Genomic DNA, 56338 nt, shown 5'->3' on the forward strand with positions numbered 1-56338 from the left:
CGCCCGCGACGGATTGCGCAAGCGGGTCCCGCACATGCGTCCGCTGCCGAAATTCGTGCTGTCCAACATCAACGGTCTTGGCGGCTACTTCTTCCGCTTCCTGTTCACCAACAAGGTGCAGTACTCGCGCGTCGGCCTCGACCCCAAGCAGACGCGGCGCATCGCGCGCAGCAGCCCACATCGGCGCGAAACCCAGATGACCGGCTTCGCACCGCTGGCGGCATTCCTCGACGAGGTAGGGCTGCTGGGCCCGATTGCGCGCCGGATGTGGCGGCGAAGCGGCTTCCTGCCCCAATGACCGGCGTCTACGACGGGCCGGCCGAACTGCGGTTGCACGATGCGGAGCACGGCGTGCGGGTGCGGCTGACCGGTCACCTCGACCCGATCGACGGTCGGTACCACTGGCGGGGCATGGTTTTCGACCTGGCACCGGATGTCCGCATGCCGCAGACCGTGCACATATCGATCGGCGACCGCACGGCGCAGGGGCAGTTGACCGAGGTGACGCCGTGGGGCACGCACTGCGTTGCAGGCGTCGGCGCTCCGCCATACCCGCCGGACACCGAGGGTTAAGACGTCGGCTCCGACCTGCGCTGTGCGACAACGCGTTCGCGTACCGCGTCGCCGTCGGGCTCCTGCGCGAGCGCGGCATAAACCGTGTCCGCCTTGGCTTCCGGCATCAGCGGCGGAAGCATCGGCGTCTTCGGGTCGACGACGGCTTCGAGCACGGTCGGCCGGTCGGCCTCGAACGCCCGTTGCCACGCCGCATGCGCCTGCGCCGACTCGCTCAGCTTCAGTCCCTGCAGCCCGAGGAGTTCGGCGTAGTCGGCGTAGGGGAACGGCGGAACATCCTGGGACGCCGGGAAGCGCGCATCGCCCTCCATTTCGCGCTGCTCCCACGACACTTCGGCCAGATCCTGGTTGTGCAGCACCAGGATCACGAACCGCGGATCCGGCCAGCCGCGCCACCGGTCCGCGATCGTGACGAGTTCGAGCAACCCGCTCATCTGCATGGCGCCGTCGCCGACCAGCGCGATGACCGGGCGGTCCGGCGCGTCCAGCTTGGCCGCTATCCCATACGGCAGCGCGCAGCCCATCGATGCGAGATAACCCGACACATGCGCCGGTACCCCGCGCGGCAACCGGAGCTGACGGGCATACCAGTATGTCGCCGACCCGACGTCCACGGCGACCCGGGCGTTGCCCGGCAGGTGGTCGCTCACGCCCGCACGACGAACTCCGGGTTCGCCGAATCATGTTGGGCATCAGCGCGTTCGGCCGATTCGCGAAGCCAGTGCTGCGTCCAGCGCGTGACCTGCTGCTGCCACCGGCGGTCGGTCTTGCGGTGAATCAGCGAAGACAACCGGGTCAACGTGTCCGCCGCATCGCCGGTGAGCGCCACGTCGACCGGATACTTCGCGCCGACGACCCGCGGCTCGATGTCGATCTGCACCGCGCGCGCCTGCCCGGGGCCGGGATAGAACTCCGTCCACGGGTCGTTGCTGCCGACGATCAGCAGGGTGTCGCAGCCGGCCATGAGTTGCGCGCTGGCCGTCGTGCCCAGATGACCCATCACCCCGGTGTGCCACGGCGCAGCCTCGTCCAGGACCGGCTTGCCGAGCAGTGAGGTCGCCACGCCGGCGCCGAGCAGGTCGACGATCTCGGCGATCTCGTCCTCGGCGCCCATGCCCCCGCGTCCGACCAGCAGCGCGATCTTCTCGCCGCTGTTCAGCAGCTCGGCCGCGCGGTGCAGGTCGGCGTCCCGGGCAACCACGTGCGGACGGGTGTAGGTCGCCGCTGAGGGGACCACACCGTGACTGTGCTGGATCTCGTCGGGCATCTGCGCCTTCTGCACGTCGTGCGGCACGATCAGGCACGTCGGCGTCGACGTCGCCAATGCGGTCCGCATCGCGTTGTCCAACGCCATCGGCATCTGCTCGGGCGCGAAGACGGTCTGGACGTACTGCGCACACACGTCCTTGAACAGCGTGTGCAGGTCGACCTCCTGTAGATAGCCACTGCCCAGCGCCGTCGACACCACCTGCCCGACGATGGCCACCACCGGTTGGCGGTCGAGCTTCGCGTCGTAGAGGCCGGCGAGCAGGTGGATCGCGCCGGGGCCCTGGGTGGCGAGGCAGACGCCCACCTCACCGGTGTACTTGGCGTGGCCGCAAGCCATGAACGCCGCGAGCTCCTCGTGCCGGGTCGCGACGAATTCCGGCTCACCGGCCCGGGCGAGCGCCCCGAGAAGTGTGTTGACGCCGTCGCCCGCGTAACCGAAGATCCGCGTCGCTCCCCAGTCGCGCAGCCGCGTCACCAACGCGTCGGCGACGAGATCGGGCACCGCTCACCTCGGTTCCGCGCAAGAACGCGCTAGCGCAGGTCTTCGTTGGTCAGTGCGTGGAATCCCTTGGCCTGTGCCCGGGCGAGGGCCGCACGGATCAGGCCGACGATCAAACCCTGCAACGCGGCGGCGATGAACACCTCGCGCGTCGATCGGCTGAGGTCCTTGGGATCCGGCTCCTCATCCTCCGGGTTGATCCGCTGCCAGACCTCGGTGAAGATCTTGCCGGCGATGAGGCCACCGACAACACTGCTGGCGATTGACAAGGGCTTGGACATGGTCTTGGCCGCGCTCACGGCGTTCAAGTTCCCTGCGTGCCATCTCCTAAACCCGGGACTAGAACCCGTTCTAGTATTGCGGCGTGCGGTTCACCTATGCCGAAGCGATGACCGATCCGACGTTCTACGTACCGTTGGCGCAGGCCGCCGAGGCGGCGGGCTACCACGCGATGACGATCGCCGACAGCGTCGCCTACCCGTTCGAGTCGGACTCCAAGTACCCCTACACACCAGACGGCAGCCGCGAATTCCTCGACGGCAAGGCGTTCGTCGAGGCGTTCGTCCTCGCGGGTGCGTTGAGCGCGGTCACCACGACGCTGCGGTTCAACTTCTTCGTCCTCAAGCTGCCGATCCGGCCGCCCGCACTGGTGGCCAAACAGGCCGGCTCGCTGGCTGCGCTCTTCGGCAACCGGCTCGGGCTGGGCGTCGGCACCAGCCCGTGGCCCGAGGACTACGAGTTGATGGATGTGCCGTTCGCCAGGCGCGGTAGACGCATGGACGAGTGCATCGAGATCATCAAGGGCCTTACCACCGGCGAGTACTTCGAATTCCACGGCGAGTTCTACGACATCCCGAAAACGAAGATGACACCGGCACCCACCAAGCCGATCCCCATTCTCGTCGGGGGCCACGCCGACGCCGCGCTCAAGCGGGCGGCCCGCAACGACGGCTGGATGCACGGCGGCGGCGACGCCGAGGAATTGGATCGACTCCTCAAGCGGCTCAATCGGTTTCGCGAAGAAGAGGGCCGCACGGGACCGTTCGAGGTGCATGTCATCTCCGCCGACGCCTACACGCCCGACGGCATCAAACGGCTCGAGGACAAAGGCGTAACTGACGTCATCGTCGGTTTTCGGATCCCGTACATCACGGGGTCGGACACCGAACCGCTCGACACCAAGATCCGCCATCTCGAGAAGTTCGCCGAAAACGTCATCGCCAAGCTCTGACAAGGGTTATCCACGCTCTAGCGCGGGTAGTCCGACCACGATGGCGGACACGGGGGCGCTGCGAGGCGTCGTGGCGGTGGGCGCCTCCGCAGGAGGCGTGGAGGCACTCACACATTTCGCGTCGGGACGACCGCTGGGCAAGCGACCGTCGGAGGCGACTGCAGAGGAAGATGAGCGCGGTGCCTGACGACATCTGCGCGCTGTCCTCCGACGTCGATGGAATTCGCGGTACGACGGTGCTCACTCCCGACGGCGTGCTCGACAGCAGGACGTACCGTCCGCTTCGCGACGTGATCATCAAGGCCGCCCTTGACGAGCCGCGGGCGGTCATCGTCGATATCACCAAACTCGAGGTGCCTGCCGAGTCGGCATTGGCGGTGTTCACCAGTGCGCGCTGGCACGTCGACCGGTGGCCGGAGGTACCGATCATCCTCGTCTGTGAGCACGCCGACGGCCGGTCGGCGATCGTCCGCAATGGCATCAACCGCTGGGTCCCCGTCTATCCCACGATCCACGACGCGGTCGAGGCGCTCGGTCAACCCCCGCCGCTCAAGAGCCGACGTCGTGCCCGTGCGTATCTGCCGGGCGGTATGGCAAGTCTGCGGCGGACGCGGGAACTTGTGGACGAGTGGCTCACCGCATGGACACAGCCGGAGTTGATCCCGGTGGCAAAGGTCATCGCTACCGCCTTCGTGGAAAACGCTGTGGCACACGCGGCCAGCGACCCCAACCTGCGGCTGGAGAGCGATGGCTCAGCGGTGACGATTGCGGTGGAGGACGCCAGTCGCCTGCCCGCGGGCATCCGGGAATCCGGCGGCGGCCCGCCGACGGGACTGCGCATCGTGACGGCGCTGTGCCGCGCGTGGGGCAACGCGCCTACCCCGTCGGGCAAAACGGTGTGGGCGGTGGTCGGTCCGGAGAACCGGCTGTGATTGCGAGTATGTGTAGCTCTTCTGCCCGCTCGGCACGGTGGTCAGACAGGTAGCCGGGGTAACGGCATGGCCGTCATTCCCGCAGAGTCATATGCGGGGTGCACCCGTATGTCTCGCGGTAGGCCTCGGCGAACCGGCCGGTATGTGCGAAACCCCACCGGGCGGCGACGTCAGTCACCGTGGTGCGGGTCCGATCGGCGGCCTGCAGCTCCTGGTGGGCGTAGTGCAGCCGAAGTCGGCGTAGGTACTGCAGCGGGGTCGTCTCGAGGTGGCGACGAAACATGTACTGCACCGCGCGGGGCGTGACGTGGACGGCCTCGGCGACGTCGTCGAGCGCGATGTCGTTGGCGACATTGGATTCCATGAATTCCATCGCGCGACGAAGCAGCACGGGTTGGTGGTCGGTTCGGTCGTGGGTCGTGGGCGCCGCGGCGAGCGAGTTCGGGAACGTCGACATCGTGACGGCCGCAAGGAGTCGCGCCGCGTGACCGAGAACCAGCGGAGTGGCCAACGCGTCGTCGGTGAGGATGACGTCCTTGACGTAGGTGATCGTGTTCTTCAACAGCCGGGACGCTGCGCCATCGACGGGCTGCAGGCTGGTGAAGCAGATCGGAGCCTGGCCCGTCGGGAGCGCGGTGGCGACCCCGACCAGTATCGACGGGTCGAGCATCACCGAGGTCGCGTGCAGATCATGGGCGTGGGTCCGATGCGGCGCGTCCGGCTGGGAGACCAGCGCGAGCTCACCCGCGGCCACCTCGGTCACCTCGCGGCCGCACTCCCGGCCCAACCGCCCACTGGTCGGCCAAACCACCAAGACCTTGTGCAAGGGCTCGGTCGAGGCCTGCACGTCTCCGGCCAATCGAATGTCCTCGACAGCGAACGGTCCGACGGCGGTGCGTTCGTGGATGAGAAGTTTCGCCGACCGACGAGCGTTTTCATCGCGGTCCAGCCGCATCTTGGCGCCGTACGCATCCTCGAGAAATTCCTCGGCGCGAGCGAGTTCGGCGATCTCGACGTGAGACCGCTGGGGGCTATGCACATTGACGGCCGTGGTGGCGATGAGAATCACCCACTCAAACTGGAGCGAGTTGGGGCATGAGGCTCAACCCTTGGCTCCCACTACGGTACCCATCGAGCTGGGTTTCGAAGCACCGGCGGCGCTACTCCCACTTGACCTCGGCCGGGTCCTTGTCCGGGCGCAGCCCGCGCCAACTCGGCTGGCGCAGCCGGGCGTCGGAGGTTCGTTCGCTGTAGCGCACCTCGCCGACCAGTTCGGGGCGGACGTATGTGACGCCCTTGGCGTCCTGGCGGGGCAGTCGCTCGTTGAACGGGCTGTCGTCCGTTTCCAGCGGCTTGAGCGTCTTCTTGAGTTCGGCAAGGGCCTTGTCGGTGAAGCCGGTGCCGACGCGGCCGACGAACTGCAGTCCACCGTCTGACGGGATCCCGAGGAGCAGAGCGCCGATGCCGCTCGATCGGCCGCCCTCGCCCTGACGCCAGCCGCCGATCACGACTTCCTGGGTGTTCCACAGCTTGTCCTTGATCCACGACGACGACCGCCGCCCCGGTTGGTATGTCGAGTCGCGCTTCTTGGCGACGACGCCTTCCCAGCCCTTCTTGCGGGCATATTCGAGCGCTTCGGGGCCGTCGCCCGGCAACAGGTCCGGGACGATCAACCCGCCGCCTTCGGCGAGTGCCTCCAGTAGCCGCCGTCGGTCGGAATACTTGGCGCGCAACAGCGATCGGCCGTCGAGGTGCAAGATGTCGAACGCCCAGAATTCCACCCGGGTCGAGCGGGCGCGGTTCTGCATCTCGGTGAAGCTGGGCACCCCCGACTCGTCGAGCGCCACCGCCTCGCCGTCGAGGATCACATGGTGCTCGGCGAGATCGGCTGCGAGCGCTCCGAATTGGGGAAACTCCGCGGTCACGTCGCGGCCGCGTCGCGACCGGACGGTCAGCCTGCCGCGGTCCGCGTCGAGAATCACCCGGTAGCCGTCCCACTTGCCCTCGAACGCCCACTGGCCGGCCTTGAGCCGCGCGACCGATCCTTCCGTCGACAGCATCGGCGCGAGATCACCGGCTTGCGGCCGCTTCTGGTCCTTCATCCGGTGCGCGAGCCAATTCTTGCCGTCGGTCTGAATCAGGGCGTAGCGGCCGTCGATCTTCTTGCCCCGCAAATTGATGATGACCTCGCCGCCGTCGTTGGGACTGTCGGGCGGCACGTCGTTGAACTTCTCGGCCTCATACGTGCCGGTGTCCCAGACGATCATCTTGCCGCCGCCGTATTCCCCTTTCGGGATCTCGCCGTGAAAGGTCAGATACTCCAGCGGATGGTCCTCGGTGTGCACGGCCAGGTGGTTCACCGACGGGGTGTCGGGCAGGTTCTTGGGCACCGCCCAGCTCACCAGCACGCCGTCGCGTTCCAGTCGCAGGTCGTAGTGCAGCCGGCGGGCGTGGTGCTCCTGGATGACGAACTTGTCGTTGTTGCCAGTTTTCGGCGGCTTGTTCGGCACCGGTTCCGGGGTTTTCGACGCGTCGCGCATGCTGCGGTACGTGGTCAGCCGATCGGGCACCGGCACCGCCTCGTCGAGCGGCGCCAGCAGATCGCCCATCTCCTCGACGCGCTCGAGTACCTCGTCGAACCGCAGGTGCCGAAGCTTGCGGTCGCCGATCTCGTCCCATGTTCTGGGCGCGGCGACGGTCGGATGTTCGCGTCCGCGAAGGGAATACGGGGCGATGGTGGTCTTGGCGCCGTTGTTCTGGCTCCAGTCGACGAACACCTTTCCGGCGCGCAGGCTCTTCGTCATCGTCGCGGTTACCCGCTTGGGCATCGTCTTCTCCAGCTGCTGGGCGACCCGCCGGGCGAGCACCGATGCGCCCTGGGAACTGATCGGCTCCTGCAGCGGCACGTACAGGTGCAGACCCTTGCTGCCGCTGGTCAACGGGTAAGTGGTGAGCCCGATGTCGCCTATCAGATCCCGTACCTCGTGGGCGACCTCGCAGAGTTGCCGAAACGACACTCCCTCGCCGGGGTCGAGGTCGAAGACGATGCGGGTCGCCGGGCCGGGGGTCGGTGGGCCGTCGTCCCTGGCGACGAATCGCCATTGCGGCACATGGACTTCGAGCGCGGCCTGCTGCGCGATCCACGCCAGCCCCTCGGCGGTGTCGATGAGCGGATACGTCGTCGTCCCGGACCGGTGGGTTACCGACGCGCGGTCCAGCCATTCGGGCGCCGACGAGGCGAGCTGCTTCTCGAAGAACGACGGCTCTTCGACACCGTTCGGCCAGCGCTTGCGGGTGACGGCACGGCCCACGATATGCGGGATCATCGCCTCGGCGATGCCGACGTAGTAGTCGAACACCTCGGCCTTGGTGGTCCCCGTCGCCGGGTACAGCAACTTGTCCGGGTTGGTCAGCTTCACCCGGCCGAATCGATCCACAGTGTGAACGTATACCCGCTGTTACGTTGGATTCGTGACTCGACTTGCGGCGGCGGTGCTGGTCGCGACGGCGGCTCTGCTATCGGCGCCTCACGCGGCGGCCGATCCGCAAGACCTTGTCCCCTACTGCTCGGGCGACCAGACGCCGATGGACAACAACTGCCGGCCGATGGCGCATCAGGAGTTCACCCACGGGTCGGGGTTCGGACCGGACCTGCCGAATGGCTTGGACCCGTCGAACCAGCCGGTGACCTGAACGTCGAGTTCTGCACCAGGGTCGTCGCGCCGTTCACAGCGGTGGCGCCGAAATCCGCGGCAACGGCAGCGCGCCGGGTAGCGTGAAAAACGTGGTGACCGGATGAGTTCGGGCGACGGTAGGCAGCGAGCGCTGGTGATCGGCGAGGCTTTGATCGACATCGTCTCCCGTCCCGGCCAAGTCAGCGCTGAACACGTCGGCGGCAGCCCGCTCAATGTGGCGGTCGGGCTGGCCCGCCTCGATCGCGACGTCGAATTCCTCACCCACATCGGCGACGACGAACGGGGTTGGCGCATCGTCGAGTATGTCGAAGCGGCTGGGGTGCAACTGGTTACGGGAAGCACGAACGCGGCCCGCACTCCGACCGCGCTGGCCACTCTCGACGAGCACGGCTCGGCACAGTACGACTTCGACATCGAATGGCAACTGACGGGCACGCCGGAGGTCGGGCCGCCGCTCGTCGTGCACACCGGGTCAATCGCGACGGTGTTGGAGCCCGGGTGCCGCGCCACCGCGGCGCTGCTCGACACCTACCACCCGTCGGCGACCGTGACGTTCGACCCGAATGTGCGGCCGGTGCTGATCGAGGACGGCGACGCCGCACGCAACCGCATCGATCGGATCATCGAGCGAAGTGATGTCGTCAAGGTGAGCGACGAGGACATGCGCTGGATCGACCCGGACCGCTCTGCCGAGCAGATCGCCCACACGTGGCTGGCGATGGGCCCGTCCGTGGTAGCGGTGACCACGGGTGGGCAAGGGGCGTTCGCGCTGTGCGCACAGGGCACGGTGCGGGTGCCGGCGTTCCAGGTCGACGTCGTCGACACGGTCGGCGCGGGCGATGCGTTCATGACCGGCCTGATCGACGCCCTGTGGACGCTGGGCCTGCTGGGTGCCGAACGACGGGCTGACCTGGCTCGAATCGGCACCGAGGAGCTGACGAGCGTCGTGCGAACCGCCGCCCTGTCGTCGGCGTTGACGGTGTCCCGTGCCGGCGCCGATCTTCCTGATCGCAGCAGCCGCGATGCGGCGCAGAAATCAGCCATACTGGGTTGATGCGTTCCATATGGAAAGGCTCGATCGCGTTCGGCCTGGTGAACGTCCCGGTCAAGGTCTACAGCGCGACCCAGGACCACGACGTGAAGTTCCATCAGGTGCACGCGAAGGACAACGGACGCATTCGGTACAAGCGCGTCTGTGAACTCGACGGCGAGGAAGTCGAGTACCGCGACATCGCCCGGGCGTATGAATCCGACGACGGGCAGACGGTGATCATCACCGACGAGGACATTGCGACGCTTCCCGAGGAACGCAGTCGGGAGATCGAGGTGCTGGAGTTCGTTCCGGCCGGCGACATCGATCCGATGATGTATGACCGCAGTTATTTCCTTGAGCCCGAGGGCAAGTCGTCAAAGTCATATGTGCTGTTGACCAAGACGCTCAAGGAGACCGACCGCGTCGCGATCGTCCATTTCGCGTTGCGCAACAAGACCCGGCTCGCGGCGCTGCGGGTGCAGGACTTCAGCAAGCGCGACGTCATGGTGATCCAGACGCTGTTGTGGCCCGACGAGATCCGCGATCCCGATTTCCCGGTGCTGGACAAGGAAGTCGACATCAAATCGGCCGAGTTGAAGATGGCCACCCAGGTCGTGGACTCGATGACCGACGACTTCAATCCCGACCGCTACCACGACGACTATCAGGAGCAGCTGCACGAGCTGATCCAGGCGAAACTCGAAGGCGGCGAAGCCTTTACCACCGAGGAGCAGCCGCAGGAGCTCGACGAGACCGAGGATGTCTCCGACCTGCTGGCCAAGCTCGAGGCGAGCGTGAAGGCCCGGCGCGAAGGCCGCGGCAAGTCCGACGACGGGGACAAGCCGGCCAAGAAGGCGCCCGCGAAGAAGGCCGCCGCGAAGAAGGCCCCGGCCAAGAAGGCCGCCAAGAAGTCGCCTGCCAAAAAGGCCGCGAAGAAGACCGCTGCCAAGAAGTAAGCGCCCCGCGATCGCCGGTTGTGAATCTGGCGACGGTTTTCCCTGGATCTACGTCGTGAGGTTCACAATTGAGCGAACCTGCGACAAATTAGAACGTGTTTCAGTTCGGCCTGTTACCGTGACGCCGTGATTCTCGACAGATTTCGACTGGACGATCAGGTGGCCGTGGTCACCGGTGCGGGCCGCGGCCTCGGCGCCGCGATGGCGGTCGCATTCGCGGAAGCCGGTGCAGACGTGCTGATCGCGTCACGCACACAGTCGCAACTCGAGGAGGTCGCCGAGCAGATCGGCGCCGCCGGACGACGGGCCCACATCGTCGTCGCGGACCTCGCACACCCGGAGGACACCGCCAAGCTCGCGGACGCGGCGGTCGAGGCGTTCGGCAAACTAGACATCGTCGTCAACAACGTCGGCGGCACCATGCCGAACGCGCTCCTCAACACCTCCACGAAGGACCTGCGCGACGCCTTCACCTTCAACGTCTCGACCGCGCACGCGCTCACGGCAGCCGCCGTACCGCACATGCTCGAGCACTCCGGCGGCGGCAGCATCATCAACGTCACCTCCACCATGGGCCGGTTGGCCGGCCGCGGTTTCGCCGCCTACGGCACCGCGAAGGCCGCGCTCGCCCACTACACCCGGTTGGCCGCGCTCGACCTCTGCCCGCGGATCCGGGTCAACGCGATCGCACCGGGCTCGATCCTGACCTCGGCGCTCGACATCGTCGCCTCCAACGACGAGCTGCGGAAGCCGATGGAGCAGGCCACCCCGATGCGCCGCCTCGGTGAACCCGATGACATCGCCGCTGCCGCCGTGTATCTCGCCTCGCCCGCAGGCAGCTATCTGACCGGTAAGACGCTCGAGGTGGACGGCGGGTTGACGGTCCCGAATCTCGACCTGCCCATCCCGGATCTGTGAGAGGAAGCCCATGACCATCAAGGTGGCCGCGATCGGCACCGGCAACGTCGGACGGCACGCGCTGACCCAGCTGATCAACGACCCGCAGTACGAGCTCACCGCCGTGTGGGTGTCGTCGGACGCCAAAGCCGGTAAGGACGCGGGAGACCTTGCGGGGCTTGGGGTTTCGACAGGTATCACCGCGACGGCCGACATCGACGCGGTACTGGCCACCCAGCCCGACTGTGCCGTCTACACCGCGATGGCCGACAACCGCCTGCCCGACGCGCTCGAGGACTATCGCCGCATCCTGGCCGCCGGCGTCAACGTCGTGGGCAGCAGCGCCGTCTTCCTGCAGTACCCGTGGCAGGTGCTGCCCGACGACCTCGTCAAGCCGATCGAGGAGGCCACGCAACAAGGCAATTCGTCCCTGTTTGTCAACGGCATCGACCCCGGCTTCGCCAACGACCTGCTGCCGCTGGCACTGGCGGGCACCTGCCAGAGCGTCGAACAGATCCGCTGCATGGAGATCATCAACTACGACACCTACGACAGCGCCACGGTCATGTTCGACGTGATGGGCTTCGGCAAACCGCTCGACGAGATCCCGATGCTGCTGCAACCCGGGGTGCTCAGCCTCGCCTGGGGATCGGTGGTGCGCCAGCTCGCCGCGGGCCTGGGCATCGAGCTCGACAACGTGACCGAAACCTATGTGCGGGATCCGGCGCCCGAGGATTTCGACATCGCCGCAGGCCATATTGCCAAGGGCACCGCAGCGGCCTTGCGCTTCGAAGTGCAGGGCATCAAGGACGGCAAGGTCGCCGTCGTCCTCGAACACGTCACGCGGCTGCGCGACGACCTGCACCCGGACTGGCCGCAACCGGCGCAGGAGGGCGGCTCGTACCGCCTCGAGATCACCGGCGAGCCGTCCTACACGCTCGACCTGTGCCTCAGCAGCCCCAACGGCGACCACAATCACGCCGGGCTGGTCGCGACCGCCGCCCGCGTCGTCAACGCGATTCCCGCGGTCGTGGCCGCCCCGCCGGGCATCCGCACGACGCTCGACTTGCCGCTGATCACCGGAAAAGGGCTGTACGCTCTGCGCCAAGGCCAACGGTAGTTCAGACTGAGGACGTGCCCATGCGAACCACACTTCGTTATCTCGCTCCGGTGATCGCGGCCGGTGGCGTCGCAGCGGCGCTCGCCGGCGCACCGTTGGCCGGCGCCGAACCGGCCAATCCGACGCTGCCGCAGTGCGTCGACACCGGCGGCGCCCAGGCGATCGGCGGCTCCACGACGGAATGCGTGTCGCCAGGCAACGTTTCGATCAACGCCACGCCCGCCGAACAGGAGTATGTGGGTCCGTGGGGCAGCATGTGGGAAGGCGACGGGTTCTTCTTCCCGTGACCGTCCGGGCCTGCCCCTGCCGCGCAAGTCGTCGATAATGCGCTGTCTCGCAATGGTTTTTGCAGCGGCCGCGGTTGGCATGTGTACCCTCGTCGCACCCGCCGCCACCGCCGCGCCCGAATGCGTCGACATCGCCCCGAACACCACCCAGTGCGATACGAACGGCAGCTCTCAGATCGTCACGTCACCGTCGGTGCAGACCGGGCCGTACCGCGGCTGGGCCTGGGGCCCCGTGATCGTCGGTGGACGCGGTAGGTGACCCCGTAGCCGCACGGGGTTGAGGTTTCGGCTAACCTAACTTTTCTATTCGCTATTCCGGATAGAAGGTGGGCGAGGTGGTCCAGGACGAGGTGAAGCTGCGGCCGAGTTGGCTGTTGCTCGGGCCGGCATTCGTCGCCGCCATCGCCTACGTCGACCCCGGCAACGTCGCCGCCAACGTCAGCGCCGGCGCGCAGTTCGGGTTCTTGCTGGTCTGGGTCATCGTCGCGGCCAACGCCATGGCCTGCCTCGTGCAGTACCTCTCGGCGAAGCTGGGGCTCGTGACCGGGATGTCGCTACCGGAAGCGGTCGGTGGCCGGATGCGCCGCCGAACCCGGCTGACGTACTGGCTGCAAGCCGAATTAGTCGCGATGGCAACGGATCTCGCAGAGGTGGTGGGCGGCGCCATCGCGCTGTACCTGCTGTTCGACCTGCCGCTGCTGACCGGCGGCATCATCACCGGGGTCGTCTCGCTGCTGTTGTTGTTGGTGAAGGACCGCCAAGGTCAAAGCTCGTTCGAACGCGTCATCACCGGGCTGCTGTCGATCATCGCGGTGGGTTTTCTCGCCAGCCTGTTCGTCGCTCCCCCGCCCGTCGACGAGGCGGCGGCCGGGCTGGTCCCGATGTTCGCCGGAACCGAGAGCGTGCTGATCGCCGCGGCCATGCTGGGCGCGACCGTGATGCCGCACGCGGTGTACCTGCACTCCGGGTTGGCCCGGGACCGGCACGGCCACCCCGAGCCAGGCCCGATGCGACGGATGCTGCTGCGCGTCACCCGCTGGGACGTCGGCATTGCGATGGTCGTAGCGGGCGCGGTCAACCTGTCGATGGTGTTGGTCGCCGCCACCAATCTGCAGGGACAGGAGAACACCGACTCGATCGAGGGCGCACACGCCGCGGTCCGCGAGACCCTCGGCCCGACGATCGCGCTGCTGTTCGCCATCGGCCTGCTGGCCTCGGGGCTGGCGTCCTCTTCGGTCGGCGCCTACGCGGGCGCGATGATCATGCAGGGCCTGCTGAAGCGCTCCATTCCACTGGTGCTGCGCCGCCTCATCACCCTGCTGCCGGCACTGGCAATCCTCGCCATCGGTCTCGACCCCAGCCGGGCGCTGGTGTTGTCGCAGGTGGTGCTGTCCTTCGGGATCCCGTTCGCCCTGATTCCGCTGGTGCGGTTGACCAGCGACCGGAGCCTGATGGGCGACGACACCAACCACCGCGTGACGACGACTCTCGGCTGGGGCATCGCCGCCCTCATTAGTCTCTTGAATGTGGTGCTGATCTTCCTGACCGTGACGGGCTGATGCTCAACCACGCCTACTTCGCGTACGGATCGAACCTCAACGTCTCGCAGATGGCGTTGCGGTGCCCCGACGCGGCGAATCCCCGGCCGGCCAAGCTAGCCGACCACGACTGGCTGATCAACCAGCGTGGTGTCGCGACCGTCGAACCGTTCGACGGCTCCGAAGTACACGGAGTCGTGTGGCAACTCAACGATCACGACCTGGCCGTGCTGGACAGCGCCGAGGGCGTTCCGGTGCGCTACCGCCGCGACCGGCTCACCGTGCACACCGACGACGGGCCCGCCGAAGCCTGGGTGTACATCGACCATCGCGTCGAACCCGGGCCGCCGCGACCGGGATATCTGGAACGCATAGTCGACGGCGCCATGCACCACGGCCTGCCGCAGCGATGGGTCGACTTCCTCAGGCGGTGGGATCCCACACACTGGCCCAACCGAGCCTGTAACGCAGAAACCCCTGCGCCGCAATCATTTTCGGAGTTGTTGGCGCAGCCGGGCGTCACGGAGGACTGCACATTGCGGTCGCGCTTCGGCTTCCTGGCCATCCACGGCGGCGGGCTGGAGCAGATGACCGACGTCATCGCCGAACGGGCCGCCGACGCGGCGGGCGCCTCGGTGTATGTGGTGCGCCACCCCGATCACTACCCGCACCATCTGCCCTCGGCGCTGTACCGGGCGCAGGAGTCGGCTCGTCTCGCGGAGTTCCTCGACCACGTCGACGTCGCGGTGTCGTTGCACGGCTACGGCCGCATCGGACGCAGCACACAACTGCTTGCGGGCGGTCGCAACCGCGAACTCGCCGAACATCTCGCCCGCCATGTCGGGGTGCCCGGCTACCAGGTGATCACCGATCTCAACGCGATTCCCCGCGAACTGCGTGGGCTGCACCCCGACAATCCGGTCAACCGCGTGCGCCGCGGCGGAGCGCAACTCGAGCTGACACCTCGGGTGCGCGGCATCAGCCCCCGCAGCCAGCTACCGAGCGACGACGGCCTCACGCCCGCCACCTCCGCGTTGATCCAGGGACTCGTGGCGACCTCGCATTCTTGGTGACTCGGTCGCCACAGTCATCCGGCCTGCAGGTGGCTCCGAATACTCCATGTGGACGGCTCACACCTGTACCGGACCCGAACCGCGCATCTGCGGCGCGCACCGGTGTATCACCATTTCGAGCACCACGGATACAGCTGGTATGTCGACCTCGACCGGCTCCCCCGGCTTCCGTGGTGGCTCCGCCCCTTCGCCCGGTTCGACGCGCGCGACCACCTCGACGGCGCTGATCGGGACTCCCTGCGCCAGCGCGTCGACGCGTTCCTGCGGGACCGCGGCGTCGACCTGACCGGCGGTCGGGTCACCGCCCTGCTGCAGGCGCGGGTGCTCGGCTACGTCTTCAACCCGCTGACGCTGTACTGGTGCCACGACGCCGACGGGGTGCTGCGTCATGTCGTGATGGAGATGCACAACGGCGGCGGCGGGCGGCACGCCTATCTACTCCCGCCGGGTCCGGACGGCATGTCGATGACGCCGAAGAAGCTGCGGGTGTCGCCGTTCAACGGGGTCGACGGCCACTACCTGGTGCGCGCCCCGCAACCCGGCGCCCAACTGGATGTGACGGTGTCGCTGCACCGCGGCAACGAACCGGCGTTCATCGCGACGATGCGCGGCACCCGCAGGCCGGCGAGCATCGCCGAGTTGTTGCGGATGCAGCTCGTCGCCCCGCTGGCCCCGCTGATGACGGCGCTGGAGTACCGGATCCAGCACCTCACGTTGTGGCTGCGTCGCGTTCCCCTCGCACCGCATGCCGAACGAGTCGGCGAAACATGCGCTCCGGCAGGGGCTTTGGTCGCCCACGCGGCCAGATCGCAATAACGATGACGTTGCTGACGCCGGTGGCTAGGCTACCGCTGGTGACCACGGACCTCGACGAACTGCTTCGCCAGGTGGCCCAGAAGAATGTCGAGGCGTTCGCCACCTTCTACGACCGCACCCGTGCGCGAGTGTTCGGACTCGTCACCAGGGTGCTGCGCGACCCCGGCTACAGCGAGGAAACAACGCAGGACATCTATCTGCAGGTGTGGCGCACCGCTGACAGCTACGACCCCGCCGCGGGATCACCGCTCGCGTGGCTGATGACGCTCGCGCACCGCCGCGCCGTCGACCGGGTGCGTGCCGAACAGGCGGCGAGCCGACGCGAGGACCGTTACGGCGCGGCCACCGTCGACCCGCCCGCCGATCACGTCGCAGACTCGGTGATCCTGCGCGACGAACGTCGCCGCGTGGCCGACTGCCTGCGATCGCTGACCGATGTGCAACGTGAGTGCATCCAACTCGCGTACTACGACGGGTTGACCTACGCCCAGGTGTCGGAGCGGTTGTCGGCGAACCTTGCCACGATCAAGTCGCGGATGCGCGACGGCCTCCGCGGCCTACGCAAGTGCCTGGGGATGGCATGACCGAGCCCGTCGATTCCGACCTCGGCGCGCTCGCGGCGCCGTACGCACTCGACGCGATGTCCGACTCCGAACGGGCCGACGTCGACCGCCGGGTCGCGACCGCGCCACCTGCGGTCGCACGGGCCTTCGCCGACGAAGTGCGCGAGGTCCGCGAGGCCATGGCGGTGGTGTCGGCCGCCACCGCGGCCGAACCACCGGCGGAGTTGCGCGCGCGCCTGCTGGCCGAGGTCGGTGACGCCGCACGCGCACCCGTACAACAGCTCCGGCCGCGTCGCTGGCAGCGGATCGCGCTGGCCGCCGCGGCGGTACTCGTCGTCGGCCTCGGCGCACTCGGTGTCGGGCTGGCGCTGCGGCCGGCGCCCAGCCCGTCGACCGCCGAACAGGTCTTCGCCGCACCCGACGTGCGGACCGTGTCGGGTGACATCCCCGGCGGCGGCACGGCGACGGTGGTGTTCTCGCGCGAGAAGGACGCCGGGGTGCTGGTGATGAACAACGTCGCACCGCCGCAACCGGGCACCGTCTATCAGATGTGGCTGATCGACGCTGAGGGGCCGCACCCGGCGGGCACCATGGACCCGCAGGCCGTCGCACCCTCCACGACCGCCGTGCTGCCCGATCTCGGCGACTCGCGCGCGCTGGCGTTCACCGTCGAACCACCCGGCGGCTCAGCGCAGCCGACCAGCGCCCCGTTCGCCGAGCTGCCGTTGGCTTAGCTGGTGGCTCAGGTGCCCGCCAGCGTGGCATCGGCCGCTTCGGCGACGACATCGCCGACGTCGCGGCGACGCTGCCACGCCCGTCGCTGCCGGATCGCACCGTTGCCCTGCTCGGTGACGCGGTGCAACTCGTCGAACACGAGGTCGTAGTCGCCGACCGCTTCGAGTGCCGGGCGCACATGCTCGATCAGCCGGTCCAGCAGCGCTCGCGCGGGCACCCGCTCGTGGGTTTCCAACAGGTCGACGGCATCGCCGTCCAGACCGTCGCGTGCGGATTTCCAGTAGGCGGCCTTCAGCGCATGCGGCGCGAGCGGCGGACTCGGCTCGCCGCGCCGTTCGTCCTCCAGCGCGGTCATCACGGCGGCCCGGGTGAGCGCGGCCAACAGCACGGTTTCGGCCGCCGTCGCGGGCACGTCGGCGACGCGCACCTCGATCGTCGGGAAGTTCGCCGACGGGCGCACGTCCCAATAGACCATGCCGTCGTCGAGCATCGCGCCCGCCTGTTGCAGCATGCGTACGACGGCGTCGTACTCGTCGACGGAGTCGAAGTGCGGCGGTGGGCCGGCGCTGGGCCATCGCGCCCACAACACGCTGCGCCAACTGGCGTAACCGGTGTCGCTGTTGCGGTAGATCGCGGAGTTCGCGCTCAGGGCAAGCAGACTGGGCAGCCATGGCCGCAGCCGGTTGCTGACCCGGATGGCGGCTTCCCGGCTGGGCACCGCCACGTGCACGTGGCACCCGCAGATTCCCTGCTCGTGAGCGACCATGCCGAACTTGTCGCCGATCTCGCGGTATCGCGGCGTGTCGGTGACCGGGAAGTCCCGTGCGATGGTCGGCGGCAATCCGACCGCGAGCAGTTGCGCCCCGGCAGCCTGCGCGGCGTCGGCCGCCACGCGCCGGAGTCGCAGCAGTTGGTCACGCAGTTCGCGGGTGGAGCCGACCACCTCGCTGGTGGTCTCGACCTGGCAGGTGGTCAGTTCGAGTTGCAGCTTCACGCCGTGCTTGGCGGCCTCGTGGGCGACGGCTTCGTTGAGAGCGACCGGTTCGCCGGTCGCCGGGTCGGCGAGCAGGAACTCCTCTTCGACGCCAATTGTGGGGTGCGTGGCCATAGATATGGGAGTCGGAACATTGATCCGGCCCGTCGGAATGGTTCACGACGGGCCGGATCGGGGCAACAAGTCCTTCGGCTAGTGGACTTCGGTGATTCGAAGTCGGCGGCAGATGTATTGCCCCGGTCGTGTGCGAGCCAAACATTCTTTGCTGACCCGCGACCCCCATACGATCGATCCGTGACCAAACCGTTTCGTTTCGGTGTCGGCCTGCAGGCCGCGCGCCGTCAGAAGTCAGTGCAGGACTGGGCCCGCCGCGCCGAAGACATGGGCTACGACATCGTGCACGTCGCCGACCATCTCTATACGACCGCACCGTTTCCGATGATGACGGCGATGGCGATGGCGACCGAGCGACTGCGCGTCGGCACCTTCGTCCTCAATGCCGGCTTCTACCGGCCCGCGCTGCTCGCGCGAGAAGTGACCTCGCTGCGCGACCTGAGCGGCGGCCGCCTGGACCTCGGCCTCGGCGCCGGCTACGTCAAAGAGGAGTTCGAACAGGCCGAGCTGCCGTTCCCGTCGGCCGGCCAGCGGGTGAACTGGCTGCGCCACGTCACCGAGCACATCCGCGAGCACGCCCCCGATGTGCCGATCCTCATCGCGGGCAACGGCGACAAGCTCTTGACCCTGGCCGCCCAGCGCGCCGACATCATCGGGCTGACCGGCGGCGCGCCGATCACGTCGACGTCGGATCCGCTCGCCGATCGCATCGCGTTCGTCCGAGCGGCCGCCGGCGACCGGTTCGACGACCTCGAGCTCAACCTCGCCGTCACGGCGATGCCGACCGACGACTCCGGCCGGCCCGACCTGTCGATCACCCGCCGGTTCCTGCCCGAGCTGTCCGAGGACGAATTACTGAGCACCCCGGCGGTGTTGTCCGGGTCGGCCACGGAGATCGCCGACACCCTTCGCGGCTACCGCGAGACCTACGGCATCAGCTACATCACCGTCCAGCAGTTGCACGCCGAGGCGTTCGCCAAGGTGATCGCCGAGCTTTAGGATCGTTGTCCTGCTCGCTCCGCCGCGGTGTCGGCGGACCGCAGCACGAAGTCCGACCACTCGGGTTCGCGCACCGCGTCGTGGTACTCGTAGAGCTTCCACGGGCTGACGGTGTGGATCTCGCCGCGGGCATTCTTGAAGTACGAATGCTTGATCGACGGGTGCGACCAGACGGTCATCTTGATCGCCTCCTGCGATCGCCGACGCCACTCCTCGGTGGCCTCGGGCCTTGGCTCGATCGAGTGCAGCCCGTCGGCGAGTGCGTGCAGGCACTGGCCGATGTAGCGCATCTGCAACTCCGAGTTGAAGATCAGGCTGCCGCCGTGCGCCAGATGGGTGCCGGGGCCGTAGGTGAGGAAGAAGTTCGGGAACCCCGGCACCATGATTCCGCGGTACGCATACGGCCGGTCGCCCCAGACGTCGCGAAGCTCGACACCGTCGCGGCCGGTGATCCGTAGTGGCCACAGCACCTCGGTCGCGCGAAAGCCGGTGGCGTACACAATGATATCGGCGGGCCGCTCCCGCCCGTCGGCGGTCACCACGCCCGTCGGCGTGATCCGCTCGATCGGCGTGCGGACCAGTTCCACGTTGTCTCTGCGCAGGGTTCGCAGCCACGTCCCGTCATCCTGCAACGTCCGTTTACCGGTCGCGGGATAGTCGGGCAGCACCTTGGCGAGCAGTTGGTCGTCGCAGTCGACCTGGCTTTGAATCCAGTCGGTGAACATCATCCGCGCGGCGGCATTGATGTCGCTGACCGCGTAGTCGCCCTGCTCGTAGCCGGGGTCGACGCGGGCGGCGTCGAGGCCCTTGTCGGCGCCGGGCCACAGCAGCAGGAAGCGGTACCAGCGGCTGTAGAACGGCAGGTGCTCCATTGCCCAGCGGGTGCCGTCGTCAACTTCCTTGTGGTACATCGGGTTCGGGAACATCCATTGCGCGGTGCGCTGGAAGACGTCGAGATGCGCGACCCGCTCGGCGATCGCGGGTGCGATCTGAAACCCGCTGGCGCCGGCGCCGATCAGCGCGACCCGCCGCCCGGTGACATCTACGCGGCGATCCCACGCCGCGGAGTGAAACGACGGGCCGTCGAAGGTGTCGGCGCCCTCGATGTCGGGCACCTGCGGCCGATTGAGTTGGCCGACAGCGCTGATGATCGCGCGGGCGGTGACCCTCGATACCCGACCGTCCTTGGAACGCAGAGCGACGGTCCAGATCCCGGCGGCGTCGTCCCAATCGGCGGAGATCACTTCGGTCTGCCAGCGGACGTGTGCGCCGATGCCGTGCTTGTCCATCACGTCGACGAAGTAGTCGCGCAGTTCCGGTTGTTCGGCGAAGTAGTGGCTCCACTTGTTGCTGGGTTCGAAGCTGTAGCAGTAGAAGTGGTTGGCCACGTCGACCCGTGCGCCCGGATAGGTGTTCTCCCACCAGGTTCCGCCTGGGCCGGCGTTCTTTTCGACGACCGTGAACGGAAGCCCGGCCTGTTTGAGCCGAACGGCGGCGAGCAAGCCCGACTCGCCGCAACCGATGACGAGCACGGGAAGCCCGGCTGCGGCATCCGGGTCGACGGGTTCAGGCCTGCGCGGATCGACGCCGTCGAGGTCGAGTTCCTCGGTGAGCAGCGGCAGATACTCCTCGCCGACCGGTTCGCATGCGGCCCAGTCCATCATCTGCTTGACGACGGACGCGCTCAGCGGCGCGGGTTCGGGGCATCCGCGGTCGCGGTAGGCGGTGATGACCTCCAGCGCCTCGACCCTCGCGCGGGCCTTGTCCTCCTCGGACATGAAGCCCTGCACCTCGTTGAGGAAAAGCCCGGCCTGGGCGTAGTCGCGGATGAAGCGCAGATCGCCGGTGATGTGCACGAGGCTGAGCAACAGGGTCGGCACGCTGACGTCTTCAAGCGCCTGTCGGATCTCGGCGGTCGGCGTGCTGAATGGCGTGCCCGCGTAGCGACTGCGCACGACGTGTCCTCCCTGACCGCGAAGGTCCGCGCTCTAATTACGGAACTTAAAGTAGCGTAATGGACGGAGCCGCGTCGTGCGGACATTTGCGTGGTCCGCGTTGCTCGGTTGGAGCCGGTAAGCTTCCAGCGGTCCCGCCCTCGTAGCTCAGGGGATAGAGCACGGCTCTCCTAAAGCCGGTGTCGCAGGTTCGAATCCTGCCGGGGGCACTGTCTGACCAGTACAGATACACGGCTGCACAAGATTTGCGCTACTAGATCGTGACTGAAGCACTGGCGGGTCGATGCGTCACCGACGGCGAATCCCGAAATAGCTTCCGAAGCTGATACGCGGGTTCGATTCAGTCATCATCCCCTACCGCGAAAAGCGCTCGCGTGGGCCTAGCTGGCAAGTCGCGCATCTAGGCTGGCGGGCGGGGTCATGCCAATCGCTAGGGTTTCCCGGCTGGACGGCTACAGGGGGTGCTGTGTTTCTTCGCGAGTATCTGTATGTGGATCTGGACAAAGTCAGAGGCATCTTGTCTCAGATTGAAGAGGGCGTTCCCGAGACGGCTCAGCAAGTAGAACGCATGGAAAAAGACGCGGAAGCGAGAAACAGGATGTTCGGCGGCGTGGGCCGTAAGTCTGTGGCTGAGGAATCCATAGAGAAAAGCCTCGGTGACTCTCTGTTCAAGCTCCTAGAAGATGCACTGGACTCTCTGCAAGTATTATCCGATATTTCGCAGGAATTGCAGACAAATGAAGGCTTTGAGGCTGTTCGCAGCCAATTGACTCCGGGTGCCGTCGTCCGAGTAACGGCGCCGGCGAGGTTATTTCACCCCGGGCAGTTGTCGCACGCGATGGTCGGAATCGGAACGGCGGCGACCGGCATGTACGATCTGCAAAATAGTTTTACTACACCAGAGCCGACCCTGCCGACGCCGGGCAAGAATCGTCAACAATCAGGAAAGGGACCCCGTAAATCACGGGCTAAACCGCTCCCGGAAACCGGTGCACCGGAAGACATTTTGTTCGGTCTGCCAGATGATATCCCGATGGTTGGGCCTAGAGATTTCCTAGTCGGAATGATCAGGTTTGTTCGGGGAATTTTCAGTGATGGTGTGCACGTTCACTTTCACCCGTTGGGCGACAGCGGGCCGGTGATCACGACGCGGCTTGAAACCGGGAGACGGTTCTTGGATTCGACGCCGGAGATATTGTTTTCACGGTATGGATTTCGACCGCAGGAATGGACAGTTGTGGGGACGGTCGGCCATTTGGGTGAGCTCGACACCGATAAACCGGATTTTGGTTTTCTTAGCGATTTCAATCGGTCAAGCATTGTTCAACTTGTCGCCGCCCTACTCCAACAAGCTGGCAACAGCGGCCTAATCGACCTACCGTCGGGCCTTGGCTTCTCCGTGGTTCCACTTGCCGTTTACCGTGCGATTGGTTGGGGAGGCGAGACGCCCACAATGCCGAGCCAAGCGCCGTCAGCGATCGAACCGGCCCGATAATTATCAGCCGCGATCCAGTTGCGCGGATCGACCGGGCGGCTCATCGCTTCAAGCGTTTACGTGACCGTACCTGGAATCCGTGGCGTTTTTCTGCCGCCCATAGGATGATCTACACCACCCCGCCCGTTTCGTGGCTCTGTGACCTACTGCGGCCCGTTTTTTGTACCGCCTGGGGGTGGCGAGACCTCCGCCGACGCCAGAATGGGGGCAACCTCGGCTGCCGTGAACCCCGCACCGAACAATTCCTTGCGTTTCTGCGAGTCGAGCATCGCCCAGCACTGCCGCGCCCGTCTCTTGCGGATGCGTTCAATGATCGCCAACCACGCGGCATGTTCATCCTCGGCGGGCTCGACAAATCGTCATTCGGGTAGTACAGCCGTCTGACGTAAGCCCGCTGTTTGCACGAATTGGAGCAGTAAAGGGCGTCCAGTCGGCTTGTGGTGAATCTGCTGTGACAGTATTTGCAATTGACGGTTCTTTTAAGATTTAAACCCCTTGACCTGCGTTTTTGACGGGTTTACGTAAACGGAGCGGGAAGAGAAGCTACAGACGTGTCGGACTTTTTCCGCTGGGAACTTTGGCGGCTCGCCCCCTATCCCCTTGTGCCACAACACTTTTCGGAAGTGGACGCAGGCTGACGGGGAACGTACGGCCTGCGCCCTTCAGTTCCGCACCGATGAAGCACAGCCCCCCGGAAGTGCACTGTTGAGGGGAAGTACGGAAGTCCCGATGGCCGCTCGGACCTGGCAGATCACGCGACCACCGCGACCACCGGGAGGATGCTCCGCACCGATTGGGTGAGCTTACCCGCGAGCCGCCCCGCGACGGCGACTGCGCCAGCTACCCGAGGCGAACGGTTGCACGATCTCCGACATTCCTTCACGGGTGCTACAACTTTCGGCGGGCGTTCACTTCATGCAGGTATCAAAGTGGTTAGGGCCATACGAAGTTCACGCTAACTTTCAATACCTATGGCGATTACATCTCTAGTGTCGAGGGTGGGAAAGCCGCGCCATTGGCTAGGCCGGTTGCCGTCGAACGCAAACAGACTGCCGCTGACAACGTCGTGCCGATCATTCGGCAGGCAAATCGGTAAGTGGCTTAGCGCGTCCGTCTAGCCATTGTTGAGCGCGTTTGCCTACGTCTATAACCGCGTCGGACAGTTCTTCCAGCGAGATCGAGTCGTCTAAGACGTTGGCAGTCCTTGCGTCCGGGTCAAGCCGCCGCATAGCCACCGCGATTGTTTTGCCATCCCTTTCAATCAATCTATCGACTGGCCCAACATATCTGTCAACAATGAGCAAGTTGCTGCTGGCGAAAAAATCGTCAAGGCGCGCGTCGAAGTGCTCAAAACCATTGCGCACCTTGCGTTGTTGTAGAATCGCCGGTATTCCGCCTTTTCCGTAACCAAGAGCTTTTCGAAGTTCTTTGCACCGTTTTACCATTCGCTCGTGCTGTTCCTGTTCTTCAGCGTTTACTGGGCACCTGCAACCATCTGGTCGACGAATACCTTGCGAAGGGACCAGTATCTTGGATATCAATGCGCCAGTAGTGAGCATTGACTGAGCCGCCAGGAACATTAGGTCGTCTCTGTCTATAACTGGCGCGCTCTGTGCTTCATAAAGCTGGGTAGCGCTATGATGCATTGCCCACGATTGAGCTACCAATTCATACATGAAGACCCGTATTTCTACCTCCTGCATTCGAGTCCTCCTAGAGCGCCACAATTTGCGTATACGTCCCAAGCGCGCAAACCGGTTGCCGCGCTTGTTCCACCAACTCGCCAACGAAAGCACCTAAGATAAGCATTTCAATCGTCAATCCCTGAAACACCCCATAGCGCGCGTTTAATGCGCCGCTTTCGGCGCTCGCGTTTTTGTTGTGCAACAACCTGGAGGAAAACACGCTCGAAATTTTTTCTGCCCTCTGGTGTTTGGAGTGAGCCAATCCACTCATGCGCAGTCTGTTCGTATACGGTACTCTCGCGCTCTGGCACCTTTTGAGCGCGCGGCCAATACTCCAACTCTACAAGCCCGATGTAGCGTTTCAGATCGATAATGAAAAGTTGCGCGGCATCACGTCTTGTGTGATAGACGCTGGATTGCTCTGAGGTAAAGATATTGCCATAGGTTAGCAAGTACTCGCCGAGATGAGCAGCATTGTCGAACCGGGTATACCACGCGAGCGTATCGAGGGCATTTGCCATTGTGTCAACGTTAAGCGTCATATTCGGCGTGTAGAGCCGTATCTCTATTGCGTCCAAGAGGTCTTGCAGCGGGTTGGTCTCGCGGCTCGCCCATCTTCTAAATCCCGCGTCGGGTGTTTTATCGAACCATTCAAGACCCTGTTCTAGGCGTTGCAAGCGAACGTATTGGTCTAGCACACGCCAAGCGCCAACTATCTGCGCCCACTCGTCGCGGGTCTCGAAAAAGTTGATGTTTTGTCGGAGCGCGTTAACTGCGATTCGGAAATTCGATTCGATTTCCCTTACCTGTTTCATGTTGTCGCTGAGCTTGACATCGTCGGAGGTTCCAAGTACCTGATTCGCTGATCTCATGTATTCATTTATGGCAGCTGTAGTTTCGTCGTAATACTGCTTAATATCGCGCGCCTGGTTGACGATTAGTTCGTATCTTTCGTTTGAAGCGAATTCGTTGACAAGAGAGCGAAATGAATCCCAAGCCAGCGCTGATAATCGATTGACTCGATCAAGAGCCCCTTGCTGTTCGCGTTCGGCTGTGAAGCTGGCAAGTATGACGAGTGCAAATGGCGCGCCGATACAGAATCCGGTAACACCAGCAAGGATATTTGGTATGTAAGCGTGGCTATTCAACCAATCGGCTTGCAACCAACGCACGCTACCTAAGTCAAGCGATCCCAGTTTGAAACCAAACGCACCCAGATCGATGGCCCATAACGAAGCCAATAGAAGGAGGCCGAGAACAAAGAGCATGAGTAGGAACTTTTGGGTGGCGGGACTAAAATCCAATGCTGTCTGAACAGGTGACCAATCTTTGATCTTTCCGCGCCGTCGCCACAATAGCCAAAGTGCTATGACACCTAATGTGACGGAGAATATAACTGCATAGGGGCTTATGTGCTGCTGCCAGAACGTGTCGGCCGGTAACACGCGTCAACGCTAGCCGACCATCCAAAGGCATGGTTGATGGCGCGCCGATTCAACTCGCCGGCACACCCAGCAAACACGCGCCAACAGCAGGCCAACAGCAGCCACCAGCACGCCCGAACTGTTTGCGAAGGCCACCCGCTGAACTGCGAGGATAGCCGCTAGCGCTCGCGCTCAGGTTTGCCCGAATCGTTGAAAGTTCCTGGATAGCAACGGCTCTAGGGGACAGAATGAATACCCAGACCGTTTGAGAAATATGCGCTGAATGGTTTGCTGACCGACGTACCGTCGGATCTAAAATCCGCCCAGTGTCGGTTCGAGTCCGACTGAGGGCACTGATATTCGTGCAGTTCAGAGCGTCTTCGGCTCGAACGCATGCGCGGTCGGTGCCTGCCGGAAGGGCCTGCGTCAGCAGCCCACCGGAAAAACGGGCACGCCACGTTTGTCCTCGCGCAGCGTTCCGTCGTTTTCGATTTGGCTCAGTATCAGGCGGGGCCTGCGCGTTCAAATTGCTTCGCGAATTCCATCGCGGCTTTACGGCGGGCACGGTATGTCCGCTGCCACTCATGGGTACACACCCGGCATTCCCCGTTGACGTACCAATCACAGTGACCCTTGTGGCATGCCCGCATGGTTCTCCTTAGGCATAGGTTTTTGTGATAAAAGAATGGTTTCGTCTCAACCCTTAGGACGTTTTCGTGACGCTCTCGATTTCGGCTGCGCTCGGCGTTGTGAGGCTTCACGCAAGCCTCAGCACCGCACTGCACTCGCGAACGTCCGGTGGGCCACGTCAATGCCCGTGTCAGACACCAGTTGCAATGGCACTGGAACGGCGGCGACCGCTCAATTTCGCAGACCTCATAGGCACGGTGACCCGGTTCAAACTCGCAGAACCACTCGCCGCAGCCGTTATACATCGGCAACCCGCCGGCCGCGCCAGCGCCAACAGCGAGGCACGGTCCACCCGAATGAGTCGCGGTCCCACGCGGACCGCGATCAGCGAACCGTCTTGAATGCGTCGGCGCACCGATCGCTCGCTGACGTTCAGATAGGTGGCGGCCTGTTCCAGCGACGGCCATGCCGGGAGGCTGTCCGGGTCTGGCGGCTTCTGTTTCGTCTTACGCACTCTTGCAAGCTATCGCCGGATGGGCGGGTCGCCTAGTACGAAATCTGCCACACCGCAACACTTCTCAAATACGTGCTTCTATGATCCCTTTGCGCAGGTAGAGGCGTTGCCGCGTCATATTTTGTTAGCTATGAGCTAAAGTGGCCTCGGTCACTAGCTTTGACAACCGTTCCGCGATCACGGCATCCCGGCCCTCGGCGGTGTGCTGATACTTGAGTGCCATGATCGCCGTGCTGTGTCCTAGCCGGTGCATGAGTTCCGCTACGGTAGCACCGGATTGGGCTGCGAGTACCGCGCCGGTATGCCTCAAATCGTGCACCCGTAGGTGTGGCTTGCCGATCGCTGCGCGTGCCTTCACCCAATTGAGCCGGTACTGATCGTCTCGCATATGCCCGCCATCCTCACCGGGGAACAGCAGCGAGTCACTGCCCTTGTCGACGTGATTCTTTAAGTGCGCCTTGAGGATTGGACGAATATGCGGGGGCGCCGCAACATCGCGGATACCGGCGGAGGTTTTCGGCTCCCCGACATAGAACTTGCCCCCGCGATAGGTGACCGCCCGATGCACATGCAGCACCGCGCAATCGGCGCTCACGTCGCCCCTGCGAAGCTCCGAGGTCTCTCCCCACCGCAGACCACACCACGCCGCGAGCAAAACGCTGGCGTGCAACTCAGGCGGCATTTTGGCGGCAAGCTTGTCGACCTCGGCGGGTGTCAGAATGTCGATCTCGCGACGGCGCTTGGTCTGCATGGCTGCCCGTATCCGGCAGGGGTTCGCGTCTAGTACCTCATCCAGCACCGCCGTGGCACAGATGGCGTGCAACAGCGCGTAGGCATGCGCATTGCGGGTCTTGTGCTCACTGCCCAGACCGCTATGCCACTCGCGGATCTTGGCGGGTGTGAGTGTGACGATTTTGCCGTCGCCTAGCTCGGGCAGGATCAATCGGTTCAGCAGTGCCTCGTAGTGCAGGCGGGTGCGATCGCGGAGCTGGCGTTGCTCCAGCCATCGTGTCGCGTAGGTCCGCAGTGTGATGCCGTCGCTGCGTTCCACAGCGCCCCAAGTTTGAAGATCAATCTTCCGGCGCTCGATCGCTAGCCAGCCTTCGGCCTCACACTCGCTGGCGTAGGTGCGGGGAGCGTGGTGGAGCCTGCCATCCGGGCCGATGTAGGCGGCACTCCACCGCTTGGAGCGTTCCTGCCGTATCCGTCCGAATCCTCGTCGTCGTCGTGCCATTGCCCCCGATTCTTGCACAAATCTTGCACAACATCCCTGCCGGATATGTCCGCCTATGGTGCATCCTGCCGGAGTAACGACAACACCGAAACCCACAGCTCAAGGACTATTTTCGCATGTCAGCAAACTAGCCACCCCGACATACTCAGTCAGGTTCGAATCCTGCCGGGGGCACTCATGTGATGTCTCGGGACATCGTTGACAGATGTCCCGAGACATCATTTACATCTGGAGCCTGTTTTCGGGTGAGTTTCCGCATTTGACGCCGCGTGGTTGGTAGTCGCGGGTGGGGTCGAGGGTCAGTTTGCGGATGAGTTGGCCGGTGTCGCGGTGCAGGACGCGGATGTCGCGGTCGTTGATGAGCACGGTGACTTTGGTGCCGCGTAGGTGTTTGGACAGACCGATGTGGTGTAGGCGGCTGTTGTAGCGGATGGTGATGACCCCGCCGGCGTCGATCCTGTCGTGGCGTACCCGGTAGTGCGGTGGGATCTGGTACCCGCTGGGGAAGGCCTTGGGTCGGTCGTTGAATGCCTCGAGGGGTGTGCGGCGTCCTAGCGCCCGGTGGGATCGGACGGTGTTGTAGTAGTCGAGGAAATCGTCGATCTGGTACTGCAGTTCGTCGATGGTGGCTGCCGGGGGCAGGGCCCGTAGGTGTTTTTTGAGGGTTTGGTGGAAGCGTTCGACCTTGCCGCAGGTCTGGGGGTGATAGGGGCGGGAGCGGCTGTATTTGATGCCGAGTTCACCGAGCATGATTTCCAGGGCAGTGCGTCCGGCGCCGCGTTGTTTGGCGGTGAAGATGGCGCCGTTGTCGGTGAGCGCGCCCGCTGGTGTGCCCCATTGGGTGATGGCCGCGGTGACGGTGTCGACGACGTCGGCGCCGGTGGTGACGGGGCGGGCGGTGCTGGCCAGGACCACACGGGAGTGGTCGTCGAGCATGTCGAGGATTTCCACCGCGGTGTCATCGGCCAGGCGCCAATGGGTGACATCGGCTTGCCATAACTGGTTGGGCTGTTCGGCGCAGAAGCGTTTCCACGACGAGCGGGGCCGTTTTTGGGGCTGCGGGGCGACGAACCCGCGGCGCGTCAGGATGCGCCAGATCGTCGATACTGCAGGCGCTTTGGTGACGGCGGGGTCGCGGGTGAGGTGTTCGGCGATGGTGGCCGCGCCGGCGTCGTAGCCCTGTTTGTCCAGGGTTTTGCGTAACCGCATGATCTTGTCTTCGACGGTGGCGTCGATGGCCTGGGGACTGTGGTGTGGGCGGCGCGAGTGCGGTTCGAACGCCGCGGCGCCTTCGGACTCGTAGCGTTTGACTAGTTGCTGGACCCAGGTGCGCGAGACGTCGTAGTCGCGGGCGACTTCGCTTTTGCTGCGTCCCTGCACTACGACGGCGGTGATGACGAGCTGCGCCTTTGACATGGCCGGCCTCCCACGACAGCTGAGATGCCAACTATGTCCCGAGACACCTGCCAACTATGTCGTGAAACCAGACACTGCCGGGGGCACTCATTTCCTGTATTAGTGCGGTTGAGGCTTGACATTTCGGCTTCGGGTGATGGCTGACAGTGTTTCGGCTGATGGTTGACAGTTGCTTCGGCTGATCCTTGACACTCCCTAGATGAGGGAGTTAAGCGTGGCCGAGCAGCGGTATCAGGCCGTGTTGGCCGTGATCAGCGATGGTTTGTCGATCTCGCACGTGGCGCGGAAGGTTGGGGTGTCGCGGCAGACGCTGCACTCCTGGTTGGCCCGTTATGAGGCCGAGGGCCTCGATGGGCTGCTGGCCCTCAGGGCACCGTCGTGCCGGTGGCTCCGCCGGACTCGAATCCGGGCGTGTCGAGGATGTCCTGTTCAACGCAGCCTGCGCTTCCGCTGACACCGGTGCATTGGGGCAATTGTTGCCCGCCATTGGGCCCGCCAACCGACGGTGTGAGGAACGGAACGCAGGCTGAGGTGAACGCGTCCACATGTTCACCGGACGGGCAGGCCGCGGTCGTGAGGGGATCGGGACCGGAAAACGCGGCAACCATCGGGGTGATGGCAATCGCAGCGGCAACGCCGCCCGCGAGAATCAACCGACGCACCGGAAAATCGGCAATCGCCATTTCGCGCATCCTTTCTGTGCTGATGATCTTAGTGGAAAGCCTATGACGGACAGAGAGATTCGCACATATCACAAATTGCATCGCGTAGAGCAGCGCCTGGCACCCGCGCTAACAAGTACGCTGACCGAAGGGATGTGCGGCAGCGCCTCGCGTCATTTCGGTTGCGGCTGTAGGGAGTTGGGCGATCCGCCACCGTGCCGGTACAGGCGCCACTTCGTGGCGATACTGTCGCGGGGCGGGTATCACGAGTGGTTGCGGATCACCGGCAGGGCGCCGGCGTTCGCGCAGGCCATCTGAGTATTCTGGGCCTCCTTATTGAGCTCGGTTGCCGCATTATTCAGGGTGTCGCCGTTGCCGCGAACTCCCATGATCACCACCAGCTTCGCGGCGTGCAATGACCACGATCGCATCGGATCCGCGATCTCCGGCTGCAGACCAGGCGTCGACGACGCGCTCAACGCCTCACCGGCTGCTTTCCGCAGAGCAGTTCGACCGTCCACATTATCGCCGCGGACTGCCGGATCCCGGTAGTCCACCTGTGCACCGTCACCGGCGATCGAGTAAGCGAAATCGTTGTAATACTTGGAGGAGAACTGCAGGGCCCCGGCCCACTGCCGGCAGGCCGCGTTCGCCGGTACCGCGGCGCCCTCTCCGCCAGGCGCAACGACAGGTGCTGGCCTTGGCGCCGGCTCCGGAGCCGGCGGTTCGGGTTGTGCGGATGCAATCGTCGCGCCGCTCAGCGTGAGGCCAAACGCGATGAGTGATCCAGCCAGCGTTCGCCCACCGACATGTGATGCCGTCATGCAGTCCTCCGAGTCTGGTAGGGCCTGAGGTCCGGAAGGCCGCGTCAACATCGGGCTTTCACGGTCAGGTTCGCAAAGTCCTTGGCGCGTGTGATCGTCGGCTCGACGCATGACGGGATCGTGAACGGACGCCGAACACCGGATGCCTACAAGGCGGCCATTGGATTCCGAAGATGTTGAGCGGTAACTAAATTGGTGCATCAGAAGCCTGTCGGGTGACGACCACAGCGTTGTGGGGAGCCGAGCCGCCAGCTAGATGAGAACCCGGTAAGAAGTGTTGGCCGTCCGTTCACCGCTTGGATACCGGGCGCCTGAATGATTCCCCGCGACATCTCCACGGATGCCGATGACGAGAGGCTCAACCCACCATGGTGAATCGCTTTGCTGTCCTGACTGCCGCCTGCACGCTGATCGCGGTCGGCACGACGCCGTACGCTTCGGCGCAACCGGCGCCGCCGCCGGATCCCCGGGTACAGCCGGTCGCCAATCCCGTACCACCCCCGCCGCCGGGTGGCGCGGTACCGTCCGGGCCCACGGGAACCTTGGATACACCCGACGGCTGGCATGTCGAGGTATCTGCCCGTGACGAAACCCAACTCCCCGTCGCGCCGCTGACGACCGCAGTGTCGTCGCGTGAGTATCTGGTCGGCGGCACGTTCGTCGGGAAGGTCACAGGCTCTGGAGCGACCGAACTGAAGGGCGGGACGTTGGTGGCCGGGTATCAGATCGGCTGCGGGATCTTGGCGGATGAAATTGGAATCGAGCCCGAGGGCGCAATTGGCGTCGCCCTACCGGTGCCAGCCATTGACGCCGAGATCGGCCTCGGCGGAGCCATAGACCTTCTCCCGGGTGAAGTGACCGTCGTTGACGTCGCCGAGAAGGAGTTCGAAGGCACCGAAACACGAGTCACCATTACCGGTTTGCGCGTCAAGTTCGACCGATGCGCTGGACAGTCGTTCATACGGTCGTTCGCGACGCTGTCTGTCTCGACCGAAGACACCGAGGATGTCATCACGTACCTCGGTGTCACCAAGGTCGTTTGATGCCGGCGATTCACAGCGCTTCGTCATGGGTGACGACGCGTCAAGGTGAGCGCGCCGCGCGCCAGTAGCGGCCGAGGCGTGAGCGCACGAATTGTCTTCTGCCAGTGAACCGATTGGCCACCGAGGCCCCAAGATCCCACAGGAAAGCTGCCGTGATACTTCAATCGAGAGGCCCACAACACACCATGTTTCATCGTTTTGCCATCCTGGCTGCCATTTGCATGCTGTCCCCGATGGGGGCGGCGCCGCTTGCCGGGGCGCAACCCCTGCCGCCGCCGCCCGGGCCGGCGGGGCAGCCGCCGCCGGACACCGGGGCCGTCGCGTCCAGTCCCCCGGCCGTCGTGACGACCCCTGACGGCTGGACCTTGACGGTAACCGCGCAGAACGAGACCCAGCTGCCGGTGGCGCCACTGACGACCGCGACGTCGTCCCGCGAATACCTAGCGGCCGGCACGTTCACCGGGAAGATAGACGGTTCTGGTGGCACGGAGCTGGACGGCGGAAAGATGGTCGTCGGGTATCAGATCGGCTGCGGCATCAACCTGGACAAGGTCACGTTGGGTGGCGGCATCGGCCTAGGCGGGATCGACTTCTTTCCCACACCGGATATTTTCCAGGAAGAACCTGAGGTCGGCCTCGACATCGGCGGCTCGATAGAGGTTGTGCTCCTGCCCGGCGAGGTGGAAGACGTTGAGGTGGTCGAAAAGGAATTCAGCGGCACAACTACGCGCGTCACCCTCAAGGACGTCCACGTCACGATCGACGGCTGCGTCGGTCAGTCGTTCCTGCGCTCGTTCGCGGTATTGACGAGTTCGACCACGGACACCGACGACATCGTCGCTTACTACGGGGTCACGAAGGCCGTCTGAGATCAGTATCCAGTCGAGATCGTGGGTGGCATGCAGCCATTCGAACAAAAGGAGACGTCAGCCGTGAGTATCCACGCTCGTATGACCGTGACCAGAGACGTGGTCGCGAGCATCGCGGTAGCCGGCGCGCTCGCCGCGGCGGCGGTCGCTTCCCCGGCGACTGCCGGCGCGGAGCCTCCCCCCGCACCACCCGTCGGTCCGGCGGTTCCCGCACCGCCGCCCGCGCCTCCCGGCCCGCTGGCCCCCATGGTTGGCATGCCGTTGGCGCAGAACGGCTCCCTCATGCCCGCGTTACCCGCCGACCCGAGCCAATATCTGCTCGGCCAGAATCCGCTGCCCTCGGCGCCGGGAGGACCGCCCGCCACACCGCCGAACCTTCGCTTTCCCAACAACGCCTACTTGCTGCCGCAGTACATGGAGCCCTCCGCGCCCGGAGAGGGGACGATGTTCGACGTGGCGCCGGGCGCCGAGAATGCGAACATCTCCGACTTCGACTACATGAGGCGGCTCTGGCACCTCTACCAGGGCGGCTATCTGAAGGGCAGTCTGCTGGGCCAGATGCCACAGGATCAGCTGGGTGCGCCGCTGCCGGGTACGGCGCCACCTCCCGGGACCAATATTCCGCCGGGGCTTACGCTTTCGGGGCCTCAGGGGCCACCAGTGCCGCATGAAGCGGTACCGCCGGCGCCGCCTCCCCCGCTGCCGTAGCGCTACCGGCGGTGGCCTATTGCTCGGCGCCGTGACGGGTATCGATGACGCGCTGAGCGATGTCGGCCAGTTTGACGTTGCTGTCCTGCGAGAGCTGCTTGAGCATCTCGAACGCCCGCATCTCGTCGACGCCGTAGCGTTCCATGATGATGCCCTTGGCCTGACCGATGCGATCCCGCGTGGACATCGCGGACTTGAGCTGCTCCCCTTCCCGGCTGGCCAGTAACGCGGCGGCGGCATGCGCGGCGAGGATCGCGCCGATCGTCTCGTCGGCGGCGTCGAAGGCGCGTGGCTTGGTGCTGAACATGTTGAGCGCCCCGGCGGTGCGCTCGGCCGTGTAGAGCTTGACCGACAGACCACTGAATATGTTGCGCTCGACCGCGGCGGCGGCGTATCGCGGCCAGCGCTCTTCGGATCGGAAGTCGTCGGTGCGCAGGATCGACTCGTTGAGGGCCGCCTGCACGCACGGCCCCTCACCGAACTGCATCTGGAGTTCGTCGAGCTCGTGAGGCAAATCCGAGGTGCCCGCGAGCGATTCGAACTTGCCTCCGCGGGCGACGAGCAGCACGCCGACTGTGTCCGCACCCGGGATCAGTTCTTTCGCCGTCGCGGTGACGTCCTCCAGCACCTGGTCCACGGTGCGCGGCGGAGCAGAGGCCCGCGCCAACTCGGCCATCCGCTCGGCCAGTTCGTGGGTTCGGGGCTGCACCATATGTTGAAGTCTTCCCTTCCCCGTCCTGCCCTACACGAATGTTTGCCGTTTTGGGCAGTGGGCACGTCCTACCCAAGCATGTGTGACGGTCGACCGTTACCCGTGCTGAGGTCTCGTCGGTTCAGACAGGAGCCGGCGGGGCCGCCCTACGGCGCCAGCCCCACTGCCCGGTTCTCGGCGTCACGAGGATCGCCGACGATTCGACCTGAACCTTCCGCTGTCACAACGGATTCGATCTGAGCATCTGCCGTGGACGTGTCGGGGGTGAGCTGCAACCTCGGGTGACACCGGCACTGCGGCTCCGGCGCGCGCGCAGCCCCGAGGGACGAAAAACTTGGGCAAAAAATCTGGCACTCTCCGATGCCGAGTGCTAAACTCGCAGGTGCACAGTGATTTGGCTGCCCGCCAGGGTGGCGGGCTCTGGATGACATAGGAGGTGAATTGCTGTGCTTCGCTTTGATCCGTTCAGTGAACTAGATGCTCTGACCCGGGGCCTGCTGACCAACCAGACCGGATCAAATCGTTCGCCCCGGTTCATGCCGATGGATCTCTGCAAGATCGACGACCATTACCTGTTGACCGCCGATCTGCCCGGTATCGACCCCGGCTCGGTGGATGTCAGCGTCGACAACGGAACGCTGACCATCTCCGCGCATCGCACGGCACGGTCCGACGAGGGCGTGCAGTGGCTGGCCAACGAGAGGTTCTTCGGCACCTACCGCAGGCAACTGTCCCTCGGCGAAGGCATTGACGCATCGGCCATCTCGGCGACCTATGAGAACGGTGTGCTGAGCGTGACCATCCCGATGGCCGAACGCGCCAAGCCGCGCAAGATCGACGTCGCCCATGGCGGCGGGCAGAAGTCGATCGAGACCACGACCGTCGAAGCCGGGTAGGCCACCTCACCGAAACTGCGGGCAGGTCGCGATCTGTCCGCAGTTTCGGCATGCCTGCAGCCGGGCGCCAACCCAGTCACGCGGTTCGGGCGACCGGCGACCACGTGCTCACCATCGTCCACACCGAGAGGAACGCCGCGACAGCCGCGACGGCCACGCCGAGGTAGAGGCCGTAGCCCGCAGAGACCGGCGGATACACGTAGAGCCGGTAATACCACACCGTCAGCACCACCAGCAGGACCGAAATCGACAGCGCTGCAGTCGATGCCAGCCGAGCCGAGAACCCACGCGCCGACATGGCGCCGGCGACGATCAGCATCGAGGCCAGCAGCGCGATGAGCTGTCCGACGCCGAAACCGGGTGCCGGCCCGGGCAGCTCGCCGACGACCCCACCGATCGCGCTGATGCGCGCGCCGTTCGAGGTCAACCACGGTAGCCATGCGCTCACCGATACGATCGCCCCACACAGCGCGACCAGCCATCCGGGACGCAGGCGCGACATCCCTCGAGCCTATCGGGTGTGTCAGGGGCGATCCGATCTCTACTGTGGAGTGTCCGACCGCGAAAAGGCAGGTACTGGGGATGACCGATCTTCCGGACTGGGCACGCCGCCTCGACCTGGCCCCCCACCCGGAGGGCGGCTGGTTCAAAGAGACCTGGCGCAGCGACCTGACCGTGCCGCAATCCGCGCTTCCGCCGGACTACACCGGTCCGCGCAACGCGGGCACCGCGATCCTGTTCCTGCTCATGCCGGGCCAGCAATCGGCCTGGCACACGGTGCGCAGCGCCGAACTGTGGCTCTACCACTCGGGAAGCCCGTTGCTGTTGGAGGTCGGCGTCGAGCAACAGAGTGCGGCAACACATCTGCTCGGCGCCGACATCGTGGCCGGTGAGCAACCGCAGTTCGTCGTGCCGCCGGGGCACTGGCAGCGCGCCCGCCCCCGCGACGACGAGCCGAGCCTGGTCAGCTGCGTAGTGGTGCCGGGCTTCGATTTCGCCGACTTCGCCCTGGCCGCTCCCAGCGGCTGAGCACGCCGAGCGCTACCTTATTGTGACCTTATATAAGCCTTATTTTTCTTAGAAATGGGTGTACGGTGGGTCCACGCGTGCGCGGCAGCGACGGAAGGAGCCCGACATGGATCACGAACCCGAACGGATCGTCCTGGTCACCGGCGGCTCGAGGGGCCTCGGCGCGCGGGTCGCGCGGCAGCTCGGCAGCGCCGACACCCACGTCGTCGTGACCCGCGACATCTCCGATGAGTTCGAGTCCGCGGAGGTGATCGAGGCGGTCGCGGAACGCTTCGGCCGGTTGGACACCTTGATCCTCAACTCGTCGGATGCGCTGGACACGGGCGCCGACCCCGCTTGCGCGATGCGCCTCAACCGTGATGCACAACGGCGACTGGCCCTGGCGGCGCTGCCGCTGATGCCGGTTGGCGGACGGATTGTCTTCGTCACCAGCCATCAGGCCCACTTCTTCCCCGACAAGGCGGTTCCCAAGGGTTATACGGCCGTCGCTGCGAGCATGCGGGCCGGCGAAACCGCCTTGCTCACAAGGCGTTCAGAGTTCCGCCGGGCCGGCGTGCAGCTCACCGTGGTGTCGGGCGACATGAGCCATATGACCTTCGCCGACGCCGTCGTCGACGCGGCCACCACCCCGAACCCCGCAAGCATCGTGTTCGTGGGCAGGGCCGACTATCTCATGACCGCCTGACGGTCACTGAAGCGACGACAGGTTGAACGCGGCGCCCGTCGAATCCGTGACCGCGGCCAACCGGCCGTAGGGGGTGTCCTCGGCGTCGCGGATCACGCTGCCGCCGTTGTCGAGCACCAACTGCACGGTCTTGTCGACGTCATCGGTGCCCAGGAAGAAGTTCCAGTTCGACGGCTCGCCCTCGCACAGGAAGGCGGTGCCGTCCATCAGGCCGAGCAACGCTTCACCGCCGAAGACGGCTGTGCTGTAGCGGAATTCGTCGGTGTCGGACACCGTCTCGATCTGCCAGCCGAACACGTCGCGGTAGAACTGCTGCGACTTGGCGTAGTCACGGCCGGTCCACTGGAAGTAGACGGGTGCGCCGTGCTCGTTGACCAGCTCGAAGCCAAGGTGCCCGGTCGGCTGCCACAGCCCGAAGAACGCGCCGCTGGGGTCGGACAACATGCCCATCCAGCCCTTGTCCTTGACCTCCATCGGCTCGGCGGGCGCCCCGCACGTGATGGCGCCGGCGGCCATCGCCTTGTCGAGCGTCGCCTTGACGTCGGTGGTGTGGAAGTAGGTGCTCCAACCGTCCGGGCTGTTCCATTGCGGGTCGTTGGCCATCATGCCGGCGACCGGCCTGCCGTCTTTGGACGCGTTGATGTAGCCGCCGTATTCGGGGCCCGCCGACTCGAATGTCCAGCCGAACACCGCGGTGTAGAAAGCCTGCGAACGCTCGACGTCCGAGGACGCCAGGTCGATCCAGGTCGGCGCGCCCACAGGGGCGGAATTACGGACGGGCACAACGGTCTCCTTCAGTCGGTGGTGGGTCGTTCACCGATGCAGACCACCGCCGGCTGCAAAACTCATCGCCTGACCCGAGCAGACGCAAAGTGCCCGAAAAAGTGCCGAGAATTGAGCACTTCACGTCTTCTCGCGCTCAAGAAGTGACCCCGAGTACCCGCAGCGCATTGTCCTTGTAGACCAGCGGCACCACCGCCGAGTCGATGTCGAGGGTGTCGAAGTCGCGGCGCCACCGATCGATTCGGATGTACGGAAAGTCGGTGCCGAACAACACCTTCGTGCGCAGTTGCCTGCTCATCGCCCGCACCAGCTGCGGCGGGAAGTACTTCGGGCTCCAGCCGGACAGATCGATGTACACGTTGGCCTTGTGCGTGGCGATCGCGATCTGCGAGTCCACCCACGGCACCGCGGGGTGGGCCATCACGATCGTCAACTCCGAGAAGTCGGCGGCGACGTCGTCGAGCAGCATCGGGTCGGAGTAGCGCAGCTTGATGCGGTGCCCGCCGGGCAGCCCCGAGCCCATCCCGGTCTGGCCGGTGTGGAACAGCGCGGGCACACCGGCTTCGGTGATCGCCTCGTAGATCGGATAGAAGCGACGGTCGTTTGGCTCGAACGCCTGCATGCTCGGATGAAACTTGAAGCCCTTCACCCCGTAGTCGCGGACCAGCTCGTGTACGCGGTGCACCGCCCGGCGCTCGTGCCACGGGTCGACGCTGCCGAACGGGATCAGCACATCGTTGTTGCGCGCCGCACCAGCGACGAGGTCCTCGATCGAGTTCGGGGCATGGCGCATCGCGGTTCGCGCGTCGATGGTGAACACCACCGCGGCGGTGTTGTGCCGGCGATACAGGTCGGCGATCGCATCGACGCCGGCCATCGCGCCCGGCGGCATCTTGAAGTACTTCTCCGTCGCTTCGACGAGGTCGTCGACGTAGGCCTTGTGGCCGTGGCCGTCGATCTCGACGTGGGTGTGGATGTCGATCGCTGCGATGCGGTCGAAATCGACGCCGTATTCGTACTTCTGGCCGCGTACCGTCACCTACGTGACGATATATGCGCTGAACCTCTTCGACATCGCCGATCGCGACGAGTACCTCGCCTACTCGAAGCGCTCACCACAGGAGGTTGCCAAGCACGGCGGTCGCGTCGTCGCCCTCGGACAGTTCCGGGAGGCGGTCGTGGGTGACATCGAACCGCGCAAGGTGCTGATCCTCGTCGAATGGGACTCAAAGGACGCCTTCGACAGCTACCGCGACGATCCCGACCTGGCGGACCTGCACCCGCATCGCGAGGACGGGTCGTCGTCGTACGTCTGGCACCTGTTCGATCGCCTGGACGATCTGCGGCCGCTGCTCAAACCGTAACCACGCCGAATGTGCAGCTGGCGACGGAAATAGGCCGAAATCCGTCGCAGACCGCACAATCGGCGAAGGACCGCGTCTTATCCGGCCGCCGCCTCCGGCGCGTAACCCAATGCGGCCTTGACTTCCAGGAACTCGTCGAACCCGAAGTGGCCCCACTCGCGCCCGTTGCCGCTGCGCTTGTAGCCGCCGAACGGCGCGTTCATGTCGAACCCGTGGTTGATCGCCACCGACCCGGCGCGGATCCGGCGCGCCACCGTACGAGCCTTCTCCAGGTCGGCGCCCGAAACATAGCCGGCCAGACCGTATTCCGTGTCGTTGGCGATCTCGACCGCTTGGTCCAGGTCGTCGTAGCCGAGGATGCACAGCACCGGGCCGAAGATCTCCTCGCGGGCGATCGTCATGTCGTTGGTGACGTTGGCGAACACCGTCGGCTTGACGTAGTAGCCGTTCTCCAGCCCGTCGGGGCGTCCGCAGCCGCCGACGACGACGGTGGCGCCCTCGTCGATGCCCTTCTGGATCAGCCCCTGGATCTTGTCGAACTGCGCCTTGGACGCGACCGGCCCGATCGCGGTCTTGTCGTCCGGGTCGCCGACCTTCACCGCACTCGCGACCTCGCGGGCGATCGCCATCGCCTCCTCCATGCGGGAGTTCGGCACCAGCATCCGTGACGGCGCGTTACAGCTCTGGCCGCTGTTCATCATCATCACCGAGACGCCCGCGGTCACGCTCTTGGCGAAGTCGTCGTCGTCGAGCACGATGTTCGGGCTCTTGCCGCCGAGTTCCTGCGTCACCCGCTTCACCGTCAGCGCGGCGTTCTTCGCGACGTCGACACCTGCTCTAGTCGACCCGGTGAACGACACCATGTCGATGTCGGGGTGGCTCGACAGCGCCGCGCCCACACCCGGACCGTCGCCGTAGACCAGGTTGTACACGCCCGCGGGAACGCCTGCCGCGTCGATGATCTCGGTGAAGATCTGCGCGCTGTAGGGCGCCACCTCCGATGGCTTGAGCACCATCGTGCAGCCGGTGGCCAGCGCCGGGAAGACCTTGCACGCGATCTGGTTGATCGGCCAGTTCCAGGGCGTGATCAGGCCGCAGACACCGATCGGTTCCTTGACCACCAGCGTGGCGCCGTGCTGCTCCTCGAACTCGAAGTTCTTCAGCGCATCGATCGCGGTGGCCAGGTGGCCGAGTCCGAGGTTGACCTGAGGCCCGGCCGCCAATGAGGCCGGTGCACCCATCTCCTCGTTGACCGCGTCGGCGAGGTCGGCTGCCCGCTTCTGGTACTCGCCCATGATCGCCTGCAGCACGTCGAGGCGTTCCTCACGGCTGGTCTGCGACCACGTCCCGAACGCGCGGCGCGCCGCCTGCACCGCCACGTCGACGTCGGCCGAGGAACCGATCGCGATCTTGCCGGACACTTTTTCCGTGGTCGGGTTGTCGACCTCGAGGGTGTTGGGCCGAACCGGGTCGACCCATTGACCGTCGATGTAGAACTTCAGATATTCGCGCATGGCTTGAGCCTTCCCTACTTTCCGCGCTACTGGGTGCCTTCTGCATACCAGGTGCGGAATCGGTCGTATTTGGGCATCTCCTCGGAGTTCGCCGTCGGGTCGATGCACACATGCACCACACCGACTTTGCCGCTGGCGTAGGCACGGGCGATCGCCGGGCCGATCTCCTCCTCCTTCTCGACGTACTCGCCGTGGCAACCGAAGCCCTCGGCGATCTTGTCCATCCGGACGTCCTTGCTCCAGTGCACGCCGGGCTGAGGAGACGGCTGTTCGAACGTGCGCTTGTACACCCCCACCTCGAGCCCCCACTGGTGGTCGACGCCGACCACGCACACCAGCGGCAAGTTCTGCCGCGCCGCGGTCTCCAGCTCCGCGATGTGGAACAGGAACGCCGAGTCACTGGTCAGCAACATGACCGGACGCTTGCCGCCCTCGGCGACCGAGGCGCCGACGGCGTACGGCAGGCCGGTGCCGAGGTGGCCGAAATTCTGGTTCCAGATCACGTCGCGCGGCTTGGACTGCGAGTAGGTCCACTGGAAGATCACGGTCGCGCCGCCATCGCGCACCATGATGCCGTCGGAGAGTTCGGCGAACGCCTTGGTCGCCTCGACGACGTAGCGCGCCGGGTGCACCGGGGTGCGTCCGGTCGGCGCCTCCTCCGCCACCCGCGCCAGCTCGGCGGCGTCCGACTTGATCAGGGCTTCGAGGTTGGCCGACGGTGCGCGCGGGGTATCGCGCAACGCCTCGACGAGCTGAGGCACCACGCCGCGCAGGTCACCGACGAGCGCCACGTCGACGGGCCGGTTCACGCCGATGGCGGTCGGGTCCTGCTCGACGTACACCCACTTGCGGTTGGCATCGTTGCCGGCCCAATGCTGGGTCCGGCCGTAGTGCATCGGCTCGCCGAGTTCGGTACCCAGCGCGACGCACAGATCGGAACCCTCGACCGCCTCGTTGGCGGCCGGGGAGAACAAGTAGGGGAACGTGCGCTCGGCCAGTCCCGGGATGAACGACGTGCCACCGGACGTCTGGATCACGGGGCAGGCCATCAGCTCAGCCAGCTCCTTGACCTCCTGCTGCGTGCGGGAGGTGTGCACGCCGTGACCGACCAGCAGGATCGGGCTCTCGGCCTCGCGGATCAGCCTGGCGGCCTCGGCGACCTCACGCTCCCCCGCGCCCTGATTGACGAGGCGATACCTGTTCGGCGGCAAGACTTCCGGAAGGTCGAGCTCTTCGAGGATGACGTGCGACGGGAACTCGACGTAGGACGGGCCCGGCGTGCCTGACATCGCCCGGCGGATCGCCTCGTGGATGATCTCGTCGGTCTGATCGGCGTACTCGATGGAGCTGCTGTACTTCACGGACGGCGCGAACAAGCCCTCCTGTTGCACGAACTGGATCCGGCCGCGGCGCACCCGGCGCTCGGTGATGCGCGCCCGCTGTCCGCCCAGGAAGATCACCGGCGAGTTCTCCACCAGAGCGCACATCATGGCTCCGGCGATGTTGGCCACACCGGGTCCCAGCGTTCCGATGCACAGACCGGGCTTGCCCGTCATCCGCGACGCCGCCTCGGCCATGAAGCCGGCGCTCAGCTCGTGGTGCGGCGCCACGACCGACCAGCCCCGCGCTTCGGCCTCGGAGAACATGTGCACGAAGTTGGGATCCGGGATGCCGAACAGCGTGTTGACACCCTCGGCCTCGAAGAGGTCCAGAATGCGCTTGTATACGGGTAGGCCCACGTGAAACTCCTTGATTTCTCTACAGATAGCGTTGTGCTAGTCGTCTACGGTGTGCTGCCGGCGAGCCGAACAGCGAACGGTTGAGCGCGGCGCGCTTCAGGTACACGTGGATTCCGCTCTCCCACGTGTATCCGATGCCGCCGTGCAGTTGCATGGCCTTGCCGGCGATGTCGACGGCCGCCGCGCAGGCGTGCGCCTTGGCCATCGAGGCGGCTACGCCTGCGTCGGACCGGTTCTCGGCGATGGATTGCACGGCGGCGCCGACGAGTTGCCGGGACACCGCGACGGCGACCAGCATGTCGGCGCAGGCGTGCTTGACGGCCTGGAATGACCCGATGGCTCTGCCGAATTGGTGGCGCACCTTGGTGTAGCCGACGGTCGCGTCGAGCATGGCCTCGCTCAGACCGAGGCTGTCGCAGGCGATCGCGACGGCGGCGCGGTCGTGTAGCCGCTGCACTGCGGCATGGGGATCCCCGGCGAACGGCAGCAGATCGATGAGCTGTGCGTCCGGCGGCACCGCGGCCAGGCTGCGTGTCTCGTCGACCACTGGCCGCGGCGCGGCCGGTACGTCGGTCACGCCGACACCGCGGTCGGTCACCATCAGGATCCGGTCGGCGCCCTCGGCGTCGGGCACGAAGTCGTACGGGCCGAGCGCGACGGCCACCCTGGTGTCGCCATTGGCAATATCAATGAGCAGGCTGTCTCGGATATCGCTGGGCTGCAACGTGTTCAGGGTGCCGACGGCCAGCACCGCGCTACCGAGGTAGCTGGTTGCGCTCGCGGCACGGCCGATCTCCGCGCAGACGACGGCGGTTTCGGCGAACGATGCGCCGCCGCCACCGAACTGCTCGGGCACCTCGAGCCCGACCCAGCCCGCGTCCACCAATGTCGACCATGGCACGCGGCGGTCCTTGGCGAGCAGATCGCCCGCCACGGAGCGCAGTTCGTCGTGGAACTCGGCGAATTCGGAGGTCATCAGGCTCCAGCCGATTCTCGCGGTAACACAAGGTCCCGCTCGGGCATCGGTTCCCGGGGCAGGCCGAGGCCTCGCTCGCCGATGATCGTGCGCTGGATCTCGCTCGCACCGCCGGGGATGGTCCACTCCCAGGACCCGACGAAGTCGAGCACCCAGGCGCCTGACTCCCAACCGCTCGACATCGGCTTGGCCAATTCCGTGTGGGCGGCCAATCCGCCGATCTCCGCGCCGAAGTCGGTCATGCGTTGCAGCAGTTCGCTGTAGAACAGTTTGACGATCGACGCGTCCGCTGGTCCTGGTTCGCCGCGCTCTGGGTTTTCGGCGGACTCGACCAGCTTTCGGCACAGCCCGCGCAGGCCGGTGATCTCGATCTCGAACTGCGCGAGCCGGTCGGCCACCACGGGGTCGTCGACCGGCGCACTTTGCGCCAGCCATCGGAATCCCGCATTGCCGAGTCGCTCAGCGAGTTCGAGCATCGTCATGCCGCGTTCAGCGCCGAGCGTGGCCTGGGCGACCTGCCAGCCGGCGTTCTCCTCGCCGACCAGGTTGGCGGCCGGAATCGAGACGTCGTTGAGGAAGATCTCGCAGAAGTGCGAGTCGCCGACCGCGTTGCGGATGGGCCGAACCTCCACCCCCGGCGTGGTCATGTCGAGCAGGAAGTACGAGATGCCTTTGCGCTTGGGCGCATTCGGATCGGTGCGGGCCAGCAGCAGGCACCAATCGGCATGTTTGCCGCCACTGGCCCAGAGCTTCTGCCCGTTGATGACGTAGCAGTCGCCCTCCTTTCGGGCCGTGGTGCGCAGGCTCGCCAGGTCGGAGCCGGCCTCGGGTTCGGAGAAGCCCTGCACCCAGATCTCGCCGTCGAGGATCGCGGGAAGGTGCCGGCGCCGTTGCTCCTCGGTACCCGCGACCAGCAGCGTCGACGCGGCGTGATGAATGCCGACGAAAGCGAGGACCAGTCGCGGCGCGTCGTGCGCGGCCAACTCCTGATACAGCACCACCTGCTCGGCCACCGACATGCCTCCGCCCCACTCGGCCGGCCAGTGCGGCACCGCGAAGCCGGCGGCGTGCAGTTCGGCGAACCAGGCCTTCTGGAATGCGACGAACTCGTCGTCGGTCGCGCCGGTTTGGCTGGCACGCCAATCCTTGGGAACGTGGGTGACGCACCAGTCTCGCACCATCTGCCGAAACTGAGCTTGTGCAGCTGTTTTGGGCAGATTCTCGTGCATTTCTTCAGTTTCGGCGGGAGTCATGCGCGCACCGCCTTGGCCCGCAGCAGGTCCATGGCGCGTGCGACGGCGAGGCCGTCGTCGAAGGACGGGCCGATCTGAGTGCCGGTGCGCAACGCCTCGCCGACGCCGGCCAGGTATGCCGCCAGCGCGGGTGGTGGCGACCGCCGGGGTGGCGCCGCGAACTCGGCGGTCTCCGGATCGGCACCGGACCGCCGCAACACGAGCGTGGTGTCCGCGGTCAGCTCGATGGTGCCCTCGCTGCCGATCAGCGTGACCGTCGGTGGCGATGGCACGGCGGCCGCGAAACCCGTGTCGTGGGTTGCCGTGGCGCCGTTGGTCATTGCGAACCACGCCGAGTAGCTGTCCTCGGCGGTTGCGCCCTCGATGTCGATGCGGGTGAGGCCGCCGCAGTCGGCGATCTCGCTGCCGAACAACCAGCGGGTGAAGTCGATGAGATGTGAGCCGTAGGCTCCGATCCAGCCGCCGCCGAGATCGCGGTCGTTGATCCAGCCGTGCTTGCGGCCCCGCAGCCCGCTTCCGAAAAATGACCAGTGAAGGTGCCGGGGTGCTCCGATCGCTCCGCCGTCGGCCAATTCCTTGAGCCGCGCCCAGGACTCGTTGAACCGGAACTCGAAGTTGAGGAAGTGCAGCACACCGGCCTCGCGAGCCCTCGCGTGCATCAGCGCCGCCTCGTCGGCGTTACGCCCGAACGGCTTGTCGCACAACACCGCACGGCCCTGCTCGATCGCGCCGCTGACGTGCTCGAGGTGCAGGAACGGTGGCGAATGAACGGAGACCAGATCGACGCCGGAGGCGAGCGCGGCCTTGACCGCGGCTTCGTCGCGCGGGCTGACGACCTCGACATCGAATCCGAGACCGGCGTACGCGGGCGCCGCCGCGTGCTTGCCGAAGCCGGTGCCGATCACCGCAACCTTCATGCGTACAACCCCGTCAGGCCCGCGCTGCCCGCCCTGCGGGTCAGCTCGTCACGGGTGGCGGACAGGCCGAGCGGCAGCCGGCGCAACGGCTGGCTGTACCGCGACAGCCATGACAGCGTGGTCTCGTCACAGAAGCCGACCGCTCCGTGCAACTGGTGGCACACCCGGAACACGACTTCGGCGGCTTCGAGCGCCGACATCCGGAGGGCCAGAGCGTCGTTGAGCGCCTCTGGCCGTGCGGTACCGACGCTCCACAGCGCGTACTTGGCGAGGATGTCCAGGCCGCTGCGCTCGACGTCGGCATCGGTCAGCTGGAACTGCACACCTTGGAACGACGAGAGCGGCTGGCCGAACTGCTTGCGCAGGGTGACGTGTGCGATGGTCAATTCGATCGCCCTGTCGAGCATGCCGAGCAGCGTCCAACACGGCAACACCAGTGCAAGCGCGACGTCGGCGGCACCGTCGTCATCGATGTGGACGGTCTGTACTTCGGCGACGAAGCCTGCGCCAGTGGGGCCTAGCCCGGTCACGGCGCTGCGTACGCCGTCGAGAGTCACTGCGGTCCAGCGGCTTTCGAGACCCGCTATGGCTGCCGATGGTCGCCTGCCCGCCACGACGATCAGCCCGTCGGTGTCGAGATCGGTGGGGGCGGCCAAGCGCTCGGCGACCGGATAGGGCAGCGCCCAGTAGCCCGCACTGCGACACAACGCGGCGGCGGCTTCGAGGCCGTCGGCGTCGCTGCGCGCATCGAGTTCCCACGCACCGAGCCCGTTGAGGATCGCACCGACCAGCGAGTCACGCTCCCCCGGTTTGGCCTCGGCCTGCTGCACCAGCTGGTCGCCGCCGGCCGCCTCGAATGCCCGAAGCACCTCGTGCCCGAACTCTTTGGCGGCGTCGGACAGGTCGAGCATCATTTCGTTCATCTCGACGCCGCCAACAACGCGCGGGACAGCAGGATCCGCTGCATCTCGATGCTGCCCGACGAGACGGTCGAGGCCTGCGAGTACTTCCAGTGGTCCTCGACCTCGCCGAGGAACCACTTGGCGTGCGAATCGTCGTGCGACACTTCGGCCGCGATGTCCGTCAGCACTTCCGCGCTGTCCTGGTCCAGCTTGGTGACCGCAATTCGGTAGGCGGCGGCATCGCCCGGCTGGATGCGTCCGCTGCTCTGCAGCGAGACCACACGATAGGCCATCAACCGGGCGCGACGGCAGTGCGTCAGCATCCGGATCCACCGGCCGCGCAACTCGGCGGGCAGGTCGCTCCAGCGGTCGCCGAGCACGGTGGGCGCCGCGGCGAGCAGCCGTTCGCAGCGCGCGTATCGCGCGATGCCGACCCGTTCGAAGGCCATCACGTCCTGCACGATCGACCAGCCGGCATCGACGGTTCCGAGCACGTCAGCTTCCGTGACGCGCAGGTCGTCGAAGAACACCTCGTTGAGGTGATGCGGGCCCATCATGCAGCGGATCGGCCGGACCTGGATCGCCGGATCGTCCATCGGCACAAGGAAAATGGTCAGTCCCTGTTGCTTCTTTTGCGTTGCGCCTTCTCCCACCCGAGAGGTGCGCGCCAGCAGAAAGCACCACTGCGCCATCGTCGCGTACGACGTCCAGATCTTCTGCCCGCTGACCAGCCAACCGTCGCCATCGCGCCGGGCGCTGGTGCGCAGCGACGCCAGGTCGGAGCCCGCCTCGGGTTCGGAGAACCCCTGACACCAGATCACCTCACCGCGTGCGATCGGCGGAAGATGCTTGCGCTGCTGCTCTTCGGTGCCGTGGCGCATGATGATCGGGCCGACCCAGTTGACGCCCATGTATTGCGCGCCCCGCGGTTCGTGGTGCGCCCACATCTCCTCGCGCACCACGGTCTGCTCCCACACTGACGCGCCACCGCCGCCGAACTCCCTGGGCCAGGACAGGCACAGCAGTTCGCGTTCTGCGAGCATGCGGCAGAACCGTTGGGCGATCTCCAGATCGGCGGGGTCATCGGTGAACGCACCCAGATAATGCTCGGGGACATGCTCTTTCACCAGCCGGCGCAGTTCACGTCGCAACTCGGCGGCCTTGGGACCCATCTCGAAGTCCATGGCCTAGACCGATTCCACTGGTGCGTTGAGCCCGAGTTCGTCGAGCACGGCCTCGGTGTCGGCGCCCAAAGCCGGGGCGGGTCCGGCGACCCTGCCCGGCGTGCGGGAGAACCAGGTCGGCACGCCGGGGAACCGCACGGGACCCTGCGGAGTGTCGACGGTCTCGAACAGCCCCACCGCGTTGAGGTGGACGTTGTCGAACAGCGCGTCGGGCGTGTTCAGCGGCGCCGCGGGTATCTCGAGTTCACGGAACAGCGCCAGCCACTCGGCCGTCGTGCGTTCTTTCATCGTCTCGGCCAGTAGCCCGTAGACCACATCGATGTTGTGGGCCCGTCGTTCGAGCGTGGCGTAGGTGTCGTTGTTCCACGCGGGCTGCACCGCGTCGACGAACGCTCTCCAGTGTTTGTCGTTGTAGATCAGCGCGGCGATGTAGCCGTCGCTGGTGCGGTAGGGCCTGCGGTTGGGCGCCACCGTGCGGGGGTACACCGCGGGCCCGAGCGGGGGGTCGAACATGGCGCCGTTGGCATGCTCGACCAGCATGAAGGATGCCATCGTCTCGAACATGGCGACCTCGACCTCCTGCCCCTCTCCGGTGCGCTCGCGATGGAACAGCGCCATCGTCGTCGCATACAGGGCGGTCAGTCCGGCCACCTTATCGGCCATGATCGTGCCGACGAAGTCGGCCTCACCCGTCAATTGCCGCTGCACGGCGGGCAATCCGGCTTCGGCCTGGATGGTGTCGTCATAGGCGGGCCGATCTCGATCGGGTCCGCGGCGGCCGTAGCCGTAGCAGTTCGTGTAGACGATCGCCGGATTGATCGACGCGACCTCGTCATAGCCGAAGCCCAGCTTGGCGATCGCCTTGGCGCGCATCGAGTGGATGAACACGTCGGCCTGTTCGATCAGCGCGCGCATCGCGGCCTTGCCGCTCTCGGTCTGCAAGTCCAGCACCACGCTGCGCTTGCCGCGGTTGACGTTGACGAACACCCCGCTCATCCCGGGTGCGGGCCCCACCGAGATGAAGCGGGTGTTGTCCCCCTGCGGCGGTTCGACTTTGATCACGTCTGCGCCCATGTCGGCCATGATCTGCGTGCAGTACGGGCCCATCACCATCGCGGTGAGGTCCACGACGCGCACGCCGGCCAGCGGTCCGCTAGGCATGGATCGCTCCCCGCTGGGCCATCGCGAAGCTGTACCCGATGTGCTCGTTGTGCCCGTCGGGCACGACGGGGAACACCACGGGCTCAGACATGTCGCGGATGGCGGCGATGTGTTCGCCGACGTCCTCGATCGTCCACGACGGCCGATACACGCCCGGGCTTTCCACGACCGCAGCGCGCGCGATGCGGCCCGCCAGCGCGATCAGCATTTCTCCAGTGATCGAACAGGTTTCGTGCGCCAGCCAGCCCACCGCGGGGGCCACCAGGTCGGCACCCATCGGCGGATACGCCGAGGTGTCGATGCCCTCGGCCATCCTGGTGACCGCGGCGGGCACGATCACGTTGCTCCTGACGCCGTGCGCTGCGCCTTCCATGGCCGCGACGTTGGACAGCCCGAGCACGCCCGCCTTGGCGACCGCATAGTTCGCGACCTCGTGGTTGCCGTACAGGCCGCCGATCGAGGATGTCAGTACGATGCGGCCGTAGCCGGCGTCGCACATCGCCGGGAATGCGGCGCGCACGACGTGGAACGCCCCGCGCAGATGGACGTCGAGCACGGCTTCGAAGTCGTCGTAGCTCATCTCCGCCAGCGGGGCGCGACGGACGATGCCGGCGTTGTGGACCAGGATGTCGATGCGCCCGTAATGCTCGATGGCGGTGTCGATGATCGCCTTGCCACCCGCGGGAGTGGCCACCGAGTCGGTGCTGACGACGGCTTCCCCACCGGCAGCGGTGATCTCGGCGACAACGTCCGTGGCGGGGGTGGCATCGGAGCCGTCGCCGACGAGGCTCGCACCCGGATCGTTGACAACGACCTTGGCGCCCCGCGCCGCCAACAGCATGGCGTACTCGCGGCCCAGTCCCCTGCCGCCGCCCGTCACGACCGCAACGCGGCCGTCGAACCGAAGGTCACTCATTCGCCGACTGCACGCTTCTTGTACGGGAATCGCGAGAATATGTGCAACGACCGTGCACTCGGCGCGAGCGAGGGGTCACGTGCCCAACTCCAGGCCATCGAGATCACCCTTGTCGCGCCACTCCTTGAGCAAGTCGCCGAACGCGTAGAAACCGGGGCCGTAGGGCTCGCCGAGATGCGAACGGATGCCTTCGCCCCCGCCGCCGCCTTCGTTGTTGTAGTAGCCGGGCGTGCAGGACGCGTCGAAAGCCGAGTTGTCGACAGCGGATTCGCGGATGGTCTTGCACCAGTCGTCCTGCGCTTCGGGCGTCGGCTCCACGACCGTCGCTCCGCGCTTGAGCGCCTCGGCGATGATGTAAGCGATGTGCTCGCCCTGCAGTTCGTAATTGGCCGCGATGTTGGCCGAGATGCCGACCTGGGTGAAGCCGGTGAAGAACTGGTTGGGAAAGCCGCGGCTCGTCATGCCGTGCAGCGTCTTGTAGCCGTCGCGCCAGTAGTCATACAGCGACGCCCCCTCGCGTCCTTCGATCGCATCGATCGAGTAGCGCCTGCTGATCTCGGTGGTGATCTCGAAGCCGCTGGCGTAGATGATGCAGTCGACCTCGTACTCCTGACCGTTGGCGATCAGGCCCTTCTCGGTGATCCGTTCGACGCCCTTGGAATCGGAGACATCGACCAGCGTGACGTTGGGCCGGTTGAAGGTCGGCAGGTAGTCGTCGTTGGACAGCGGCCGCTTGCACAGGAACCGGTAGTAGGGCTTCAGCGACTCGGCAGTGTCGTCATCGTCGACGATCTCGGCGATCCGGCGGCGCAGCCGCTCCATGATCTTGTAGTCCTCTTCCTCACGGATCGCCATGAACTGTTCCGGCGTCAACGAGGCCGGGTCTTCGAGCGACAGGACGCGCGCGGCGGTGTTGCGGCCGAGCTCGGTCCAGAAGTCGCACACCAGGTCCGGCTGGCCGAGCGCCATCCCCTCGAACGTCCACGAGTGGAAGTTTCGCTGCCGCTCCTTCTGCCAGCCGGGCTGCAGCGTCTTGACCCACTCGGGGTCGGTCGGCGCGTTGTTGCGTGCATCGACCGTCGATGGCGTGCGCTGGAACACGTACAGGTGCTGGGCATCTCGGGCCAGGAACGGCACCACCTGAATGCTGGTGGCGCCGGTGCCGATGATCGCGACGCGTTTGTCGGCGAGCTTGTCCATGCCCCCGGTGAAGTCGCCGCCGGTGTAGTCGTAATCCCAGCGCGACGAGTGGAAGCTGTGCCCCTTGAAGTCCTTCATGCCCGGAATGCCCGGCAGCTTGGGGCGGTGGAACGGTCCCGACGCCAGCACGACGAACCGGGCCCGGATGTCGTCGCCGCGGTTGGTGGCGATACGCCAGCGCTTGACGTCCTCGTCCCAGCGCATGTCGCGCACCTGGGTGGAGAAGATCGCCGAGTCGTAGAGGCCGAAGTGCTTGCCGATGCGCCGGCAGTGCTCGTAGATCTCGGGGCCGTCGGCGAACTTCTTGCTCGGGATGTAGTCGAGCTCTTCCAGAAGCGGGATATAGCAGTAGGACTCGTTGTCGCACTGGATTCCTGGATAGCGGTTCCAGTACCAGACACCACCGAAGTCGCCGCCCAGCTCGATGATGCGGACGTCCTCGACACCGGCCTTCTTCAGATGCGCCGCCGACAGCAGCCCGCCGAAGCCGCCGCCGAGCACCGCGACATCGATGTCCTCGGTGATCGGATCACGCGGCGCGACGGGGGTGTAGGGATCCACCTCGTAGTAGCCGGCGAAGTCGTCGGACAACTCGACGTACTGCTTGGAGCCCTCGGGCCGAAGCCTTTTGGCCCGCTCTTGGGCGTACTTTTCCCGCAGCGCGTCGATGTCGATGTCGTCAGGCGTCTGCGTGGGGCCGCAGGTGTCGAACATTGTCATTGTCTAGAGCTCTCTCGGTTCGCCGGTGCCCATGTACTTGGACAGTTGGTAGTGAAGGTTCACGGTGCTGCGCTCACGGTAGGGGTTGGGTCTGGTGCCGGGGAAGCCGAGCGATTTCATGCCCTGCTGCACCGCGGCCATGTTCGAGAAGTCCTGGGGTAGCACCGATAGCCAGTTGGGGCTCTCCTTCGGGGTGTACTGCCACTCCGTCTGGGGCTCTTTGCCTTTCGGGTACAGCTCGTAGGTGGCGACCTCGAAGATGCACTTGTTCGGGTCGTAGCTCGGGTGCGGCCGGGCGCTGTAGCACAGCGCGCTGGTCAACCCCTGGCCGACCTGGAAGTTCGGGAAGATCTGCCACGCGGTACCGCTCTGGCCGAGGATGTCGGGCGGAATGGTGGGCCAGATGACGCCGCGGGCCTCGTCGTCGCGCCGCGCGGAGGCCAGCCAGTGCTGCAGCACCTCGTCGGCGGGCGTGCCCTCGGGCAGTTCGTCGACCAGTCGCTTCGCCGCGTTCACCAGTGTCTGGGTGGTGGTGGCGTTGGTCTCTTCCATTGTGTAGACCTGCATCTCGGCGGTGGAGATACGCGGGTCGCCGGTCCCGAGCCGGATCTTGGACTTGGTCTCGTCCAGGCCCTTGGGCGCGTCGTAGCCGATGTTGCTGTGCTTGCCCTGCGCCTTGGCCCAACCCTTGAACTCGCCGAACTTGTTGAACTCCGGATGCGTGGTGAAGACGTGGTAGGTCTCGTTGAAGGCCTCCATCGCGACTTTCCAGTTGCAGTCGAAATACAGCCACTTGCGCCACTTGTAGCGCATGTTCTCCAGGCCGAACGGGTCGAGGATCTTCGCGGCCGGGAAGAGGAAGTCCGCCAACGGCTCACAGTCGGGGTCCATGTTGATGAACAGCCAACCGCCCCAGGTGTCGACCTGGACGGGGACGAGATGGGTGTTGTCCGGCGTCAGCGCGCCCTTCCAGTCGTCCTGCTCACGAATGTGGGTGCACGCCCCGTCGAGACCGTATGTCCAGCCGTGGAATCCGCATACGAACGACTTGCGCGCCCGTCCGACAGCGTTCTTCGCGCCGTCAGGTGTGTCGACCAGGCGGCGGCCGCGGTGCATGCACACGTTGTGATGTGCCGCGAATTCATTGGCGCCCGTTCGTACGATGATGATCGAGTCGTCGAGGATGTCGTAGGTGAGGTAGCTGCCGACCTCGGGAATTTCCTCGACACGGCCGACCTGCTGCCACACCTTGCGCCACAGCTTGTCGCGCTCGGCGCGGGCGTAGTCCTCCGAGACGTAGGCGTCCACGCTGATGGTCATGGGTTCCGAAAGCTCTTCTGGCACTCCGACTTGCGCGTCGGTCGCGCGGGCATCTGTATGGGTCACGGTGAACTCCTTAGAACCGGCTGATCTCTGCGCGGAAGTTCTCGTCCTTGAGGAACAGCGAGGTGTTGTCGGCGCCGAGATGCGTCCATTTCAGGTTCAGACCGCCGTCGACGAGCAGCGTCTGACCGGTGATGTAGCTGGACAGATCGGACAGCAGGAACAGGATCGCGCCCGCCTGTTCCTCGGGCCGGCCGCGTCTGCCCATCGCGATCGCCCGGCGGTCGCGATCGGGGTCCGTGTCGACGTAGGTGGCCGACGCGGCGGTTTCGGTCACACCGGGCGCGACGGCGTTGATGCGGATGTTGTCGGACGCGAGCTCGGCGGCCATGGAGCGGGTCATGGCGACGATCGCAGCTTTGGCCGTTCCGTAGGCGATGTGGAATGGCGCGGTGTTCATCCCGCTGATCGAAGAAACCGAGACGATGGACCCCTTCAGGCCAAGGCTGCGCAGTTCCCGACTCACCGCCTGGCTCATGAAGAACGAGGTCTCGAGGTTCGCCGCGAACAGCGCGCGCCAGTCATCACGGGTCACGCGCGTCGAGGGCATCCAGGTCGCCGGCGCTGCCCCGCCCGCGATGTTCACCAACCCGTAGAGGTCGCCGTCGGTGTGACGGACGTGGTCGATCACGGTCGCGATGCCGTCGTCGGTGGACGCGTCGGCGGCCACGGGCACGACCGGCAAACCCTGCGCGGCCAGCGGCGCGACGTGTTCGTCGAGGTTCTCCTTCGACCGGCTCACGGCGACGACCGTGGCACCGGCCTCGGCCGCCATCCGAGTCACGGTGGTGCCGATGCCGCCGCCGCCCGCGCCCGAGACCACGACGATGCGCCCGTCCAGGCTCAGAAGGTCGCCCATGCTATTTGTCCGGACAATAAATGGTGCTCTCCATGTTGCAGAACACTATTCCCCAGCGTGAATCGGCTAGTCAAGGGTCGCCGAGCAGTTTGTCTTGCCTATTGTCTGGACTAGGCGAGCTTGCTAGCGTGCGAGGTCATGACACCATCCGCGACGAGCTCACAGCAGGACACCCGTTACTCGCCGGGCGCAGTTCCGGCCGCTGCCGCGGGCTGGCGGATCGATCGCGTGACCGCTCCCAGCCGGCTGTTCGGCGCGAACGGGCTGCGCACGGGTCCCGACGGGCGCGTCTACATCGCCCAGGTGACGGGCAGCCAGATCAGCGCACTCGACCTCGGCACCGGCGCGGTAGACACGGTCAGCGCCAAGGGCGGTGACATCGTCGCGCCGGACGACGTCGCGTTCGACTCCGACGGCAACCTGTATGCGACCGAGGTGATGGACGGGCGGGTCAGCGTCCGCGACACCGGCGGCCGCACCCGGGTGCTGCGTGACGACCTGCCGTGCGCCAACGGCATCACCGTGCATCAGGACCGGTTGTTCATCAACGAGTGCCGCGAAGGCGGTCGGCTGATGGAACTCGACCGCAGCAGCGGCGCCGAACGCATCCTGCTGGAGAACCTGCCGTCGCCGAACGCGATGGAGGTGGGTCCCGACGGGTTGCTGTACTACCCGTTGATGACGGCCAACGAGATCTGGCGCATCGATCCTGCGGGCGGTGAGCGGCAGCGGGTCGCCGCCGACCTCGGTGTCCCCGACGCGCTGAAGTTCGACTCCCAGGGCCGGATCGTCTCCACGCAGGTCGCCAGCGGTCAGGTGCTGCGCATCGATCCGCGCAACGGCGAGAAAACCGTCCTCGCACAGCTCAACCCGGGACTCGACAACCTCACCTTCGTCGGCGATCGGCTCTTCGCCTCGAACTTCACCGGTGAGATCACCGAAGTCCTCGGCGGCGGCGAAACCCGCACACTGCTTGCCGGCGGTCTGAACTGGCCGCTGGACCTCGCGGTGAGCGACGGCAACCTCTACGTCGCCGACGGCACCTACTTCTACCGCGTCGACGCCGACGGGTCACTGCAGACGGTCGGAATGCTGTTCTCCCCCGGCTATCCCGGCTTCCTCCGCGGGCTGGCTCCCGCCGGGGCGGGAGTCTTCGTCGTCGCCACGTCGGGCGGCCAGATTGCGCGGTACCGCCCCGCCGACGGCGAAACCGATTACCTGGCAGATGGTTTCGATCAGCTCTACGGTGTGGCCCTCGGGGCCGACGACACCATCGTGTTCGCCGAACTCGGCACCGGCCGTGTGCACGCGCTGCGTGCGGGCAACACCGAAGTGTTGGCCTCGGGATTGAAGGACCCGGTTGGTGTCGCGTTCGACCCGGCGGGCCGTCCGCTGGCCGCGGAGTCGGGCGCAGGTCGCGTGGTATCGGTTTCCGGCGCCGTCGAGACTGTGGTGGACGGGTTGCAGCGGCCGCAGGGCATCGCGGTCGCCGACGGCGTGCTCTACATCGTCGACGCCGGCGCCAAGGAGGTTGTCGCGGTCGACTTGAACACCCACGTGCGCACGACGATCGCCTCGGATCTGCCGGTGGGTCCGCCGCCGGGTGTGGAGCCCAAGCCGCTCAAGGGAATGCCGCCGTTCTCGGGACCGCAGGGGCCGTTCGCGGGTATCACCGTCGGAGGTGACGGCACACTGTACGTGTCGGCCGACGGCGAGGGCAGCGTGCTCGCGCTGCGACGGACATGACCGCCCCCACTGACCATCGCTATCTGCAGGTCGCACGCACGTTGCGCAAGGAGATCGTCGACGGCATCTACCCGGTGGGCTCGCAGTTGCCCACTGAACAGCAGTTATGCGAGCGGTTCGCGGTCAGCCGGTACACCATCCGCGAAGCGCTGCGGCGATTGCGCGAGGACAACCTCGTCGCGTCGCGGCCGCGGGCGGGAACGCTGGTGGTCCCCCGCCCGGCGTCCAATTCCTATGCCCAAGATGTGGTTTCGATCAATGACCTGCTGGCGTTCGCGGCGGGTGCGCAGCTCACGATCGAGTCCAACGCGATGGTCACCATCGACGACGAACTGGCCGCCCGCACCGGCCTGCAGGCCGGTTCGCAATGGCTCGCGGTGCGGGGGTGCCGGCAGGCCGAGGGCAGCGACGCACCGGTCTGCACGACGGAGTACTACATCAACCGCGCGTTCGCCGCGGTCGGGCGCCTGCTGCAACGGCATTCCGGCCCGATCTTCCCGCTGATCGAGGATTTGTTCGGGGTCAGCATCGTCGAAGTGCACCAGGAGATGGCGGCGGTGACGGTCACGCCGCAACTGGCCGACGCGCTCAAGGTCGACGCGGGCAGTGCCGCGCT

Annotated in this window: 58 protein-coding genes, 1 tRNA gene and 1 pseudogene (2 of these 60 only partly in view); 30 read left to right on the forward strand and 30 right to left on the reverse strand. The window is 65.6% G+C overall.

The annotated features are described in order from the left end of the window. Positions 1-298, forward strand: the final stretch of a protein-coding gene (locus tag AU185_RS12625; protein ID WP_059098136.1) for an AurF N-oxygenase family protein. 605 nt of this gene lie to the left of the window's left edge; only the last 298 of its 903 coding nucleotides appear in the window; its start codon lies beyond the left edge, outside the window; its stop codon occupies positions 296-298. Next, the gene (locus AU185_RS12630; protein ID WP_172800261.1) at positions 295-573 is read left to right on the forward strand and encodes a DUF4873 domain-containing protein; all 279 of its coding nucleotides are present in this window, start codon (positions 295-297) and stop codon (positions 571-573) included. Before AU185_RS12625 ends, AU185_RS12630 begins: the two co-directional genes overlap by 4 nt. Here AU185_RS12630 and AU185_RS25605 read toward each other — a convergent pair. The 3 genes from AU185_RS25605 to AU185_RS12640 are packed head-to-tail and all read right to left on the reverse strand — an operon-like array spanning position 570 to position 2622. Next, entirely contained in the window at positions 570-1223 is a 654-nt protein-coding gene (locus AU185_RS25605; protein WP_231740226.1) for a thiamine pyrophosphate-dependent enzyme, read from the reverse strand. The genes AU185_RS12630 and AU185_RS25605 overlap by 4 nt on opposite strands. Continuing rightward, positions 1220-2344, reverse strand: a complete 1125-nt coding sequence (locus AU185_RS25610; protein WP_231740227.1) for a thiamine pyrophosphate-binding protein — start codon at positions 2342-2344, stop codon at positions 1220-1222. Before AU185_RS25610 ends, AU185_RS25605 begins: the two co-directional genes overlap by 4 nt. 29 nt (positions 2345-2373) lie before the next feature. Then, positions 2374-2622 carry a DUF4235 domain-containing protein gene (locus tag AU185_RS12640; RefSeq protein ID WP_172800275.1) on the reverse strand — a complete coding sequence of 83 codons (249 nt, stop codon included), beginning with the start codon at positions 2620-2622 and terminating at the stop codon, positions 2374-2376. Between the two features lie 83 nt (positions 2623-2705). Here AU185_RS12640 and AU185_RS12645 point away from each other — a divergent pair, with 83 nt between their 5' ends. The 3 genes from AU185_RS12645 to AU185_RS12650 are packed head-to-tail and all read left to right on the forward strand — an operon-like array spanning position 2706 to position 4504. After that, a complete protein-coding gene (locus tag AU185_RS12645) occupies positions 2706-3572 on the forward strand; it encodes a TIGR03619 family F420-dependent LLM class oxidoreductase (RefSeq protein ID WP_059098139.1) in 867 nt (288 codons plus the stop codon). 40 nt (positions 3573-3612) lie between these two features. Further along, the gene (locus tag AU185_RS25135; protein WP_156425492.1) at positions 3613-3759 is read left to right on the forward strand and encodes a hypothetical protein; all 147 of its coding nucleotides are present in this window, start codon (positions 3613-3615) and stop codon (positions 3757-3759) included. Continuing rightward, positions 3743-4504, forward strand: coding sequence for an STAS domain-containing protein (locus AU185_RS12650; protein WP_231740228.1), 762 nt, complete (start codon positions 3743-3745; stop codon positions 4502-4504). Before AU185_RS25135 ends, AU185_RS12650 begins: the two co-directional genes overlap by 17 nt. Before the next feature lie 73 nt (positions 4505-4577). Here the strand turns inward: AU185_RS12650 and AU185_RS12655 are convergent, their stop codons facing one another. Further along, the gene (locus AU185_RS12655) at positions 4578-5573 is read right to left on the reverse strand and encodes a helix-turn-helix transcriptional regulator (protein WP_059098140.1); all 996 of its coding nucleotides are present in this window, start codon (positions 5571-5573) and stop codon (positions 4578-4580) included. A gap of 91 nt (positions 5574-5664) precedes the next feature. After that, positions 5665-7941 carry an ATP-dependent DNA ligase gene (locus tag AU185_RS12660; RefSeq protein ID WP_059098141.1) on the reverse strand — a complete coding sequence of 759 codons (2277 nt, stop codon included), beginning with the start codon at positions 7939-7941 and terminating at the stop codon, positions 5665-5667. Positions 7942-7975: 34 nt separating this feature from the next. Between AU185_RS12660 and AU185_RS12665 the strand changes: the two genes are divergently transcribed. The 12 genes from AU185_RS12665 to AU185_RS12720 all read left to right on the forward strand — a co-directional run bounded on the left by AU185_RS12665 (position 7976) and on the right by AU185_RS12720 (position 17216). Further along, entirely contained in the window at positions 7976-8197 is a 222-nt protein-coding gene (locus AU185_RS12665; RefSeq protein WP_059098142.1) for a hypothetical protein, read from the forward strand. A 102-nt stretch (positions 8198-8299) separates the two neighbouring features. Further along, a complete protein-coding gene (locus AU185_RS12670; protein ID WP_059098143.1) occupies positions 8300-9253 on the forward strand; it encodes a carbohydrate kinase family protein in 954 nt (317 codons plus the stop codon). Continuing rightward, a complete protein-coding gene (ku, locus tag AU185_RS12675) occupies positions 9253-10188 on the forward strand; it encodes a non-homologous end joining protein Ku (protein WP_059098144.1) in 936 nt (311 codons plus the stop codon). Before AU185_RS12670 ends, ku begins: the two co-directional genes overlap by 1 nt. Before the next feature lie 126 nt (positions 10189-10314). After that, on the forward strand, positions 10315-11106 hold the full coding sequence (locus tag AU185_RS12680) for an SDR family oxidoreductase (RefSeq protein WP_059098145.1): 792 nt from the start codon (positions 10315-10317) through the stop codon (positions 11104-11106). Between the two features lie 10 nt (positions 11107-11116). Beyond that, positions 11117-12205, forward strand: a complete 1089-nt coding sequence (locus AU185_RS12685) for an NAD(P)H-dependent amine dehydrogenase family protein (protein WP_059098146.1) — start codon at positions 11117-11119, stop codon at positions 12203-12205. A 20-nt stretch (positions 12206-12225) separates the two neighbouring features. Continuing rightward, the gene (locus tag AU185_RS12690; protein WP_059098147.1) at positions 12226-12492 is read left to right on the forward strand and encodes a hypothetical protein; all 267 of its coding nucleotides are present in this window, start codon (positions 12226-12228) and stop codon (positions 12490-12492) included. Positions 12493-12544: 52 nt separating this feature from the next. Next, positions 12545-12751: a hypothetical protein gene (locus AU185_RS12695; RefSeq protein WP_286143102.1), complete on the forward strand. Its 207-nt coding sequence runs from the start codon at positions 12545-12547 to the stop codon at positions 12749-12751. Positions 12752-12827: 76 nt separating this feature from the next. Then, a complete protein-coding gene (locus tag AU185_RS12700) occupies positions 12828-14051 on the forward strand; it encodes an Nramp family divalent metal transporter (RefSeq protein WP_059098439.1) in 1224 nt (407 codons plus the stop codon). Next, a complete protein-coding gene (locus AU185_RS12705) occupies positions 14051-15103 on the forward strand; it encodes a poly-gamma-glutamate hydrolase family protein (RefSeq protein ID WP_059098148.1) in 1053 nt (350 codons plus the stop codon). The genes AU185_RS12700 and AU185_RS12705 overlap by 1 nt, the downstream gene beginning before the upstream one ends. A gap of 48 nt (positions 15104-15151) precedes the next feature. Next, positions 15152-15919, forward strand: a complete 768-nt coding sequence (locus AU185_RS12710; RefSeq protein WP_231740229.1) for a DUF1365 domain-containing protein — start codon at positions 15152-15154, stop codon at positions 15917-15919. Positions 15920-15921: 2 nt separating this feature from the next. Further along, positions 15922-16503 (forward strand): sigma-70 family RNA polymerase sigma factor, encoded by a 582-nt coding sequence (locus AU185_RS12715; RefSeq protein ID WP_059098150.1) that lies wholly within the window; start codon positions 15922-15924, stop codon positions 16501-16503. Beyond that, positions 16500-17216, forward strand: coding sequence for an anti-sigma factor (locus tag AU185_RS12720; protein ID WP_059098151.1), 717 nt, complete (start codon positions 16500-16502; stop codon positions 17214-17216). Before AU185_RS12715 ends, AU185_RS12720 begins: the two co-directional genes overlap by 4 nt. 8 nt (positions 17217-17224) lie before the next feature. On the opposite strand, the gene AU185_RS12725 is transcribed toward AU185_RS12720, so the two are convergent. Then, a complete protein-coding gene (locus tag AU185_RS12725) occupies positions 17225-18325 on the reverse strand; it encodes a glutamate--cysteine ligase 2 (RefSeq protein WP_059098152.1) in 1101 nt (366 codons plus the stop codon). Positions 18326-18505: 180 nt separating this feature from the next. Between AU185_RS12725 and AU185_RS12730 the strand changes: the two genes are divergently transcribed. Further along, a complete protein-coding gene (locus AU185_RS12730; protein ID WP_059098153.1) occupies positions 18506-19324 on the forward strand; it encodes an LLM class F420-dependent oxidoreductase in 819 nt (272 codons plus the stop codon). Here the strand turns inward: AU185_RS12730 and AU185_RS12735 are convergent. Further along, the gene (locus AU185_RS12735) at positions 19321-21279 is read right to left on the reverse strand and encodes a flavin-containing monooxygenase (RefSeq protein ID WP_059098154.1); all 1959 of its coding nucleotides are present in this window, start codon (positions 21277-21279) and stop codon (positions 19321-19323) included. The two genes, AU185_RS12730 and AU185_RS12735, sit on opposite strands and share 4 nt — an antisense overlap. A gap of 136 nt (positions 21280-21415) precedes the next feature. Here AU185_RS12735 and AU185_RS12740 point away from each other — a divergent pair. Continuing rightward, positions 21416-21488, forward strand: a tRNA-Arg gene (locus tag AU185_RS12740). Positions 21489-21745: 257 nt separating this feature from the next. Continuing rightward, positions 21746-22774 (forward strand): DUF6414 family protein, encoded by a 1029-nt coding sequence (locus AU185_RS25140; RefSeq protein ID WP_502687760.1) that lies wholly within the window; start codon positions 21746-21748, stop codon positions 22772-22774. 1073 nt (positions 22775-23847) lie between these two features. Here the strand turns inward: AU185_RS25140 and AU185_RS25145 are convergent. From AU185_RS25145 to AU185_RS12755, 5 genes are all read right to left on the reverse strand, one after another. After that, entirely contained in the window at positions 23848-24477 is a 630-nt protein-coding gene (locus AU185_RS25145; RefSeq protein ID WP_156425494.1) for a hypothetical protein, read from the reverse strand. A gap of 107 nt (positions 24478-24584) precedes the next feature. Then, entirely contained in the window at positions 24585-25904 is a 1320-nt protein-coding gene (locus AU185_RS25150) for a hypothetical protein (protein WP_156425495.1), read from the reverse strand. 799 nt (positions 25905-26703) lie between these two features. Beyond that, entirely contained in the window at positions 26704-27027 is a 324-nt protein-coding gene (locus AU185_RS24705) for a helix-turn-helix domain-containing protein (RefSeq protein ID WP_082683856.1), read from the reverse strand. A 124-nt stretch (positions 27028-27151) separates the two neighbouring features. Continuing rightward, the gene (locus AU185_RS12750; RefSeq protein WP_059098156.1) at positions 27152-28261 is read right to left on the reverse strand and encodes a tyrosine-type recombinase/integrase; all 1110 of its coding nucleotides are present in this window, start codon (positions 28259-28261) and stop codon (positions 27152-27154) included. A 222-nt stretch (positions 28262-28483) separates the two neighbouring features. Beyond that, positions 28484-29677: an IS481 family transposase gene (locus AU185_RS12755; RefSeq protein ID WP_059098157.1), complete on the reverse strand. Its 1194-nt coding sequence runs from the start codon at positions 29675-29677 to the stop codon at positions 28484-28486. A 199-nt stretch (positions 29678-29876) separates the two neighbouring features. Here AU185_RS12755 and AU185_RS24710 point away from each other — a divergent pair. Then, a pseudogene (locus AU185_RS24710) lies at positions 29877-30038 on the forward strand (helix-turn-helix domain-containing protein); the annotation flags it as partial. A gap of 4 nt (positions 30039-30042) precedes the next feature. On the opposite strand, the gene AU185_RS25350 reads toward AU185_RS24710, so the two are convergent. Further along, positions 30043-30360 (reverse strand): hypothetical protein, encoded by a 318-nt coding sequence (locus tag AU185_RS25350; protein WP_172800255.1) that lies wholly within the window; start codon positions 30358-30360, stop codon positions 30043-30045. A gap of 242 nt (positions 30361-30602) precedes the next feature. Continuing rightward, on the reverse strand, positions 30603-31364 hold the full coding sequence (locus AU185_RS25890; RefSeq protein ID WP_502687986.1) for an Rv2240c family protein: 762 nt from the start codon (positions 31362-31364) through the stop codon (positions 30603-30605). 167 nt (positions 31365-31531) lie between these two features. Between AU185_RS25890 and AU185_RS12770 the strand changes: the two genes are divergently transcribed. The 3 genes from AU185_RS12770 (at position 31532) to AU185_RS12780 (ending at position 33783) form a co-directional block, all read left to right on the forward strand. After that, positions 31532-32206, forward strand: a complete 675-nt coding sequence (locus AU185_RS12770; RefSeq protein ID WP_059098159.1) for an MspA family porin — start codon at positions 31532-31534, stop codon at positions 32204-32206. 185 nt (positions 32207-32391) lie between these two features. Further along, entirely contained in the window at positions 32392-33075 is a 684-nt protein-coding gene (locus AU185_RS12775; protein WP_059098160.1) for an MspA family porin, read from the forward strand. An 81-nt stretch (positions 33076-33156) separates the two neighbouring features. Further along, entirely contained in the window at positions 33157-33783 is a 627-nt protein-coding gene (locus tag AU185_RS12780; protein ID WP_059098161.1) for a hypothetical protein, read from the forward strand. Between the two features lie 16 nt (positions 33784-33799). On the opposite strand, the gene AU185_RS12785 is transcribed toward AU185_RS12780, so the two are convergent. Next, positions 33800-34495: a GAF and ANTAR domain-containing protein gene (locus AU185_RS12785; RefSeq protein WP_059098162.1), complete on the reverse strand. Its 696-nt coding sequence runs from the start codon at positions 34493-34495 to the stop codon at positions 33800-33802. A gap of 446 nt (positions 34496-34941) precedes the next feature. Between AU185_RS12785 and AU185_RS12790 the strand changes: the two genes are divergently transcribed. Further along, a complete protein-coding gene (locus AU185_RS12790; RefSeq protein ID WP_059098163.1) occupies positions 34942-35391 on the forward strand; it encodes an Hsp20/alpha crystallin family protein in 450 nt (149 codons plus the stop codon). Between the two features lie 76 nt (positions 35392-35467). Here AU185_RS12790 and AU185_RS12795 read toward each other — a convergent pair whose 3' ends face one another. Beyond that, positions 35468-35893 (reverse strand): hypothetical protein, encoded by a 426-nt coding sequence (locus tag AU185_RS12795; RefSeq protein ID WP_059098164.1) that lies wholly within the window; start codon positions 35891-35893, stop codon positions 35468-35470. Between the two features lie 80 nt (positions 35894-35973). Between AU185_RS12795 and AU185_RS12800 the strand changes: the two genes are divergently transcribed. Then, the gene (locus tag AU185_RS12800; RefSeq protein ID WP_059098165.1) at positions 35974-36420 is read left to right on the forward strand and encodes a cupin domain-containing protein; all 447 of its coding nucleotides are present in this window, start codon (positions 35974-35976) and stop codon (positions 36418-36420) included. A gap of 106 nt (positions 36421-36526) precedes the next feature. Then, positions 36527-37105: an SDR family oxidoreductase gene (locus AU185_RS12805; RefSeq protein ID WP_059098166.1), complete on the forward strand. Its 579-nt coding sequence runs from the start codon at positions 36527-36529 to the stop codon at positions 37103-37105. Positions 37106-37108: 3 nt separating this feature from the next. Here the strand turns inward: AU185_RS12805 and AU185_RS12810 are convergent, their stop codons facing one another. Both AU185_RS12810 and AU185_RS12815 read right to left on the reverse strand, forming a co-directional pair. Beyond that, positions 37109-37888, reverse strand: coding sequence for a VOC family protein (locus tag AU185_RS12810; protein ID WP_059098167.1), 780 nt, complete (start codon positions 37886-37888; stop codon positions 37109-37111). A gap of 136 nt (positions 37889-38024) precedes the next feature. Continuing rightward, a complete protein-coding gene (locus AU185_RS12815) occupies positions 38025-38927 on the reverse strand; it encodes an amidohydrolase family protein (protein WP_059098168.1) in 903 nt (300 codons plus the stop codon). A 4-nt stretch (positions 38928-38931) separates the two neighbouring features. Here AU185_RS12815 and AU185_RS12820 point away from each other — a divergent pair, with 4 nt between their 5' ends. Further along, a complete protein-coding gene (locus AU185_RS12820; protein WP_172800260.1) occupies positions 38932-39252 on the forward strand; it encodes a DUF1330 domain-containing protein in 321 nt (106 codons plus the stop codon). Positions 39253-39329: 77 nt separating this feature from the next. Here the strand turns inward: AU185_RS12820 and AU185_RS12825 are convergent, their stop codons facing one another. The 12 genes from AU185_RS12825 to AU185_RS12880 form a co-directional block, all read right to left on the reverse strand. Continuing rightward, positions 39330-40766 carry an aldehyde dehydrogenase family protein gene (locus tag AU185_RS12825; protein WP_059098169.1) on the reverse strand — a complete coding sequence of 479 codons (1437 nt, stop codon included), beginning with the start codon at positions 40764-40766 and terminating at the stop codon, positions 39330-39332. Between the two features lie 26 nt (positions 40767-40792). Continuing rightward, entirely contained in the window at positions 40793-42505 is a 1713-nt protein-coding gene (locus AU185_RS12830) for a thiamine pyrophosphate-binding protein (protein WP_059098170.1), read from the reverse strand. 19 nt (positions 42506-42524) lie between these two features. Then, entirely contained in the window at positions 42525-43481 is a 957-nt protein-coding gene (locus AU185_RS12835) for an acyl-CoA dehydrogenase family protein (protein WP_059098171.1), read from the reverse strand. Then, positions 43481-44710: an acyl-CoA dehydrogenase family protein gene (locus tag AU185_RS12840; protein ID WP_059098172.1), complete on the reverse strand. Its 1230-nt coding sequence runs from the start codon at positions 44708-44710 to the stop codon at positions 43481-43483. Before AU185_RS12840 ends, AU185_RS12835 begins: the two co-directional genes overlap by 1 nt. Before the next feature lie 20 nt (positions 44711-44730). Further along, positions 44731-45651 carry a Gfo/Idh/MocA family protein gene (locus AU185_RS12845; protein WP_059098173.1) on the reverse strand — a complete coding sequence of 307 codons (921 nt, stop codon included), beginning with the start codon at positions 45649-45651 and terminating at the stop codon, positions 44731-44733. Next, entirely contained in the window at positions 45648-46565 is a 918-nt protein-coding gene (locus AU185_RS12850; RefSeq protein ID WP_059098442.1) for an acyl-CoA dehydrogenase family protein, read from the reverse strand. The genes AU185_RS12845 and AU185_RS12850 overlap by 4 nt, the downstream gene beginning before the upstream one ends. 5 nt (positions 46566-46570) lie before the next feature. Continuing rightward, positions 46571-47737 carry an acyl-CoA dehydrogenase family protein gene (locus tag AU185_RS12855; protein WP_059098174.1) on the reverse strand — a complete coding sequence of 389 codons (1167 nt, stop codon included), beginning with the start codon at positions 47735-47737 and terminating at the stop codon, positions 46571-46573. Between the two features lie 3 nt (positions 47738-47740). After that, positions 47741-48898 carry a CaiB/BaiF CoA transferase family protein gene (locus tag AU185_RS12860; RefSeq protein ID WP_059098175.1) on the reverse strand — a complete coding sequence of 386 codons (1158 nt, stop codon included), beginning with the start codon at positions 48896-48898 and terminating at the stop codon, positions 47741-47743. Continuing rightward, on the reverse strand, positions 48891-49814 hold the full coding sequence (locus AU185_RS12865) for an SDR family NAD(P)-dependent oxidoreductase (protein ID WP_059098176.1): 924 nt from the start codon (positions 49812-49814) through the stop codon (positions 48891-48893). The genes AU185_RS12860 and AU185_RS12865 overlap by 8 nt, the downstream gene beginning before the upstream one ends. Positions 49815-49889: 75 nt before the next feature. Beyond that, positions 49890-51734 carry a flavin-containing monooxygenase gene (locus AU185_RS12870; RefSeq protein WP_059098177.1) on the reverse strand — a complete coding sequence of 615 codons (1845 nt, stop codon included), beginning with the start codon at positions 51732-51734 and terminating at the stop codon, positions 49890-49892. A 3-nt stretch (positions 51735-51737) separates the two neighbouring features. After that, complete coding sequence (locus tag AU185_RS12875; protein ID WP_156425510.1) at positions 51738-53054, reverse strand: aromatic ring-hydroxylating oxygenase subunit alpha; 1317 nt, start codon at positions 53052-53054, stop codon at positions 51738-51740. A 76-nt stretch (positions 53055-53130) separates the two neighbouring features. After that, positions 53131-53976 carry an SDR family NAD(P)-dependent oxidoreductase gene (locus tag AU185_RS12880; protein WP_059098179.1) on the reverse strand — a complete coding sequence of 282 codons (846 nt, stop codon included), beginning with the start codon at positions 53974-53976 and terminating at the stop codon, positions 53131-53133. Between the two features lie 138 nt (positions 53977-54114). Here AU185_RS12880 and AU185_RS12885 point away from each other — a divergent pair, with 138 nt between their 5' ends. Both AU185_RS12885 and AU185_RS12890 read left to right on the forward strand, forming a co-directional pair. Then, positions 54115-55722, forward strand: a complete 1608-nt coding sequence (locus AU185_RS12885) for a Vgb family protein (RefSeq protein WP_059098180.1) — start codon at positions 54115-54117, stop codon at positions 55720-55722. After that, positions 55719-56338, forward strand: the 5' portion of a protein-coding gene (locus AU185_RS12890) for a GntR family transcriptional regulator (RefSeq protein ID WP_059098181.1). The gene runs 115 nt beyond the window's last position; only the first 620 of its 735 coding nucleotides appear in the window; its start codon is at positions 55719-55721; its stop codon lies beyond the right edge, outside the window. Before AU185_RS12885 ends, AU185_RS12890 begins: the two co-directional genes overlap by 4 nt.

Origin of the sequence: Mycobacterium sp. GA-0227b (assembly GCF_001499855.1) — a bacterium.
Classification (GTDB): Bacteria; Actinomycetota; Actinomycetes; order Mycobacteriales; family Mycobacteriaceae; genus Mycobacterium.

Coding starts and splice junctions, on each gene's coding strand:
- AU185_RS12630 (WP_172800261.1), top strand. CDS start 295: ATGACCGGCGTCTACGACGGGCCGGCCGAACTGCGGTTGCACGATGCG.
- AU185_RS12640 (WP_172800275.1), bottom strand. CDS start 2,622: ATGTCCAAGCCCTTGTCAATCGCCAGCAGTGTTGTCGGTGGCCTCATC.
- AU185_RS25135 (WP_156425492.1), top strand. CDS start 3,613: ATGGCGGACACGGGGGCGCTGCGAGGCGTCGTGGCGGTGGGCGCCTCC.
- AU185_RS12650 (WP_231740228.1), top strand. CDS start 3,743: ATGAGCGCGGTGCCTGACGACATCTGCGCGCTGTCCTCCGACGTCGAT.
- AU185_RS12670 (WP_059098143.1), top strand. CDS start 8,300: ATGAGTTCGGGCGACGGTAGGCAGCGAGCGCTGGTGATCGGCGAGGCT.
- ku (WP_059098144.1), top strand. CDS start 9,253: ATGCGTTCCATATGGAAAGGCTCGATCGCGTTCGGCCTGGTGAACGTC.
- AU185_RS12685 (WP_059098146.1), top strand. CDS start 11,117: ATGACCATCAAGGTGGCCGCGATCGGCACCGGCAACGTCGGACGGCAC.
- AU185_RS12690 (WP_059098147.1), top strand. CDS start 12,226: ATGCGAACCACACTTCGTTATCTCGCTCCGGTGATCGCGGCCGGTGGC.
- AU185_RS12695 (WP_286143102.1), top strand. CDS start 12,545: ATGGTTTTTGCAGCGGCCGCGGTTGGCATGTGTACCCTCGTCGCACCC.
- AU185_RS12705 (WP_059098148.1), top strand. CDS start 14,051: ATGCTCAACCACGCCTACTTCGCGTACGGATCGAACCTCAACGTCTCG.
- AU185_RS12715 (WP_059098150.1), top strand. CDS start 15,922: ATGACGTTGCTGACGCCGGTGGCTAGGCTACCGCTGGTGACCACGGAC.
- AU185_RS12720 (WP_059098151.1), top strand. CDS start 16,500: ATGACCGAGCCCGTCGATTCCGACCTCGGCGCGCTCGCGGCGCCGTAC.
- AU185_RS12725 (WP_059098152.1), bottom strand. CDS start 18,325: ATGGCCACGCACCCCACAATTGGCGTCGAAGAGGAGTTCCTGCTCGCC.
- AU185_RS25145 (WP_156425494.1), bottom strand. CDS start 24,477: ATGCAGGAGGTAGAAATACGGGTCTTCATGTATGAATTGGTAGCTCAA.
- AU185_RS12750 (WP_059098156.1), bottom strand. CDS start 28,261: ATGGCACGACGACGACGAGGATTCGGACGGATACGGCAGGAACGCTCC.
- AU185_RS12755 (WP_059098157.1), bottom strand. CDS start 29,677: ATGTCAAAGGCGCAGCTCGTCATCACCGCCGTCGTAGTGCAGGGACGC.
- AU185_RS25350 (WP_172800255.1), bottom strand. CDS start 30,360: ATGGCGATTGCCGATTTTCCGGTGCGTCGGTTGATTCTCGCGGGCGGC.
- AU185_RS25890 (WP_502687986.1), bottom strand. CDS start 31,364: ATGCACCAATTTAGTTACCGCTCAACATCTTCGGAATCCAATGGCCGC.
- AU185_RS12770 (WP_059098159.1), top strand. CDS start 31,532: ATGGTGAATCGCTTTGCTGTCCTGACTGCCGCCTGCACGCTGATCGCG.
- AU185_RS12775 (WP_059098160.1), top strand. CDS start 32,392: ATGTTTCATCGTTTTGCCATCCTGGCTGCCATTTGCATGCTGTCCCCG.
- AU185_RS12780 (WP_059098161.1), top strand. CDS start 33,157: ATGACCGTGACCAGAGACGTGGTCGCGAGCATCGCGGTAGCCGGCGCG.
- AU185_RS12785 (WP_059098162.1), bottom strand. CDS start 34,495: ATGGTGCAGCCCCGAACCCACGAACTGGCCGAGCGGATGGCCGAGTTG.
- AU185_RS12795 (WP_059098164.1), bottom strand. CDS start 35,893: ATGTCGCGCCTGCGTCCCGGATGGCTGGTCGCGCTGTGTGGGGCGATC.
- AU185_RS12800 (WP_059098165.1), top strand. CDS start 35,974: ATGACCGATCTTCCGGACTGGGCACGCCGCCTCGACCTGGCCCCCCAC.
- AU185_RS12805 (WP_059098166.1), top strand. CDS start 36,527: ATGGATCACGAACCCGAACGGATCGTCCTGGTCACCGGCGGCTCGAGG.
- AU185_RS12825 (WP_059098169.1), bottom strand. CDS start 40,766: ATGCGCGAATATCTGAAGTTCTACATCGACGGTCAATGGGTCGACCCG.
- AU185_RS12835 (WP_059098171.1), bottom strand. CDS start 43,481: ATGACCTCCGAATTCGCCGAGTTCCACGACGAACTGCGCTCCGTGGCG.
- AU185_RS12840 (WP_059098172.1), bottom strand. CDS start 44,710: ATGCACGAGAATCTGCCCAAAACAGCTGCACAAGCTCAGTTTCGGCAG.
- AU185_RS12845 (WP_059098173.1), bottom strand. CDS start 45,651: ATGAAGGTTGCGGTGATCGGCACCGGCTTCGGCAAGCACGCGGCGGCG.
- AU185_RS12850 (WP_059098442.1), bottom strand. CDS start 46,565: ATGATGCTCGACCTGTCCGACGCCGCCAAAGAGTTCGGGCACGAGGTG.
- AU185_RS12855 (WP_059098174.1), bottom strand. CDS start 47,737: ATGGACTTCGAGATGGGTCCCAAGGCCGCCGAGTTGCGACGTGAACTG.
- AU185_RS12860 (WP_059098175.1), bottom strand. CDS start 48,898: ATGCCTAGCGGACCGCTGGCCGGCGTGCGCGTCGTGGACCTCACCGCG.
- AU185_RS12865 (WP_059098176.1), bottom strand. CDS start 49,814: ATGAGTGACCTTCGGTTCGACGGCCGCGTTGCGGTCGTGACGGGCGGC.
- AU185_RS12870 (WP_059098177.1), bottom strand. CDS start 51,734: ATGACAATGTTCGACACCTGCGGCCCCACGCAGACGCCTGACGACATC.
- AU185_RS12875 (WP_156425510.1), bottom strand. CDS start 53,054: ATGACCATCAGCGTGGACGCCTACGTCTCGGAGGACTACGCCCGCGCC.
- AU185_RS12880 (WP_059098179.1), bottom strand. CDS start 53,976: ATGGGCGACCTTCTGAGCCTGGACGGGCGCATCGTCGTGGTCTCGGGC.
- AU185_RS12885 (WP_059098180.1), top strand. CDS start 54,115: ATGACACCATCCGCGACGAGCTCACAGCAGGACACCCGTTACTCGCCG.